This window comes from Spirosoma pollinicola (assembly GCF_002831565.1).
Classification (GTDB): Bacteria; Bacteroidota; Bacteroidia; order Cytophagales; family Spirosomataceae; genus Spirosoma; species Spirosoma pollinicola.
Map to the genome: position 1 here is coordinate 2,306,858 of NZ_CP025096.1, position 57,671 is coordinate 2,364,528.

49 protein-coding genes and 1 CRISPR repeat array (2 of these 50 running past the window's edge) are annotated in these 57,671 nt (G+C 48.3%); of the genes, 38 read left to right on the forward strand and 11 right to left on the reverse strand.

Going from position 1 to position 57,671, the window contains the following annotated elements; translation table 11 throughout:
* The 20 genes from CWM47_RS09815 to cas2 all read left to right on the forward strand — a co-directional run.
* On the forward strand, positions 1–74 hold the 3' end of the coding sequence (locus CWM47_RS09815) for a hypothetical protein (RefSeq protein WP_100987807.1). It extends 307 nt beyond the left edge of the window; 74 of the gene's 381 nt are visible here — the last part of the coding sequence; its start codon lies beyond the left edge, outside the window; it ends in the stop codon at positions 72–74.
* Positions 71–1,036 (forward strand): cytochrome-c peroxidase, encoded by a 966-nt coding sequence (locus CWM47_RS09820; protein ID WP_100987808.1) that lies wholly within the window; start codon positions 71–73, stop codon positions 1,034–1,036. The genes CWM47_RS09815 and CWM47_RS09820 overlap by 4 nt, the downstream gene beginning before the upstream one ends.
* 81 nt (positions 1,037–1,117) lie before the next feature.
* Positions 1,118–2,392 (forward strand): agmatine deiminase family protein, encoded by a 1,275-nt coding sequence (locus tag CWM47_RS09825; protein WP_100987809.1) that lies wholly within the window; start codon positions 1,118–1,120, stop codon positions 2,390–2,392.
* Positions 2,393–2,415: 23 nt separating this feature from the next.
* Positions 2,416–4,023, forward strand: a complete 1,608-nt coding sequence (locus CWM47_RS09830) for a S8 family peptidase (protein WP_206170629.1) — start codon at positions 2,416–2,418, stop codon at positions 4,021–4,023.
* Between the two features lie 239 nt (positions 4,024–4,262).
* A complete protein-coding gene (locus CWM47_RS09835) occupies positions 4,263–4,736 on the forward strand; it encodes a nuclear transport factor 2 family protein (protein WP_100987810.1) in 474 nt (157 codons plus the stop codon).
* Between the two features lie 41 nt (positions 4,737–4,777).
* Positions 4,778–5,305 carry a DinB family protein gene (locus tag CWM47_RS09840; protein ID WP_100987811.1) on the forward strand — a complete coding sequence of 176 codons (528 nt, stop codon included), beginning with the start codon at positions 4,778–4,780 and terminating at the stop codon, positions 5,303–5,305.
* A gap of 147 nt (positions 5,306–5,452) precedes the next feature.
* On the forward strand, positions 5,453–5,818 hold the full coding sequence (locus CWM47_RS09845; RefSeq protein ID WP_100987812.1) for a hypothetical protein: 366 nt from the start codon (positions 5,453–5,455) through the stop codon (positions 5,816–5,818).
* A 164-nt stretch (positions 5,819–5,982) separates the two neighbouring features.
* On the forward strand, positions 5,983–6,225 hold the full coding sequence (locus CWM47_RS09850; protein WP_157815929.1) for a hypothetical protein: 243 nt from the start codon (positions 5,983–5,985) through the stop codon (positions 6,223–6,225).
* 266 nt (positions 6,226–6,491) lie between these two features.
* Positions 6,492–7,310 carry a DUF4595 domain-containing protein gene (locus CWM47_RS09855; protein ID WP_157815930.1) on the forward strand — a complete coding sequence of 273 codons (819 nt, stop codon included), beginning with the start codon at positions 6,492–6,494 and terminating at the stop codon, positions 7,308–7,310.
* Between the two features lie 312 nt (positions 7,311–7,622).
* The gene (locus CWM47_RS09860) at positions 7,623–9,404 is read left to right on the forward strand and encodes a tetratricopeptide repeat protein (protein WP_157815931.1); all 1,782 of its coding nucleotides are present in this window, start codon (positions 7,623–7,625) and stop codon (positions 9,402–9,404) included.
* A gap of 539 nt (positions 9,405–9,943) precedes the next feature.
* The gene (locus tag CWM47_RS09865; protein ID WP_100987816.1) at positions 9,944–10,942 is read left to right on the forward strand and encodes a PDDEXK nuclease domain-containing protein; all 999 of its coding nucleotides are present in this window, start codon (positions 9,944–9,946) and stop codon (positions 10,940–10,942) included.
* 212 nt (positions 10,943–11,154) lie between these two features.
* Positions 11,155–12,072, forward strand: a complete 918-nt coding sequence (locus CWM47_RS09870) for a helix-turn-helix transcriptional regulator (protein WP_100987817.1) — start codon at positions 11,155–11,157, stop codon at positions 12,070–12,072.
* A gap of 141 nt (positions 12,073–12,213) precedes the next feature.
* The gene (locus tag CWM47_RS09875) at positions 12,214–12,879 is read left to right on the forward strand and encodes a CRISPR-associated endoribonuclease Cas6 (protein ID WP_100987818.1); all 666 of its coding nucleotides are present in this window, start codon (positions 12,214–12,216) and stop codon (positions 12,877–12,879) included.
* Positions 12,880–12,890: 11 nt separating this feature from the next.
* Positions 12,891–13,712, forward strand: coding sequence for a hypothetical protein (locus tag CWM47_RS09880; protein WP_100987819.1), 822 nt, complete (start codon positions 12,891–12,893; stop codon positions 13,710–13,712).
* Positions 13,709–15,361 (forward strand): hypothetical protein, encoded by a 1,653-nt coding sequence (locus CWM47_RS09885; protein ID WP_100987820.1) that lies wholly within the window; start codon positions 13,709–13,711, stop codon positions 15,359–15,361. Before CWM47_RS09880 ends, CWM47_RS09885 begins: the two co-directional genes overlap by 4 nt.
* Positions 15,362–15,373: 12 nt before the next feature.
* Positions 15,374–16,294, forward strand: coding sequence for a type I-PGING CRISPR-associated protein Cas7/Csp1 (gene cas7p, locus CWM47_RS09890; RefSeq protein WP_100987821.1), 921 nt, complete (start codon positions 15,374–15,376; stop codon positions 16,292–16,294).
* A 1-nt stretch (position 16,295) separates the two neighbouring features.
* Positions 16,296–18,755, forward strand: coding sequence for a CRISPR-associated helicase Cas3' (gene cas3 / locus CWM47_RS09895; RefSeq protein WP_100987822.1), 2,460 nt, complete (start codon positions 16,296–16,298; stop codon positions 18,753–18,755).
* Complete coding sequence (cas4, locus tag CWM47_RS09900; RefSeq protein ID WP_240625825.1) at positions 18,739–19,299, forward strand: CRISPR-associated protein Cas4; 561 nt, start codon at positions 18,739–18,741, stop codon at positions 19,297–19,299. Before cas3 ends, cas4 begins: the two co-directional genes overlap by 17 nt.
* Positions 19,300–19,346: 47 nt before the next feature.
* Positions 19,347–20,432, forward strand: a complete 1,086-nt coding sequence (cas1b, locus tag CWM47_RS09905) for a type I-B CRISPR-associated endonuclease Cas1b (RefSeq protein ID WP_100987824.1) — start codon at positions 19,347–19,349, stop codon at positions 20,430–20,432.
* Positions 20,433–20,461: 29 nt separating this feature from the next.
* Positions 20,462–20,725 (forward strand): CRISPR-associated endonuclease Cas2, encoded by a 264-nt coding sequence (gene cas2, locus CWM47_RS09910; protein WP_100987825.1) that lies wholly within the window; start codon positions 20,462–20,464, stop codon positions 20,723–20,725.
* Positions 20,726–20,943: 218 nt separating this feature from the next.
* Positions 20,944–26,004: a CRISPR direct-repeat array (repeat unit 29 nt; unit sequence GTCTCAATCGCACCTTCGGGTATTGAAAG).
* 615 nt (positions 26,005–26,619) lie between these two features.
* On the opposite strand, the gene CWM47_RS09915 is transcribed toward cas2, so the two are convergent.
* Complete coding sequence (locus CWM47_RS09915) at positions 26,620–26,811, reverse strand: cold-shock protein (protein ID WP_097124292.1); 192 nt, start codon at positions 26,809–26,811, stop codon at positions 26,620–26,622.
* 385 nt (positions 26,812–27,196) lie between these two features.
* Here CWM47_RS09915 and CWM47_RS09920 point away from each other — a divergent pair, with 385 nt between their 5' ends.
* Positions 27,197–27,472 carry a hypothetical protein gene (locus CWM47_RS09920; RefSeq protein ID WP_100987826.1) on the forward strand — a complete coding sequence of 92 codons (276 nt, stop codon included), beginning with the start codon at positions 27,197–27,199 and terminating at the stop codon, positions 27,470–27,472.
* Between the two features lie 567 nt (positions 27,473–28,039).
* Here the strand turns inward: CWM47_RS09920 and CWM47_RS09925 are convergent.
* From CWM47_RS09925 to CWM47_RS09935, 3 genes are all read right to left on the reverse strand, one after another.
* Positions 28,040–28,594: a hypothetical protein gene (locus CWM47_RS09925; RefSeq protein WP_100987827.1), complete on the reverse strand. Its 555-nt coding sequence runs from the start codon at positions 28,592–28,594 to the stop codon at positions 28,040–28,042.
* An 88-nt stretch (positions 28,595–28,682) separates the two neighbouring features.
* Positions 28,683–29,210: a hypothetical protein gene (locus CWM47_RS09930; protein ID WP_100987828.1), complete on the reverse strand. Its 528-nt coding sequence runs from the start codon at positions 29,208–29,210 to the stop codon at positions 28,683–28,685.
* A 99-nt stretch (positions 29,211–29,309) separates the two neighbouring features.
* Positions 29,310–29,903: a hypothetical protein gene (locus CWM47_RS09935; RefSeq protein WP_100987829.1), complete on the reverse strand. Its 594-nt coding sequence runs from the start codon at positions 29,901–29,903 to the stop codon at positions 29,310–29,312.
* Between the two features lie 739 nt (positions 29,904–30,642).
* Between CWM47_RS09935 and CWM47_RS09940 the strand changes: the two genes are divergently transcribed.
* Together CWM47_RS09940 and CWM47_RS09945 are read left to right on the forward strand one after the other, a co-directional pair.
* The gene (locus CWM47_RS09940) at positions 30,643–31,026 is read left to right on the forward strand and encodes a hypothetical protein (protein ID WP_100987830.1); all 384 of its coding nucleotides are present in this window, start codon (positions 30,643–30,645) and stop codon (positions 31,024–31,026) included.
* Positions 31,004–31,726, forward strand: a complete 723-nt coding sequence (locus tag CWM47_RS09945; RefSeq protein ID WP_100987831.1) for a recombinase family protein — start codon at positions 31,004–31,006, stop codon at positions 31,724–31,726. Before CWM47_RS09940 ends, CWM47_RS09945 begins: the two co-directional genes overlap by 23 nt.
* Positions 31,727–31,792: 66 nt before the next feature.
* Here the strand turns inward: CWM47_RS09945 and CWM47_RS09950 are convergent, their stop codons facing one another.
* A complete protein-coding gene (locus tag CWM47_RS09950; RefSeq protein ID WP_100987832.1) occupies positions 31,793–32,035 on the reverse strand; it encodes a TraR/DksA family transcriptional regulator in 243 nt (80 codons plus the stop codon).
* Positions 32,036–33,010: 975 nt separating this feature from the next.
* A complete protein-coding gene (locus CWM47_RS09955; protein WP_100987833.1) occupies positions 33,011–35,533 on the reverse strand; it encodes a PAS domain-containing protein in 2,523 nt (840 codons plus the stop codon).
* A gap of 375 nt (positions 35,534–35,908) precedes the next feature.
* On the opposite strand from CWM47_RS09955, the gene CWM47_RS09960 reads away from it, so the two are divergent.
* From CWM47_RS09960 to CWM47_RS09995, 9 genes are all read left to right on the forward strand, one after another.
* The gene (locus CWM47_RS09960; protein WP_100987834.1) at positions 35,909–38,299 is read left to right on the forward strand and encodes an ABC transporter permease; all 2,391 of its coding nucleotides are present in this window, start codon (positions 35,909–35,911) and stop codon (positions 38,297–38,299) included.
* Positions 38,300–38,835: 536 nt separating this feature from the next.
* On the forward strand, positions 38,836–39,261 hold the full coding sequence (gene parS, locus CWM47_RS09965; RefSeq protein ID WP_100987835.1) for a type II RES/Xre toxin-antitoxin system antitoxin: 426 nt from the start codon (positions 38,836–38,838) through the stop codon (positions 39,259–39,261).
* Entirely contained in the window at positions 39,261–39,752 is a 492-nt protein-coding gene (locus CWM47_RS09970; RefSeq protein WP_100987836.1) for an RES family NAD+ phosphorylase, read from the forward strand. Before parS ends, CWM47_RS09970 begins: the two co-directional genes overlap by 1 nt.
* A gap of 353 nt (positions 39,753–40,105) precedes the next feature.
* Complete coding sequence (locus CWM47_RS09975; RefSeq protein ID WP_157815932.1) at positions 40,106–41,506, forward strand: BamA/TamA family outer membrane protein; 1,401 nt, start codon at positions 40,106–40,108, stop codon at positions 41,504–41,506.
* Positions 41,507–41,824: 318 nt separating this feature from the next.
* Positions 41,825–42,382 (forward strand): DinB family protein, encoded by a 558-nt coding sequence (locus CWM47_RS09980; RefSeq protein WP_100987838.1) that lies wholly within the window; start codon positions 41,825–41,827, stop codon positions 42,380–42,382.
* Positions 42,383–42,743: 361 nt separating this feature from the next.
* On the forward strand, positions 42,744–43,313 hold the full coding sequence (locus CWM47_RS09985; RefSeq protein ID WP_100987839.1) for a Crp/Fnr family transcriptional regulator: 570 nt from the start codon (positions 42,744–42,746) through the stop codon (positions 43,311–43,313).
* Positions 43,314–43,382: 69 nt separating this feature from the next.
* Positions 43,383–44,420, forward strand: coding sequence for an alpha/beta hydrolase family protein (locus CWM47_RS09990; protein WP_100987840.1), 1,038 nt, complete (start codon positions 43,383–43,385; stop codon positions 44,418–44,420).
* Between the two features lie 333 nt (positions 44,421–44,753).
* Positions 44,754–45,041 (forward strand): ABC transporter permease, encoded by a 288-nt coding sequence (locus tag CWM47_RS40035; protein WP_317046726.1) that lies wholly within the window; start codon positions 44,754–44,756, stop codon positions 45,039–45,041.
* Entirely contained in the window at positions 45,035–47,128 is a 2,094-nt protein-coding gene (locus CWM47_RS09995; RefSeq protein WP_317046727.1) for an ABC transporter permease, read from the forward strand. Before CWM47_RS40035 ends, CWM47_RS09995 begins: the two co-directional genes overlap by 7 nt.
* A 446-nt stretch (positions 47,129–47,574) precedes the next feature.
* Here the strand turns inward: CWM47_RS09995 and CWM47_RS10000 are convergent, their stop codons facing one another.
* Complete coding sequence (locus CWM47_RS10000; RefSeq protein ID WP_157815933.1) at positions 47,575–48,171, reverse strand: MarR family winged helix-turn-helix transcriptional regulator; 597 nt, start codon at positions 48,169–48,171, stop codon at positions 47,575–47,577.
* A gap of 104 nt (positions 48,172–48,275) precedes the next feature.
* On the opposite strand from CWM47_RS10000, the gene CWM47_RS10005 reads away from it, so the two are divergent.
* From CWM47_RS10005 to CWM47_RS10020, 4 genes are all read left to right on the forward strand, one after another.
* Positions 48,276–48,644 carry a VOC family protein gene (locus CWM47_RS10005; protein WP_100987842.1) on the forward strand — a complete coding sequence of 123 codons (369 nt, stop codon included), beginning with the start codon at positions 48,276–48,278 and terminating at the stop codon, positions 48,642–48,644.
* Positions 48,645–48,740: 96 nt separating this feature from the next.
* On the forward strand, positions 48,741–49,307 hold the full coding sequence (locus CWM47_RS10010; protein WP_100987843.1) for a recombinase family protein: 567 nt from the start codon (positions 48,741–48,743) through the stop codon (positions 49,305–49,307).
* Positions 49,308–49,474: 167 nt separating this feature from the next.
* On the forward strand, positions 49,475–51,220 hold the full coding sequence (locus tag CWM47_RS10015; RefSeq protein ID WP_100987844.1) for a serine hydrolase domain-containing protein: 1,746 nt from the start codon (positions 49,475–49,477) through the stop codon (positions 51,218–51,220).
* 205 nt (positions 51,221–51,425) lie between these two features.
* The gene (locus tag CWM47_RS10020; RefSeq protein WP_100987845.1) at positions 51,426–51,950 is read left to right on the forward strand and encodes a DinB family protein; all 525 of its coding nucleotides are present in this window, start codon (positions 51,426–51,428) and stop codon (positions 51,948–51,950) included.
* A gap of 80 nt (positions 51,951–52,030) precedes the next feature.
* On the opposite strand, the gene CWM47_RS10025 is transcribed toward CWM47_RS10020, so the two are convergent.
* Positions 52,031–52,468, reverse strand: coding sequence for a hypothetical protein (locus CWM47_RS10025; RefSeq protein WP_100987846.1), 438 nt, complete (start codon positions 52,466–52,468; stop codon positions 52,031–52,033).
* A gap of 213 nt (positions 52,469–52,681) precedes the next feature.
* Positions 52,682–54,238: a serine hydrolase gene (locus CWM47_RS10030; RefSeq protein ID WP_100987847.1), complete on the reverse strand. Its 1,557-nt coding sequence runs from the start codon at positions 54,236–54,238 to the stop codon at positions 52,682–52,684.
* 397 nt (positions 54,239–54,635) lie between these two features.
* Between CWM47_RS10030 and CWM47_RS10035 the strand changes: the two genes are divergently transcribed.
* Positions 54,636–55,508 (forward strand): SDR family NAD(P)-dependent oxidoreductase, encoded by an 873-nt coding sequence (locus CWM47_RS10035; protein WP_100987848.1) that lies wholly within the window; start codon positions 54,636–54,638, stop codon positions 55,506–55,508.
* A gap of 96 nt (positions 55,509–55,604) precedes the next feature.
* Complete coding sequence (locus tag CWM47_RS10040; RefSeq protein WP_100987849.1) at positions 55,605–56,522, forward strand: helix-turn-helix domain-containing protein; 918 nt, start codon at positions 55,605–55,607, stop codon at positions 56,520–56,522.
* A gap of 173 nt (positions 56,523–56,695) precedes the next feature.
* Here the strand turns inward: CWM47_RS10040 and CWM47_RS10045 are convergent, their stop codons facing one another.
* Both CWM47_RS10045 and CWM47_RS10050 read right to left on the reverse strand, forming a co-directional pair.
* Complete coding sequence (locus tag CWM47_RS10045) at positions 56,696–57,412, reverse strand: DUF4369 domain-containing protein (protein ID WP_100987850.1); 717 nt, start codon at positions 57,410–57,412, stop codon at positions 56,696–56,698.
* A 110-nt stretch (positions 57,413–57,522) separates the two neighbouring features.
* Positions 57,523–57,671, reverse strand: the final stretch of a protein-coding gene (locus tag CWM47_RS10050) for a GNAT family N-acetyltransferase (RefSeq protein ID WP_100987851.1). It continues 358 nt past the right edge of the window; 149 of the gene's 507 nt are visible here — the last part of the coding sequence; the start codon falls outside the window, past its right edge — the gene reads right to left on this strand; the stop codon is at positions 57,523–57,525.

The window sequence follows — 57,671 nt, forward strand, 5'->3', positions numbered from 1 at the left end:
TGGATACCTGTCGGGACCGCCGGGAAGCTGTACCCACCTTGGCGCTTGGCCGGGTTACTCCCGGTAAGCCATGAAAACGGACCTCTATTGCCTAACCGCTCTAATCGCCTTCGTTTTGGTGAGTGCTACGTTCGTTACCGACGAGCCCATGGACAAAATGACGTTGGGGAAACGCTTGTTTTCCGATCCCATTCTCTCACGCAACCGAACGATTAGTTGTGCCAGTTGCCACCGGGAGGAATTCGCCTTTGCCGATACGTCAGCGCTGAGCCTGGGCGTGTTTGGCCGGAAAGGAAAACGCAATACCCCTTCGGCCATGAACGTGCGCTTGCAGGCCAACTTCTTCTGGGACGGTCGGGCCGCTACCCTGGAGGAGCAGGCGCTGATTCCCATCGCCAACCCCGATGAAATGGATTTGCCCGTTGATGTGGCCATCAAACGTTTGAACGGAAGTAAGACCTACCGGGCTTACTTTAAGCAGGTATTTGGAGAGCTACCCACCAAAACCAATTTAGCGAAGGCACTGTCCGAGTTTGAGCAGACCCTGGAAACGGCCGAATCCCCCCTGGATGACTGGCGGCTGAACGATAACGAAGCGGCCATGAGTGAGTCGGCCAAGCGGGGCTTTGCCCTCTTCAATGGTAAAGCCAACTGCGTGCAGTGTCATTTCGGGGCGGATTTCAATAGCTCCGAATTTAGAAACATCGGCTTGTTCGATGGGAAAACGCTGGCCGACAGCGGCCGGGCCGCCATCACCAAGCGGGCCGCTGATCTGGGCAAGTTCAAGATTGGTCCCTTGCGCAATGTGGCCCTGACGGCCCCCTACATGCACAACGGGATGTTCAAAACGCTAGCGCAAGTCATTGATCATTACAATGAGCCCGACAAGCGGGTGCCGGGTGCCATGAACCGCGACCCGCTGCTGGCTAAACCGCTAGGACTCAGTCAGCAGGAGAAACAGGATCTGGAAGAATTCTTGCGGGCGCTGACCGACAAGCGGTTCCTAGTGAAGGCAAGCGCAACGAAGAAAACATAGCCCTAATCACCAGGCCCCCTTCCCACGCCAGACCGGCTGACACCGTTGGCTAACAAGAAGACCTATCCTCGACTATATACCATGAAATTAACCCTACTTCGTATTTTATCCGTCTGGCTGGTTTCAACCCTAACCCAAGGGCAGACCCGCTACACCATGCCCGCTGAATGGGAACCCCAGGAGACGGTTTGGATGGGCCTGCGCACCGAAGAGACACAGACCAAATTCGATACCACCACCTTGGAGATGATTCAGGCGCTGGTACCCTTCGTCAAGCTGAATCTGATCCTGGAAAAAGATACCCTGTTTCGGGAAGGGAAAAGCTGGTTTACCCCCTTTGGTATTGACACGAGTCGAATCAGCATCATCAGGCAAGACCCCACCGACTACTGGTACCGCGATCCGGGTCCGGTGTTCGTGCGTAACGCCGAAGGGCAACTGGCCGTCGTCGATTTTCGCTACAGCAATTACGGGGCGCATCCCGATTCGCTGACCGAGCGCGCCCGCCAACACGACGAGCTTGATAAGGATATCGCCCATCGTCTCAAATTGCCCATAATCACATCCAGCGTCTTCATGGAAGGCGGTGCCATCGAAGTCAACGGGAGGGGTACGCTCTTGCAGGTGGAATCGGTCACCCTGCAACGCAATCCCCATCTGTCGAAAGCGGCCATTGAACAGGACTTAAAACGAGTTTTGGGCGTAAAAAAGGTAATCTGGCTCAAAAAAGGCCCGGCCGATGATGACCGGTTGGGACTGCTGGGCGATTCGGTGCTGTATGCTGTTCGGGGGACGGGGGGGCATGTGGATGAATTCTGCCGCTTTGCCAACGCCAGCACGATTCTGCTAGGTTGGATGGAGGAGGGCGAAATTGGTGCGGACCCCGTGAAGCGGATCACTCATGATCGAAAGGTGGAGAACCTGAAAATCCTGCAACAGGCAACCGACCAGGATGGGAAATCGTTCACGATTGTCAAAGTGCCATTCCCCCAGATTACGTATAAAAAAAGGGTTGTCACCGAAAGTAACCGATATTACCAAAACATCAAGCGAGCCCGGCCCAACCTCAAATCGGGCACCGTGCTGTACATCGTGCCATCGGCCAGTTACTTGAATTATGTCATCGCCAATGGGGTGATTCTATTACCGACTTATTGGCAGCCGGGCGAGTCGGAAGCGGGCAAAAAACGGGATGCCGACGTGTTAGCCCTATTTAAGAAATACTTTCCAGACCGAAAGCTGATCCAGATTAATCCCATCCAGCTGAACTACGCGTCTGGCGGAATGCACTGCGTCACCCAGCAGCAACCAGCCGGAAAGCCGGTTAGTCAACAAGCTGCTGTTTCCTCGAAATGACGTTTAACGACTAATCCAACCGTATGAAAAATCTCATCTGCTTACTCCTCGGGATTTTACCCGGCTTACTGGCTGCTCAGCCGCAACCCGTTCAATGGCATCACCTCGACCCTAGAACCGATAGCGTTATGGGCATTAGCACCGACCGAGCCTACCGCGAGTTACTTAACGGTCGCAAAGCCACACCCGTGATTGTGGCGGTGATCGATGGGGGTGTCGACACGAACCACGAAGACCTGAAGGCGGTCATCCGGGCCAACTCAAAAGAGATTGCCGGTAACGGCAAAGACGATGACCACAATGGCTACGTCGACGACGTGAAAGGCTGGAACTTTATGGGCGGCAAAGACGGCCGTAACGTTGAGTTTGACCGCAAGGAGGAAACCCGGATTGTGGCTCGTCTGGGACCATGCTATGCCACGGCGCATCGGGCCTCGCTTCCGGCGGAGCAACAGGCTGACTACGATCTGTATACGCGGGCTAAAGCCCACTACGAGCAAAAGCGGCAGGAGCTAACCACTACGTACGGTCGGAATGCCCAGATGGAAACGCGCTTGAAGAACATGATCGCTGATCTAAAAAAAGCACTCGGTGTGACTCGGCTGGATTCGGCCCTGCTGCACCATCCCCCGACGACCGACTCGACGCAGCGCCAGAAAGCAGCCATGATCTACGGGCCGATGGTGCAGCGGGGATTCGCCGACGCGGATGACGCCCTGGCGGGCCTGCAAAAAAACATCAAACGGCTGAAGACGCAGCTGGACTACGGGTATAATCTGCAATACGACCCCCAACCGATTGTGGGCGACAACCCTGATAAGCTGACCGAAGTGGGATACGGCAATGCGGATGTGATCGGACCCGACGCCAGTCATGGGTCGCATGTAGCGGGTATCATTGCCGCCAACCGTACCAACTCCCTCGGTGTTATGGGCATTGCCAACCACGCCTACATCATGGCCATCCGGTCTACACCCGAAGGGGATGAGCACGACAAGGATGTTGCCAACGCCATCCGCTACGCGGTCGATAATGGGGCCACCATTATCAATATGAGCTTCGGCAAGGATTTCTCCCCCGACCGCCGAATCGTGGATGAGGCCATTCGCTACGCCGACACAAAAGGGGTGTTGCTGGTTCACGCGGCTATGAATGATCATAATAACATCGACTCGGTTGCTTTTTATCCGGCAGCAACCTATCCTGATGGCCGAGAGATGCCGAATGTAATTACGGTCGGGGCCAGTTCGCGTATCAATAACCGGGAGTTGGCGGCAACCTTTTCCAATTATGGACAGCACACCGTCGACGTGTTTGCGCCCGGCGTTGGCGTGTTGTCTACCGTACCGGGTAACGACTACCAGCCAATGAGTGGCACGAGCATGGCCACTCCCGTCGTGGCGGGTATCGCAGCCGTGCTGAAATCGTACTTTCCTCAACTGACGCCCCAGGCTATCAAGCGCATCATTATGCAATCGGCGACACCGCTTCATACGATGGTTTACAAACCGGGTACCCGCCAACTGGTGGACTTCGTAACCTTATCGAAAACGGGTGGCATCGTCAACCTCTACGAAGCGGTGAAATTGGCTCTAATTCAAACGCCCGTTGCAACCTCAACGAATAAATAAATGACCTGCTGAATTTCTTCATCTGACAGAAGTGATGATTCAATGACCTAAACGACTTGACAACATTTATTCATCGTAAAGCAGCTATGCAATGTCGCAACTTTTTAAAATCAAGCCTGGCCGGTCGAAACGGATAGCGACCTAAAACAAGGGTGCTTCCAGCTTAAAGCGGTAGCTGACTATAAAACAAAGCCGGGCGCCGGAATCGCCCACTAAGTACGTCTGACACCTTTACTACTATGAATAAACTAACGCTTGTCTGCTTTTTGCTGACCATTACCCGAACTACTGTCCCGGCCCAAAGCACAGAGGAAACCGCGATTAAAACGGTCATCGAACGCGAAACCCAGTCGTGGTTAAATCGCGATGCCTACGCGATTGCCCGTTGCTGGGCAGCCGTCTCCTACGCCACCCACCTGGGGCTGCGGACCGATGGGAAAGCCTTTTTCAGTACCAACGAGCAGGGACAGATTACCCAGACCATTCGGAACGTGAGTCTCCAGGCGGCCCAACCCGACCGCTCGACATTCGCCAACTCGGACAACCGGATTCGGATCAACGGCACCAGTGCCTTTGTCACCTTTGCCCAGCTTCGCACCGCGCCCGAAGGCCACGTTGAACAGTATTATCAAACTCGCAATATGGAAAAGCAGCAGGGTTCCTGGCAGATTGTTCACGCCAGCGCGCTGTTCCGCCACCCGGAAAACAAGTGACACATTATGCCAGTATATCCTACTCAGCAAATCCCCTTTCGATGCATCCCCTGTTGAAACCCCTTCTATCTGACATCGCCACGGCCCGCACTCGCTACATCAGCACGGTGACACAGTTGACCGACCAGCAGGCGCAGTATAAACCCTTGCCTGAGGTTTGGAGCGCTTTGGAGAACACCGAACACCTGTTCTGGGCCGAACAGGGCGGTATTTGGGGCATGTGGCGGGCCCTGGAGGCTTACCGCAATGGCGCACCCATCTGGACCGGGGAACTCACTAACCGGGGTCGCTCTATTGAGGAAGTGATTGAGAAGACCTGGCAACCCAACGAGCAGGTACCGGCTAATGCCGCCCCGCGCCTGGGTGGGACATTGGCGTTTTGGTGCGCTTCGCTGGCGAGTTTACAATCCTTGCTGGAAGCTTTCAGCTACGCCGTGGACGGGGAAGATCTGGAGGCCATTATTCATCCCCATCCCATTTCCGGCCCGCTGGACATCGGGCAGCGGTTTGAGTTTCTACGCTTTCACATCGACCGGCACCGACGGCAGATTGGTGCTTTACTTCCCTAATGACTTGTATCTGATGAGAAGCAGTCCCGCTTCGCAGGCCAACGATAGTCAATTAACATCCAGTCAACGTATCAACATCCAGCAATGAATCAGGTAGTCAAGAAAGTAGGAACCGTGGAAACGTACGGTCGCTAAACTAACCATACAATGACAAACGCATCCATCCTAGCTCTCCTGGGCATAGCGATCCTTCGTGTGGGGTTCAATCTGCCGTCCAACCCGCTGACAGGGCGGTGGCAGCAGAAATTTCCTGCTGGTCGAAAGGCACTGGCTGTCTTTCGGGCCGATAGTACGCTGGACTTTTTTGTCAACGGGAAGGCCTTTGGCAGTGGCCGGTATTACGTCCGGCAGGATACGCTTGGCCTGTCGTATGCGTCGTGTAACGGGGCCTATACCGGTACATACCAGCTCAGTTTTTTTGCCCGTGATTCCGTTCGGTTTAGCGTTCTGGAGGACACTTGCCGCGAGCGACGCCTGGGCATGGACGGCGTAACGATGGGTCGGGTTGACTAACATCCGGCAGCGTTACTGGTAGCGAGATTTTAAGGGTAATATTAGATTGTAAATACGCAAATTATTGCTTGTAAGTAGTTATTATTCAGTTATTTATAAGCTAATGCTAGCCGTTCTAACTCAATAGCTTTGACTTGATTATGAACCACTTATTTTTATATCAGATGAAAAAACAAATCATTATTACCTGCCTGACCTGTATAGGCGTAGTCGTCGGTGCTCAGGCGCAGAATAGGTTGGCCAATACGGCCTGGCAGGGCACGGTTCAATTATATCGGGTTATGGATGTCGTTTTGCAGTTCGAAAAGGATACGATTCGGATGTATTCGGTTCCGGATAATGTCCTGGCTGAAACGAAATTGCTGGAAACCATGACGTACACAACGAAGGGTGATACGTTCACCTAGAAGTAAGTAAGTGGGGGTAGCCCCTGCGATACTGAAACGCCCGGAACCTGGCGATACACCATCAGTAGTAACGAAATGAAGCTCGACATGGTTGATGATGCCTGCGAAGGCCGATCAGGTGCTCGTACAAATGTACCGTTTAAAAAAGTAGCGTTTTTGGTGAAGTAAAGGGGAACTAGTGAACTGTTTAACCGTCTGTCTGTCAACGTTGACTTTGTCGTGTTAGCCGATTGAAGATACTATCAATGAAACAAACGACTAATACCATGACTAAAGTAGCCATGCTTTTCGTCGCGATGACGCTCCTGTGTATAACCTGCCAGCAGCGCGTGGAACCAGCGTCGGGTTGTCGGTTGACCATCAACGAGAATACGGATACCTACGTGTATCAGTTCGATGAAGCGGGAAAGCTGACTGCTATTCATACGAGCACGGCTGGCGGTGAAGCGGATTTTCGCTATACCTATCAGGGTAATAAAGCGACGATCGATGTGACCTACCCAACCTCAACCTGGCTTCGGATTACCTACGATCTGAGTCTAAACCCGGATGGGTACGCTGTAACGGCTCAGCAAACTATGTGTAATCAGTTGGCCGACGGCACTAGACACGAATCAGTCACGGCTACGCACACCTTTGCTTATGACGCTCAGGGCTATCTAATTGACCATCAGGCCGATGAATTTTCCTATCCGCTCGGAGCGGCTACCCTCACCAGGCATTCCGAAGCGCATTTAACGTACCAGAACGGCAATCCGGTTACTATCGATATGGAGCTTTCTTCATCCGGTACGGCCCAGCCAGCACGCACCATCGTTAATCGCTATGGCCAACAGGCCAATCCGTTGAAAACGCCTTTTCTACTGGAATTCAATCCGTTTGGTTTTAGCATCTCCCGCTATCTGCAACCATTTTTAGGCAAGCCAGCTCAGCACCTGCTCACGGCATCGGACAATCAACAAGCAGGTCGGCCAACGACCAGTACGGCTTACACTTACCAATTTGACCCGGGTAAGAACCTAATCGGCGTCAATCGTACCGGCGTCTATTCCATCAACAGTTCTTTAGACAACATCTGGCCTTAAGGTAAACCAAATCGACCGGGTCTCTATTTCGGGCCTAATGAGTGATGCTACTGAACGATCAGAGCTGTTTTCCACGGTGGACCCTTGAAAGAGCGAACAGATATTGACGTGCGATACAATCGAAATGGCTTTTTTGGGTACCGTTGCAGCGGCAATTAGGTCGGGGTGGCCTTATCCTGACACCCTGGATCAGCACTTATGAGTGAACGGTAGGGACCGTTACGGCAGGAAGGCGTAAACTTGTATAGCCTATCACTATTATTACTAATCAACGAGTTACTGCATTATTTAATCAATAAATTCTTTTCGCTCGTGAATTCACACCTTACAATTCCCCTCTTTCTGCTGGCTTCGCTTCCGGTGTTGGGCCAGCATGACCACAGTGCCCACACGGCGACTACCTCATCAGCCACGCATTGCCGTCCGCCCGAAATCCGCAAGGTTGCCCTGCCACCACCTAACCTGATGGAAGGTATTGGCAAAAGTCACCTCAAAATAACGACCAAATCGGACTCTGCGCAACGCTACTTCGATCAGGGACTCTCCTTACTGCATGACTTCTGGGATTTTGAAGCATTCCGGGCCTTCGAATACGCGGCCAAACTCGACACCACAGCCGCTATGCCCCATTGGGGAATCTATATGACCATTCGATCAGGCGACCAAAAACGGCAGGCGGATAAAAAGAAGGCGTTGGAACAGGCTAAAAAGTGGAGCAAAAAGGCGTCGGAACCCGAACAATTATATATAAAAGCGATTGAGGTGGAAGCGGCAGCTACCGATGCTAAGAAAAGCCGGGAGGAGGGAAACCGGGCCTTTATCGCCGAGATGGATAACCTGATTCACCGCTATCCCGACGACGTAGAAGCAAAGTTAATCCTCTGGCTAGGGGGCATTGGGGGTAGTTACTCGGCCGATGGTAAGCCCGAGGAAAACACGATGTACGCCCAAACGATGCTGGAAAAACTGCTCATCTCGCATCCCGATCATCATGCGGTGCACCATTACTGGATTCATCAAATGGAAAACTGCTGTCCGCAGGCCGCCTTAGCCAGCGCCCAAAAGCTGGCTTCCCTAGCGCCGGCGTCGGGTCATGTCGTCCACATGCCTGGCCATATTTACTACCGGCTGGGCGATTACAAGCGGGCCAGGCAATCGTTTCTGGCCGCCATGCGCGTCGATTCGGCCTATATGAGCGGGCAGGGCATTCACCGACTGGATACCTGGAACTATGACCACAACCTCCAGTACCTGATTGCCAACGACGCTGAGGAAGGCCGCTACCAGGAAGCTACGGCTATCTTGAGCCGACTCCTCGACAAATCAGGCGTGCAGGATACGGCCCGCGCTCAAGACTTCAAAAAATGGGCGCTCAACAATGGCCAGCAGCGGCCGGTATCGCTGGCCGTTCGCTTTGGACAGTTCGCGCAGGCCGCTGATTATCAATTACGAAACCTGGCCGATACAGCCGCTCAGCGGGCAGGCATGGGTGACAAAGCGTATGCTGAATATCGGAAGATGCCCCTGCGCCGTCACCGCGTCGCCTACTTCCTGGGTATGGACGCTATCGAAAAAGGCAAAATCGACTTGGCCCGCCAGTACGCCAACGAACTGGATGCCGATCTATGGCGAGCCACCAAGCAGGACAAAACGTTGAGTGGCTACCAGGAAACGCTGCTTAGTTTGCACTCGGTTGAACTACAAGGCAACGTGTATAGCCTTCAGGGCGACACCACGCATGCGTTTGGCTTACTAAAGGAGGCCGTGAAGTTAGAAAAGGAATTGGGCTACCAGGAACCTCCTCTCTACGAGTACCCCACCCGTTTGTCGCTGGCCAAGGCCTATCAACGGGCCCGGCAGTGGCCACAGGCACGGGACACCTATCAGGCGTTGCTGAAGGAAAGGCCTAATAGTGGTTTCGCCCTTTTTGGTTTAGCTCAGGTTTGGGAATTGGAAGGCAACCGGGCCGAAGCGGCCAAAGCCTATCAAACCTTTCTGTCGACCTGGAATGAAGCCGACGCTGATCTTCCCCAGATCAAAAAAGCCCGAGCCTGGATGCGGCTGAATAAAGGGCCGTTAACCGCCGAAAAATAGTATGTTTTTGGACTTGCTACCCCTTTTGAGGCCAATAGACAACGGTCGCCCAAGTCCCGTATCCAGGCTACCCATTGCGAGGGTTTGCCAAGGCTAGCAAGTAAAAAATTGGCCATTCAAATTCCGTCCCTATCGGACGTGGCTGTTGCACAACTATTTTGAGACAGAGTTTGACCACAGATCTGCTAGCTAACAGGCTCAGAAATGGGGAGTTCAGCCAAAGGATCGGTCCGAATCAACTAATTTATTCGTAAGCGGACTACCAATATGAGTTGTGCAACAGCCACGGACGTTTAACTGAACGGTGTTCGTGCAGGAGGAAAGAGGCCGAAAACTTGCTTTTTCGCGTTCAATAAATCCGTTCAGTTTACTCGTTCACGATTTTTCGCTGTCAGGAGGTTTATTTGAACGTTTGTCGCCTTCCAGTTTATCTCCCTGGTGAAGTTTCACCAGCTATCCCTTATTGAGTATCTTCGCCAATGTGGAGTCATATTCACTACGATCAACTTTACCATAAAGCCGACTCTGCTCTCCTACAAATGGATCAATTAGTTTCTGAAATTCGACAAATTATTAGCCAATCAAGAGAGAGTGCGGCTCGATCTATCAATCATGCTCTAGCCCTTATGTACTGGCACATTGGCCGGGTTATCGTCGAGGATGAACAGCAAGGCCAGGAACGGGCCACTTACGGTAAAGCGCTCATTAAAAACCTCTCGATTCAGTTAGTGGCTGAATATGGTGAAAACTTTTCGAGCCGAAACCTTCAATTAAGTCGGCAGTTTTACCTCACCTTTCCAATTGTGAACTCAGTGAGTTCACAATTAACCTGGACTCATTATAAAGTCTTGGTGCGTCTGGATGACACGAGTAAGCGAGCCTTCTACATGGCCGAGACGGAGAAAAATGCCTGGACGGTGCGTCAACTAGAACGACAGATCAACAGCTTGCTTTATGAACGCTTATTAATGAGCCAGGATAAAGAAAGCGTCTTAGCTATAGCCCAATCTGAGGCAAAGCCGACTCACCCACACCAGGTTATTAAAGATCCCATCGTGCTTGAATTCTTGGGGCTAAAACCACAAGCCAGTTATTATGAACAGGATATTGAAGCCGCGATCATCACCCATATTCAGGAATTTCTCTTAGAACTGGGGAATGGTTTCTCCTTCGTTGCCCGGCAAAAGCGGATCATCATTGAGAGTGACGAATTTAAAATCGATTTAGTCTTCTACAATCGGTTGTTACAATGTTTTGTGTTGCTGGATCTGAAAATGGACAAGATAACCCATCAGGATTTAGGTCAACTACAGATGTATGTGAACTACTACGACCGTGACATAAAGGAGTCGTATGAAAATCCCACGATTGGTGTTTTGTTGTGTGCGGATAAAAATGATGCGGTCGTACGCTATACCCTTCCGGCAAACAACACCCAGTTGTTTGCCAGTAAGTACCAGTTACACTTACCTACGGAGCAACAGCTAATTAATGAGATTCGAAAGGAACTACCAAATGACCAGACCGATCAACGGTAATTCATTATAGCCTGATTAAAGAAAGAATGGGCTGGTGACTAAGGGTACGCCTAAAGGAATAATTTATGATACTGATACTGAGTTTGATAAATTACAAATCCACCTTTCTTTTTGACAGAATACGTAATTCATATAATAAATCATACTATAGCCTGCTTTAATCAAACTTCTTTACCTAAGTTGGCAGACAATTCACACCATGTCCGTCTTTCATGAACGATTCTGCAAAGCTGCGCCGTCAACTCCATTTAATTCGCTGCTTAGATAAGCCCTATACTTACCCTTCTCTAATACAAGTCCACAAATACCTACTGGATCATGACATCGAGCAGACGTCGCTAGCCACTGTCGAGCGGGATATAAATGACATCCGAACCGACTACGATATATCCATTATCTACGACCGTCGACGGCATGGCTACTTCCTGGACTTACCTACCGACGATGAAGATATTAGCAATTTCCGTGAGTTTGTTCGATTACTGGAACGACGTGAACGGCTGGAATTATTGACGCGGTCGGGCCGGTCGGTGGCTCAGTATATTCAGCTTGAGCAACACAATGGCTTTCGAGGTCTTGACCTAATGGCTCCGTTGTGGAATGCGCTTCAACGAAAGCTAGTGATTACATTTTCCTATCAGGCCTATAAAGATAAACCCGCCGAAAAGCGTTGGGTGGAGCCTGGCTTATTATTCGAATACCGAAACCGGTGGTATTTAGACGGGTTCGACCTCGACCGCAACGGCGAACGCACCTTTGGGCTCGACCGAATCATTGATCTAACGCTAACGCCCCAATCTATTTTACCCAGCCGTCAGACCGACTACCGGGCTGCTCGTCGGCACGTTATTGGGGTAACAGCCCCGCCGGGCAGCTCCATTGAGCATGTGATTCTTCGCTTTCGCCGACCTGAGGCCGAATATATTCTATCGTTACCCCTGCACAACAGCCAGCAAACCCTAGCCGAGACGCCGACCTATGTCGATATTGAGATTCAGGTCGTGCTAAACCATGAATTGGAACGCGAGATTCTGGCCTATGGTGAGGAGGTTGAGGTTTTGGCTCCAGCTTGTTTGAGAGAAACAATGGCCAGAAGGTATAGTAATGTCATGAAGCACTACGATTCGTAAAAAATCAAAATAATTCATATTCCGGAATTACTCCCTCAAGTTTTGGTGGGAGTGCCTACTTTCCTTTGTATTGTTCAAAAGATAGCACTGACCTTTCCGCACAACCTCTTATACACAGGCATTAATGATTCCTTTACCCCTATGCGACTTCAACTACAACTCACACCTAACACACAGCCCGTTCCCTTCGACCATCTGCACCAACTAACCGGGGCACTACACAAATGGCTTGGGCAAAACAATATTCACGATGGCTTGAGCCTATATAGCTTTGGCTGGCTACGAGGGGGTAAGCCAATTGGAAGAAACCTATATTTTTTAGAGAACGCTACATGGTCGATTAGTTTTCACGACGATAGTCAAGCTTGGCAGCTGGCCCGTGGTATTCTGAAAGACCCAATGTTTGCCTTCGGAATGAAGGTTGAGAAGGCAACTGAGATGCCTTTGCAGACCGGGTTTACTCAAATTAGTTTTAAAGTCGATGGTATGGTAGTAGCCCGTCGTAAAAGGCCAGATGGGTCCAAAGAATATTTGCTCTGGGATAATCCGGCGGCTGACGAAGTGCTTACAGGAATCTTTCGGCAAAAACTCACCGCAGCCGGATTCGGCCCTGAACACTTGTCGGCAACGGTACAATTCGACCGCAATTTTGCCAACGCCCGCACTAAAATTGCCACTATTAAAAGTATTAAACACAAGGGTAGCGAATGTCCGGTTATCGTCACCGGTACTCCCGAAGCCGTTCATTTTGTCCAATTAGTCGGTGTGGGTGATTTGACAGGCAGCGGCTTTGGTGCCTTACTCTAAATCCTGAACGCATGGAAAACATAGACCTTAGTTTCTTTTTAGAGCCTCCCGTATTGGATACGGCTGCGCTTCTGACGATCGAAGCCTTATACCCGCTTTCGATGGTGCCTGCCCAACCGGGAGCTTATTACCGTAGTCAGGCTCACCCGACCGACCCCATGATTTTTGGCATGTTGGAAAATGCCTTGGGCTGGCATTTTGGCGAAAAGGAGCGTAGTGAGTTTCTCAAAGACTTGCGAAAAACGGCCAGCAAAAAGCATAATAAGCAAGCTAAATGGAAGGATTCTGATTGGCTGTCAGGTAGATCATCCGGTTCTGGCTCGGGGTTTACAAGCTTGCTTATGTACCATATGCACGTTGATACGCATTGGCTCCCGCAGGTGATGGAATACGATGATTTGTGGTCGCAACATCTCCATGATGTCGGGGCCAACTTCATGGGTGGTAGCAAGCATTATGACGGTGATTTGGAGTCACTTATTAACAGGTCTAAAACACCGGATACGACGAAACCGATAAATCCAAAGACTAAAAAATACCCTCCCTTGATTGAGTTTGGTGAAAGTACGACTCACCAAAAGTTGACACGTGAAGACGCGACAATACTACCATCAGGAGCGGTGCATTTTAAATCAGTTCGGGATGGGTATCCACTATACTATGTCAGTCCTAAACGACGGGGCTACGTAGTTCCTCAATCGCCATATCGCTATAGAATCATGACCACATTGACGCTGGCAAACCTAATACAGATTGCACTGAATGACCCGGCATCTCCGCTTTACTTAGGTTCAAATGATGGTTGGGTTGATGTAAACTGGGAACAACTATGATAAACCCAAATAACTGGCATCCTTATCCACGCTATGGTTTGGCAACTGCAATGGTCATGTTAGATAATCAGCTTGCTGATTTTACGGACCCGATAATGTTGCTCAAACTGGGAGCAAAAGCGTTGAGAAAAGGGATTAATGCTTATTCGCTTCGTACACTTGGCGATCCGAAAAGTGACACAAAATTATCTTTCACCTATTTATCTGGGGAGGATGTGAATCCCGGTAGTGCCAATAATCAGAGCAGCAAATTCGGCTACTTTCTGGCTCCTCACATATTGACTAGCAATAATGCCGCTGAAGCAATAAAAGAAATTCGGCAATTGCTTCAGCTATTAGATGGAACAGATGTCAATCCAGCTAAATCGTACGAGCTGAAGCGGTCGTTCGCACCCATGATTGCTAAGTTGAACAATGGTAATGCCTCTATGGCCAATCCGCGTGTTGGTTTATTGGAAGCAACATTCACCGCCATTGCTACGCTGACTGACTTGAAGCCCAGTGTGTACGCACCACATAAGAAAGATGAGTTCTGTAATTTCGGCATCATTCCCGACTTACCTCTATGGGACGAACAGAAGCCTTCTCACCTGCCACTGATCGAGTTCGTCGAGGTTTTTAAAGACTTGACTGACACTTACGCAAGAGAACCTGGAGAGGATAAGTACATCGCTACGGTGAAGCCTGATAAAAAGGCCTATGCCCGACCCAGTGTTTTCTCAGGGAATTACCCTGGAGCCGCAAAGGGAGGCACGCTGGGTGCAATAAGTCTGGTGGCCGCCATCGGCCGTTGGGCACGCCAGGAGAACACGTTGCTACTTGGTAAGCCGAATAACGAGTTAGCCAGAATCGTGTTAATTCAACTGGCTACGCGACCGCTTTACATCGTCTCCTACGAAGGCATCCGACAGGAGTCGTTTGGACACCACTTAGTTGACCTTGCACTGAACTCAGACTTGAGCGACATCAATCAGGCTTTCAATAAAGTCAGGCTGCTTGGTATTGACGAAAGAGAAAAGTTCAAAAGCACAAACTGGCAGAACTTTCGAATGATGAGCGACCGCTTTCTTCGGCTTTACACCCCTGCGTCATTTCAGGATTTTCTGGCCTTCCGTGCCGAATATCCAGCCTCACTTAAACCGTTAATCGAACACTACATGACCCAGCAATCCGACAAACTCAGCCCGGAGATTATTAAGTCAGCCCGCGCTTATGGAGAATCGCTCAACAATGCAGCATTCAGCGCTGCGACCGAAGAAATGGAAGATGATGCCCGCAGGCAAAACAAACCGAAACCGACGTCTGAGATTAAGAAAACGCTCGATTACCGAACAAAACGAAATCAATACAAAGATCGAATTCTAACGCAGTTTGAAAGCACTGTCGGCAGCGCCAAATCAAGTGCGGCTCTGCTGTCACAATTAGGGACGATTGCGGGTCGATTGACACATCGGGAGATTAAGCCCGAAGCGGGCGAATTTATGGAAGCCGTTTTGACCGGTGATATTTCCATTGACGATGCTAAAAACCTCATAACTGCTTTCATGCGCCTTAGCACATTTAAAGCCGCGACGTCTGAGGCTCTGGGCGTAGTCCATGAGGATGACGAACTTGAAACAGCCGAAACTAAAACCATAACCGAAGACTAATTCTGACAAACCATGACTATCAAATCCATTACAGTAACGCTCATTGCCCCAATGTCTGACCATGCCGCTAACCGGGGCGAAAAGCTATTGGGTAACGCGTCATCTATCAAGCGCCGACCCGATGGCCGGGTATATATTTCTGGCCAGATGCAACGCCACGCCCTGTTTAGTGCTGTCGAACGGCTAAATGATGACGATCCGAACGGCACGTATGTCGCCAATGGTGACGGACCATCAACCAAAATAGAGATTGACTTAAGAAGTGATTTAGGCGGCTACTTAGACACAAACAAAGGGGAATATTCTGGTCGCCGGACAGCTCCATTAACTGCCACCCCCGCCGTAGCAATCACCCGTAGCGATATTGGCCGGGACTTGCTGGTACGTCTTAAACAAAACGCTGATGCCGAATCAGAGCAAAAGCAGGCGTTAGCTACCAACGAATTCAGCCAGCGCGACGATATGGTAATGAGTTTTCACCTGGATATTGGGGCAGTTGGCGTTCGCAAGCGGTATAGTTACGAGAAGGAACAGCATATTGAAACTCAATATGATAACTTCATTAAAGATGATGAGCATCGTCGGCGGGTTAAGTTGTTTTTGGAAGCTACGCGCTCAATAACCGACTACGCTAACCAAGCCCGGCAAGCAACATCAGGTGAACCGCAAAAAGTGTTGATTGTGCTAGATACGAAAATGAGCCGGAAAGCCGCCCGGTATTTTGCCCCAGAAACTTCCCCAGAAGTACAGGCGAACATACGGGCTGAGTTGACAGCAAGAGAAGCACAGTACTTTCTGGGTGATGACACCCAAAAGCCGGACGAAGCAAAAGGGCATTACAGCGTAGACATGGCCTATGAAAAAGCCACGGATGCGCTAATGGCGGGGACATTATATCGTCCGGCATCAATGATATCCAAAATGCCTGCGTAATATGGTCGCTTTAGCCAAACCTTCTGGCATCACGCTCCGGGACCACGTCAGCCATGTGCAGAAACACGCCATTGCCATCCTGACTGTTTGGCCTTTTCTGGCCGAAAAATACGCTCGGCTCACAAATGGGAAATCGTTAAAAGATGCTGTAGAGAAAGCTATTAAATGGCACGATGAAGGCAAGCGGATTGATAATTGGCAGGCCGCTTGTCAAAAAGATTACGCACAGTATCAGGAGTGGTTGAAAACCAAAAATTTGGATCCGTTACGTATTGATGCTACCCTGTATCAGCAATACGAATGGGAGATGAAGCAACAAAACAAGGCTACTGGCAAGCATCTTCGTGATGCCAAGTTTCGCCACGAATTCGGCTCACTCAAATTGGCGGCTGACAAGAAAGCCGGATTGTCGGTTGAAGAACAAACAGCGATAGCTGCCCATCATGGGAAGTTAGGCAAACGGCATCTCAAACGGTGGGAAAGTGACGGCGGTGGTGCTTTCCTGATATACTGGAGTAAATTCATTAACCAAGAGCGCGACCAGGCAAAATATGACCTCGATCGTTGGGGAAAACTCCTGCTGGCTCGCTACGAAATTGCCGCTGTACGGTCGCTATTACAACTAGCCGACACGCGGGCCAGTCGTGAGGAGTCCGAAGGTGAATTAGCTCCTTTGACAGAGTTTGACTATGAGTTTCCGCATGGCAAGGGAAACGAACGCGGGGTTCAGAAAGCCGCAATGGAATTAGCCGATCAATGGTGTTCGATTTTACGTGCACCTACTGGTAGTGGTAAGACCGATGCGGCTTTGCTTTGGGGACAACAGCAAATAGAGAACAAGCGGGCCGACCGGCTTATCATTGCCATGCCTACGCGGTTTACGTCTAATGCGCTGGCGTTGAACATCGAAAAAAATGTTAGAAATACCGGGTTGTACCATTCAAGTGCCCGGTTTACACAGACCGCTAAAGTTCAAAAAGACGGCAAGAAGATTTCTTTTGAGCAAAAACAATACCTAAACGAACAGCAAAGATTGGCGCAACTGTTGGCAACACCAGTAACGGTTTGTACTGTGGATCACTTGCTAATTAGCCTGACGGGAGCCGCCGAGCATCATCACAGCAGTTTTTTCTTTTTGGCAAATAGCGCTGTCGTGTTCGATGAAGCTGATTTCTATGACCCGTTTGTACAAGCTAATTTGACGGTATTACTCAAAGCATTGCGAATCCTACACGTTCCGGTACTGATTATGAGTGCCACAGTTCCCGATTCGGCTTGTGCATTGTATGATGTGCCACAAGGCATCAAAGAACCAATTCTAAATGAAGAGCCACCTAAACGGGCTTTGGCGTGGGCGGGTAAGCCGACAACAGTGCAGGTTGGCGAGACCGAATACAGCGATTTGCCTGTCACGGAAAAAGCTAAGGATGTGGCCGACGTGCTACAAAAAATGGTTGATGCCCGGCACGGTATTATTTACGCCAACACTGTTGAACGGGCGTTGATGTACTACGATTGGTTTAATGAAAATGCGCCCAATCAGGAAATTATCTTATACCACAGCCGATTCACAGAACCTGACAAGGGGTTGATTGAAGACCGATTACTAAAAACATTAGGGAAAGATATTTGGACGAAACCAAATCCAACCCCGCTAGCAATCGCCATCTTAACTCAAATAGGCGAAATGAGCGTGAATATCAGCGCATCAATTATGCTCTCTGATTTGTGCCCCTGGGATCGGTTGACCCAACGGTTAGGCCGCTTGAATCGATTTGGGAAGCCTGCTGAAGCGGTGGCATACCTGACGATTCCCTATAAAAAAGAAGCTGTTTACGTTGCCCCATATGGGGAACTGATTGACCGTAAATGGGTACCAGCACCTGCTTTCATCAATACCCTGGCATCAGTGGTAGGCATGATTCCAAATGGCGGTTTACGGCCCATCAAACCTGCTGAGTTGGTGGATGTAGTAAATGCGCTCTACCCCGACCTACCCGCTTTCCCCGAGAAAGCAGCCGATAACCGGGACCAACTTTACAATCTGATGAATCAGAATTGGTTGATTGTACCAGATCGTCGGTTAGATGAAGAAGCCGGAACCGTATCAACGGCATGGCGTAGTCGTGACATTGATGAACATCGTACGATTTTAACCCGGTCGCCATACGACTTCAAAAATTACGAAGAGTATCAGGCTTTTGTTCTTGAATTTGGCGTTTCGTGTCCAGTCTGGATGGTAGAGAAAGAGGAGCGCCGGAAAGAAAACTCACGAATTACGGTAGTTGAAGTTTTGATTGACGACGAACCTGAAAAGTTGCGCTATACCGATGAGTATGAATCTTGGACAGAACAGGATGAAGGTCGAATAGAGGGGTATGTGAAACCCAACAAGCCTAAGCGCGGAATGGCCTTTCTCTACGACAAAAAAGACACAACGCCTAATGATGACGACGACTAATTCATCCAAACTCCGCATCGGCGGTATGCTCGTAGGCTATTACCGACTGTGCCCACGAAAGGCCTGGCTGTCGATGCGGGGTATCTGGATGGAGCAGGAGTCGGATACGGTGGCCCTCGGTCGATTACTGGATGAGCACAGCTACGACCGGTCCGATAAACACATTGAGATCAACGCCGAAGCGCCCGACGGTACGCCCTTGGTGGGTAAAATCGACCGGGCCAATCTGAAAAATGGTGTGCTTCACGAAACTAAGAAAAGCCGGTCCTGTGAGGATGCCCATGTGTGGCAGGTTCGATTTTATCTCTGGCTGCTTACCCGAAACGGCGTAACCCGATCCGATGGATCGCCGTTTCGGGGGCAGTTGGATTACCCCCTGTTGCGACGTACCGAATGTATCACCCTGGAACCAGAACACACGGATGAGTTGGTGGCGACCGTTTCGACGATTCGGGCATTAGCTTCCCAAGAAACCCCGCCTGCCCGACTTCTGAAACGTACCTTTTGTACCAAATGCGCTTTTGATGAACTGTGCTATGGGTGACCAGCTCAGGTACGGTCAGCTTGTTTACCTTGGCAATCCAATAACCTATGAAAAAGCCTCACTATTTGTTTTCGAGTGGCCGACTGCGCCGACAACATAACACGCTGGCCCTCGAACGAGCGACCGGTGAGCGAAGTCCCGACGATGATCCCACCGATGAGGGCCTTCCGTCGGTGACACCTGATGGCAAGAATCACCCGTTTCCCGTCGAGACGGTGGATAGTCTGTACATCTTTGGTGAGGTCGATATTAATACCAAGCTCATTACGTTTTTAGGCCAGCAGGGTATACCGGCTTTTTTCTACGACTACTACGGCTATTACACGGCCACGCTTTATCCACGGGAAAGTCAACTGTCGGGGCGGTTACGGGTCGATCAGGCACGACATTACCTAAGTCCGAAACGACGGTTGGTATTGGCGCGGGCCTTTGTCGAATCGGCGTTGTTCAACATTGAGCGGGTAATCAAATATTATCAACCCCGGCTGAGTGGCGACGAGCAGCTAACGGTTCAAAAAGCGTTGCTCGACCTTAAACGGGACCGGGATGCTTTACCCCTGACGGTAGATATTCCGACGTTAATGGCGGTTGAAGGACGTATACGGGATCGGTACTATCGGTTGTGGCCTTATTTCCTGGGGACCGATGTCGTGGCTCGTTTTCCTTTCAACAAGCGTGAACGTCGGCCACCATCCAACGAGTTGAACGCCCTAATTTCCTTTGGTAACTCGCTCTGTTACACAACCGTGCTGCGTCAGATTTACCGAACGGCTCTTGATCCGACGGTTGCGTTTCTGCACGAACCCGGTGACCGACGGTTTTCGCTCGCCCTTGATCTGGCTGAAGTGTTTAAACCGTTGCTGGTGGATCGAATGATTTTTCGGCTATTAAAAACTGCTGAATTGACCCCTAAACATTTTGAGAAGCATCTGGGTGGCTGTTACTTATCGGAGGCTGGTCGCAAGATTGTTGTGGGGCACTGGGACGAGCGACTCAGCCAGACGGTACAACACCGAACGATGAATAAGCGGGTTTCTTATGAGCGGCTAATCCGGTTGGAGTGCTACAAACTGGTACGTCACCTTTGCGATCCAGTGGGTGAAGCTTACCAAGGTTTTCACATGTGGTGGTAATGACGTTTATAACTAACCGTTTTTGACTGATGCCTTTTTGTATTGCAGTATATGATGTGAACCAGAAACGGACGGGCAAAATGCTCAAGCTCTTTCGGCGGTATCTGACTTGGGTACAAAACTCCGTTTTCGAGGGTGACTTAACTCCTGCTCAACTGAAGCATTTGCAACAGGAAGCCGATGTGCTTTTACAAGACAATGATGGGGTCGTCTTTTATCAGCTTCGCGACGAGCGTTACGTGGAGCGAATTGCTTTAGGCGTTGATATTACGAACCGAAGTCGGTTTTTATAAGTCGTCGGATAGGTCCAAAAGCAAAGATAATTAGCTACTTAAGTGAATTTTTTTTGCATGACTTACTAGTAAATTGTTGATAAAGAGTCAGTTGTTTAAGTCGTCAGCCTGCCGGTATATTTACAGTACTGGAGGCTGACGACTTTGGTTTGTTCTTTGACCTATTAAAAAGTGTTTCCAGGCCGTAAAAAGGCCTATTTTTGTGTAAATTTCACTTGGTCTCAATCGCACCTTCGGGTATTGAAAGGTACTTGGGTCGAGTTCACCACTCAGTACAACATCCGGTCTCAATCGCACCTTCGGGTATTGAAAGCAAGACGCGCTGAGCAATGGCCGCGCTGGTTGCTGAGTCTCAATCGCACCTTCGGGTATTGAAAGGATAACTGCTTCGGCAACTTTCTGACCCAGATAGTGTCTCAATCGCACCTTCGGGTATTGAAAGCATCCGAATCTGGATCGGGCAAGGGTGAAGCGGGTCTCAATCGCACCTTCGGGTATTGAAAGCCATCGGGATTCGTTGTGGCAAACGTGCTGGCTGGAGTCTCAATCGCACCTTCGGGTATTGAAAGTTGTACTGGCGGGCAAACGCTGCCCATTTTTGGCCGGTCTCAATCGCACCTTCGGGTATTGAAAGGCGCTTAATATCTCGGTACAAATTGAATTGAATCGAGTCTCAATCGCACCTTCGGGTATTGAAAGCTATTAATACCGGCTGTGCCCCCTTCTCTCCCAGGTCTCAATCGCACCTTCGGGTATTGAAAGTGGGTTTTTCTTCGCCTCCAACCGGGAAGTGTCGAGTCTCAATCGCACCTTCGGGTATTGAAAGGTATGTAGGTATTGGTAACGTAGTTGAAGTTGTTGCGTCTCAATCGCACCTTCGGGTATTGAAAGTCCTATGGTAGTTGATGATCGCTTTGTAATAGCGAAGTCTCAATCGCACCTTCGGGTATTGAAAGTTATTCAAACGCGACTCGGTCGGCAAGGCCAGCGGTGGTCTCAATCGCACCTTCGGGTATTGAAAGTCCGGTGCCTGCGTGGTCGTATAGTCACTTCTGGCCCGTCTCAATCGCACCTTCGGGTATTGAAAGGCGTTTGAGGGTGAACTATCGGGCAGACTGCCAGCTGGTCTCAATCGCACCTTCGGGTATTGAAAGGCAAAAACAGGTGCATGTGCCCATTGGGGCCATTAAGTCTCAATCGCACCTTCGGGTATTGAAAGCTACGCATCGCTGGCAGGCATGGCGGGCGTTTTCCTGTCTCAATCGCACCTTCGGGTATTGAAAGGCGATAAGGCCCCCGATGAGGTTGCCCATACCCTCGGTCTCAATCGCACCTTCGGGTATTGAAAGACGAAAGCGTAACCCGGCTGTATCTGGATACCAAGGGTCTCAATCGCACCTTCGGGTATTGAAAGGCAATGAGGGCTTTACCAATGGCGGCATAATAATTGGGTCTCAATCGCACCTTCGGGTATTGAAAGGCAATGAGGGCTTTACCAATGGCGGCATAATAATTGGGTCTCAATCGCACCTTCGGGTATTGAAAGCAGCGGATTGAATTGCGCTGGCGGTATCGGTCTTTGTCTCAATCGCACCTTCGGGTATTGAAAGTTATTGAGGGGAAGGTTGGTTACAGGCAACTGGAAAAAGTCTCAATCGCACCTTCGGGTATTGAAAGGTATTTTAAAAATGCCGGAATCAAAAAAGGTTGTGGTCTCAATCGCACCTTCGGGTATTGAAAGCTGGCTGTATCGCCTATAGCCGTGACTTCACAGACGAGTCTCAATCGCACCTTCGGGTATTGAAAGCTGGAAAGAAAAAAGCGCCGGATAGTTTTATTGAGCGTCTCAATCGCACCTTCGGGTATTGAAAGTTGAGAATGATTGTATCGTCAATAAAATGTCCGACATAACGTCTCAATCGCACCTTCGGGTATTGAAAGGGTTAAGCCATGACCGCTACGGAGTGACTTATCATTCAGTCTCAATCGCACCTTCGGGTATTGAAAGTGTAGGTGGTAAAGCCCGTCAGTACCACATTGGAAAGTCTCAATCGCACCTTCGGGTATTGAAAGCTGTTCCGGTTGCCGCTGTTCCGGTCGCCGCTGTTCGTCTCAATCGCACCTTCGGGTATTGAAAGTAAAGGCTGTATCAGCAAAGAAGATAACCGGCTCATGTCTCAATCGCACCTTCGGGTATTGAAAGGGCAATGTTTTTACCGTTGTACCAGGACCGGAACGTGGTCTCAATCGCACCTTCGGGTATTGAAAGGTACAGATACACCCGACTAGACACGGCATCACTGAGGTCTCAATCGCACCTTCGGGTATTGAAAGAAGTCGTAAACGGCAACGTGCGGCCTGTCTATAAATAGTCTCAATCGCACCTTCGGGTATTGAAAGGACTCCCAAAACGCGATCCCTGTTCAAGCTGTAGAAGTCTCAATCGCACCTTCGGGTATTGAAAGTTAATGTCCTTGCTTGGTTTTGGGAGGAGGGAGCCGTCTCAATCGCACCTTCGGGTATTGAAAGGCCACGTGCTGGTCAAAGTCGCTATCGACAATAACGTCTCAATCGCACCTTCGGGTATTGAAAGTAATAAACAGCGGTGTCGTTGGGTCCTTGGCTACGCCGTCTCAATCGCACCTTCGGGTATTGAAAGAATTTTTAGGGGTAATGGGCCGCTCGCAAATGCTAAGTCTCAATCGCACCTTCGGGTATTGAAAGGGAAGATAAGTGGGATTGCGATGCCAATTTAGTCATGTCTCAATCGCACCTTCGGGTATTGAAAGGTAAGCCGGACGCGCTGGCCAGGGGTGAACGCGGGGGGTCTCAATCGCACCTTCGGGTATTGAAAGATGGGTTTTGAGTCGCACAAGTTGCGGAATGGCGTTGTCTCAATCGCACCTTCGGGTATTGAAAGGTTGGTGCTATACGTACTAGCTGGCAACGCTGCGTTGGTCTCAATCGCACCTTCGGGTATTGAAAGGGTGTATCAAAACCAGCAAAAGCATCTACCATGTACTGTCTCAATCGCACCTTCGGGTATTGAAAGCTGTGCCCTGCGTCGTGGCCGGGTAATCGATCATGGGTCTCAATCGCACCTTCGGGTATTGAAAGTAGAAGATGACACCGCTAAGCTGTGCGGCAAAAACAGTCTCAATCGCACCTTCGGGTATTGAAAGGTGTTTACCGATGAGGAAGCGAACCGAAAGTATCTGGGTCTCAATCGCACCTTCGGGTATTGAAAGAGGGGTTGAGCGATACGTCTTTGCTGATCATTACGCGTCTCAATCGCACCTTCGGGTATTGAAAGCTGACAATACCGCCTGCTCTGATGTCCCGAATGGGTCTCAATCGCACCTTCGGGTATTGAAAGGCGATATGATTGCGTTTAGCCGGGAATACGTGCTACGTCTCAATCGCACCTTCGGGTATTGAAAGCCGTCGATGAGGATGATGCTGTGCTGACGCTCGAGCTGGGTCTCAATCGCACCTTCGGGTATTGAAAGTTAATGTTTCGGCGCTGCTGACCCAGCCTTCGGTCAGTCTCAATCGCACCTTCGGGTATTGAAAGGGGCGAAATGCCCTTGAGAAAATACGCATGCAGGGCGTCTCAATCGCACCTTCGGGTATTGAAAGGCGAAATTCAGCACCAGTGCGCCCAGCCGGGTGTCGTCTCAATCGCACCTTCGGGTATTGAAAGCACGTACTCAGTAGGTGGTACCTTCCAAGGTCAGCCGTCTCAATCGCACCTTCGGGTATTGAAAGTTACTTTAGTTGGTATTGTAAGATTTGACATCTTGTGTCTCAATCGCACCTTCGGGTATTGAAAGGAATTGTTAAACGTTCCAGGTTTCGCAGGTATACGACGTCTCAATCGCACCTTCGGGTATTGAAAGCTGACAATACCGCCTGCTCTGATGTCCCGAATGGGTCTCAATCGCACCTTCGGGTATTGAAAGGTAACGACAAGTCGAATGCTGGGCCACCTATTCGTGTCTCAATCGCACCTTCGGGTATTGAAAGTTTTCCAACCTGTATCACTCCATCCATTACCGGATAACATAAGTCTCAATCGCACCTTCGGGTATTGAAAGCCTAGAAAGCACGATGCCTAATGGGAAGGTGATTGAGTCTCAATCGCACCTTCGGGTATTGAAAGAACGGCGTGGGGCTTAAGGGCGAAATGTACGTGGGGTCTCAATCGCACCTTCGGGTATTGAAAGCATAGCTTTTCCTAGCAACAATTTGATTTATCGTCGGTCTCAATCGCACCTTCGGGTATTGAAAGGTGATAAAGCGGGTCTGACCAGCGCCTGTACCCGACGTCTCAATCGCACCTTCGGGTATTGAAAGGGCAACTAGAGCAGGGGGCGACTTCTGGCAGATAATGGTCTCAATCGCACCTTCGGGTATTGAAAGGTAGCCGACCAGGTTGGACTCATATCTGCGTTTACTGTCTCAATCGCACCTTCGGGTATTGAAAGCTACATACGACCGGTGCTTAATCCCGTTTTAATTTTAGTCTCAATCGCACCTTCGGGTATTGAAAGACGAATTACGTAAGCCTCCTCCGATAAGTTTAACTCGTCTCAATCGCACCTTCGGGTATTGAAAGCAAAGTTGCTTAAGGGCGTAACGTTCGTTAATCGGACGGTCTCAATCGCACCTTCGGGTATTGAAAGTAAGCGGTTGCCTCTGCTGCTACGAAAGGCAAAACAGGTCTCAATCGCACCTTCGGGTATTGAAAGGCGTTCACCCCAGGGCGAATAAAATCATCTATACCTCGTCTCAATCGCACCTTCGGGTATTGAAAGCCCTGATGGGGTGCCCGTGCCAAAGTGCATATATAGCGTCTCAATCGCACCTTCGGGTATTGAAAGGCTATGAGCTTTCTGCTGGATGAACGCTGCGTGCTGTGTCTCAATCGCACCTTCGGGTATTGAAAGTTCGTCTCCTTTGTTGAGTATAAATTTACAGCCTACCGTCTCAATCGCACCTTCGGGTATTGAAAGTACTGGTTATTGATCCCCATGTATTCGATTCGGTTATGTCTCAATCGCACCTTCGGGTATTGAAAGGAGTGCCTTAACCAGCTTACGGGGTAAGTTTACTCAGGTCTCAATCGCACCTTCGGGTATTGAAAGGCGGTTTAGATTCATCATTCGTTGAGTTTTCCTTTCCAGTCTCAATCGCACCTTCGGGTATTGAAAGGACGTAGGCCGGCACCTCGGGCGGCTCATAGCCAACGTCTCAATCGCACCTTCGGGTATTGAAAGTACATGGCAAACGGCCTACCGGGGGCCATTACTGATTGTCTAAATCGCAAGTAATGAAAGTCTATATTGCCATTACCGTAACCTGATAGGGTCAATACCTAATTCGTTCATTAAAAGCCAATCGAAGTTTATTTATTGAACTTGTAACCTACTGTTAATCAGTCAATTTTGGCCGAATTAAGCTTTTGAAAAAATCGTTCACGAAAACGCTTCAATAATTGAACTACTAACCTGGGTAACCAACCTGCCAAGTCCGCTAACTTGTGAACCTAAAATCGTTCACGAAAAGGTTGCCTTTTATGGACGCACGCTATGAAAAGTACAACTAGTTAACAAACTCAGATCGCCTGTTGCTTCAATCGTAATAACGGAAAAATTCTACTTTGAGCATTCGGTCAGTGCGGTGCTGGTACGAAGATCAACAAAGGCCTATTCGCTACTGTATTTCCTCAATTAACGGTTGTGAATGCGTTGCCCCTTAACCAGTTTAGATACTTTAATTTAATCCAGCTTTACTCCCTGTAAATTCCAGGTAACCGACTTACCCCTACACAAAAAGAACAGGCTTTGGCGGCCTGTTCTCCCCTTGACTGCCTTCTGACCGACCCAATGGCCTTAGGTGCGTTTGACGTTGACCGCATTCAAGCCCTTCTTACCCTGCTCGACATTGTAGGTTACTTTGTCGTTTTCCCGAAGTTCTTCGCTGGTCGCTGAAATGTGCACAAACACATCCTCACCCCCGTCGTCGGGTTTAATAAAGCCGAAGCCTTTACTCTCATTGAAAAATTTGACACTCCCTGTTGGCATTGTAATACGGTTAAAGTTTGGCTCAAGGACGCCAGAAGTGGCCAACTTACCAAACAGGGTTATTGACTGGTAGGCTTCTGATAGCGTGTTTGCCTAGTAGCCTGGTTCTTTCGTGGCCTTTAAGGTCTGACTAATTTTGGATGAAAAGTCGTTAAAGTAGGCTATGCAGCAAAATGATTACAGAATTGTAAATTGTACAATTCTTAGTCAAGTTGCATATGATATCTTATGTTAAGAAACTATTCTAAGAAATGACTCCTAACCCGAGGTGATAAAACAGGGTAAAATAAGCGCCCTAAAATGAGCTAGGTTACCACGCGACAGAGCCGCAACAAAGTAGTAGATTTGCGGCCACAAAACCCCCTTAAGCGGGGCTGATAAGGTGATGGAAAAAGAACTTGGAGCCAAAAATTTAGTACAGTTTCGCCTAACGGGTACACCCGACGGGAACCTACTGGTGAGCTTCTACCAGCTGGATGTCTTTAACGAGAAAGCCGTCAACTGGCATATTGCCGGGCTGTTAGTGGAGAACAAGCTAGGCGCTCGTGTGCTTTATGAGGGGAATTTGTCAAACAATACCGCTTATCAAACGGCGGTCCATAATCTTTTGGAGCGGGTGAATGTGTACGTTAATTGCGTCCGGATCGAGATAGTAAAATAGCGGCTTTTCGGTATTTGGTTAACATAATTGCACTTATACAACAAATTAGATTATGGAGAAAATAGTTGCTAGTGACTACAGAAGCCTTAAACTCGCCTATGTTGAGGTCAAATTACACCGCTTCGACTAAACCCCGCTGACACAGTTCAGCGAGCACTCCCAGGGTACAAGCCAATGCTATTGCAAAAAGAAACAAGCTCATCAATTAAACGAGTTAATGATGAGCCCAGATCTAATCTGTCTCTCAAATGCAAAAGATAGGATGTACTTCTAAGTAGTAGTTCAGTGCTAGTAAAACTATAATCGATTATTTCTTGCAGATTTTGGGATTCTTTTTCATCTATTAACTCAAGCTGAAAGATTATTGAGTCAAGCACCTCTAAATAATTCATAATCATATCATAACAAGATTACAGTATGACTCTTAGAAATGTACAAGCCAGGTTATATAGGAAGTTTGTACGTTTCTACAATCTGTTGTATAACTAACTTTATGTAAAGGGAATAAAGCTAGAAAGAAGTATCTATTACTAGCAATGCTGCTCTTGGTTTTATTACAATCACAAACTATTGCTTTACACGTTGATAAGTGCTTATCGTTGGAATGGTTTTCCAACCGGATTTTGTGTTGTAGGTTCGCTCAACTCCATCTATCCTAAATTCATCTGCGTTTGTGTAAGTCAGTGGGTAAGCTTTTGTTTGGGACTCGTCGGTTAGGCTAATCTGGGTTCGATTCTCGTTGACATCAAAAAACAGAGTCCGTCCGTTGACCACGTATTGGGCCGTATTACCATTTGCCTGAGTAGCGGGATATGTACGAATATAGCCATCCGAAAATACCCTTTTTTGAGTCAGCCAGTTCACCTTCAATTGAGCAATTACGTAGGCATGGTCTGGTATCTCGATCATTAGATCGGTCGATGCTACTCCATCTAAGTTAGCATCGATAGGTTCCGATGTTTTGATACTGCTCAGCTTCCAAGTACCTGTGAACTGTTGATCAATCAACTGATCATGCTGATTACGGCCACCAACTTGTGGCTGTAGTTGGGTTTCGTTTTTTCCACAGCTAGTCATCACTGAAGCCACAAGTCCAATCCAAAGAATGCATTTACATTTCATAGAAAAGCTTCGTTGAGAGTATGTATTAGGTAACGCATTGAAGGCTTAAAGTCTGTTGTATAAGTGGCATTATGTAAACCCAGCTGGTCTAATCCTTTACTACTACATCCCCTTTTCCATTGAAAGTAGAGTGCCAGTGTTCATCATAAATAGAATGGTAAAAGATAATAGCTCGTATGTTAGGTAACGCCTTTCGAAATAAAGCGTTATCTGTTTGTCCATTCACGGTTATCCAATTCAAGCTTTGCCCTTGTGAGATGACAAAGCCTTTCTCAAGCGCCGTTTGATACCAAGACATGCCGTCCCGCCCTCGTTGTTGCTCTTCAGACAAGGCCTGCACCACAGCCGTTGGCGAGCGATAGAGGCGGCCTTTATAAAAGACTTGCACGCTGTCAATTATAGCCGGACCGATGCCTGAATTCGCAATGGTGATACTTGAGAGTCCGTTTTCATCCACAATCTCATTAGCGATCAAATAAGGCCAGACTGAATTGAGCTGTTGTTCTCTAGTAAGCTTCGTTTGGTAGAGAGTAACTATTAACGCACAAATACTAGTGAATGTAGCGGCAATAGCAATAATTGTGTCGGTACTAATGGGCTTTCTACGGATAGCCATAAAAGACGCTTTTCTGTTGTATAATCTACATTATGTTTTGTAATACAGGTTGTAAGACAAAATTGCTGTCTGTCTTACACCTGTAAGACAACCGTTTTTTTAGAACTTTATCGCGTTTTCTAACTGATCCGCTTCCTGGCGTAAATAGTCTCTTCTTTCTAGATCGTCTTCCATTTTCAGTTGTTGATGAAGAATTAAGTAGCGAGCTTTTCGGGTGGTAAAGGGTTCGCTGACCATAAACTCCTCTAACCACTGACTAAAATCAAGCAACTCGGATTGCTGATGGGAGTAGGTGAAATAGTCCGTGAAACCAGCTTGAGCCAGATTTGACCATTCGTATATGGGGAGTGGTTGAATGGGATGGCCAAAGTACTTATCGAATAGATACGTATTGGCACAGAAGGTCTGCCAGATTTTTGCTTTCGCTTCAGCAAACTTACCGGCTTTAAAGAGCAGCACCGCCCATTCAAACAGGAAGTCTGGAAAGACAATGTCGTCGGGAAAGGTTTTGGCGAACCAGCGGGTATAAACTAATCCCCCTTTGTAATCGGCCAGCTGGATGTAGTAGCGGGTGGGTAAATACCGCAGTCCACGGGAGTCATCATAGCCGCCAAATGTTCGTTTTTCGGCCGCTAAAGCCCGTTTGATATCGGCTATTTTTTTGATCAGCCGCTGGGTTTGCTTTGGCGTCATGGTTCGTAGCTGGTACCTGGGGTGATGTAAAATCAGGATCTAATATAGATGTAATCTCACGAGTCGACAAAGAGAGTCCACGAATCGGTAAGTCTGAAAACCCTTATGTATGCCTAAATCTATTCTTAAAATAATTATAGTTTTACATTTAAAAAGGCGTTGCTAATTACAAGCCATTTCGCACTAAAGTACAAATTTGCCTTTTCTTAGTTTCGTACAGGAAAAGGCTTCTTTAACGAATCGCATTTTATAGCCTGAGACCGATAGTTAGACTATCAGTATATGGCGCGACTAGTCCTTTCTTTAGGCTATCTCCTGAAGATAAATCATTACAAAGCCGACGTACGATTCCATAGAAAATAGCTAGTCTCCGTTGGGAGTAAATACGTCCTCCTTCGTCTCTTGACTAGCCTGCTCCACAGTTTCTACAAACTCCTCCATTGAAACCGTGTGTATATAGGGGTCATCAAGTTCTTCATCCGCATCCGGGGTGAATGGTTGTTTATATATATTCATACCGGCAAGCTAGTCTTTTTGGCCTGGCTGAAGTAGCAACGACCTAAAGTTTTACAATTTGTAGTTCATTTTACATAAACTGTGACAAAACGAGCTTTGCTGCCAAGCTGTCAGTCAGCTACTACATGATAGATTTATCGTAACAAAGCCATGACGGACGTTATGGGCTTGTTACTTTTGCCCTTTTTGCCTATATTTAAGGGAACAAAATCAACAATTCGAGATGGATGCTGAGGTGGCCAAACGGGTCGTCTATCAACTGGCCTTTAACTGGGTTCAACTCAACTTGCCCACTGACCGACTAACCTATACCGATTACATTAATGCCATCGGAGGGCTTCAAGTCATCACCGATGACCCGACTCGAACGAAGGCTATTTTTTCGGCAATACTGGACCAAGCTAACGAGTTGGGCTACTCCTCCGAATGGGTAGAGGTAGAACTAAAGTTTGAAGCGCAGGCCGAAGCCGTGGGTGATCGGGCGAAATGGCTACGACTGGACGTGGCGGCTCGGGAAGCCAGTGATGAGTCGCTCGATTTGTACAATCTTCGAGTGAGCCGATTTATTTCCAAACCTGGTAGTAATGGCAAAGAAAGCAACGATTGACAATAGGCCACTCGAACAGGATGTCCACAAAAAGTACGTACTTTACTTTCGGGTATCGACCAAGAAGCAGGGTGAATCAGGGCTGGGTCTGGAAGCTCAGCGAGCCTACATTGACTACTTTTACAAAGACAAACGTATTCTGGCCGAATTCACCGAAATCCGGAGTGGAAAAACCATTCATAAACGCCCGGAACTTCAAAAGGCCATTGCCCTATGCAAAAGGGAGGGGGCTACCTTGGTGGTCGCCAAGATAGACCGGCTAAGCCGGAATACCGAAAATGCGCTCCATATCTATAAGGAGTTAGGCGAGCGTCTGGAAAGCTGTGATATACCAAATCTGGATAAATTCACACTGACGCTGTTCATGGCCATCGCCGATCGGGAACGGGTACTCATTAGCATTCGGACCCAGCAGGCCGTTGAGGCCCGTCGTGTTCGGGTAGGCGAGTGGCGAGTCGGTGGGGCCAATGCCAAAAAGGCGGCGGCTGGATTGAGAGGGGCTCAACTGTCCAGGGAACTGGCCGAGGAGAATGAAAATAGCCGTCGGGCATCGGCCTTCATCAATATGCTTCGATCAACAGGTAAGACCTATGAACAAATTGCCGAACAACTAAATCTAGCTGGCTTTAGAACACCACGCGGTTCAAATTTTCATAAGATGCAGGTTCAGCGGCTTATTAAGCGAATCGAATCCAATTAAAACGGCCAACTCAATGTTGAGTTAGCCGACAGTAGGAGAGATCAAGGGCGAAACTAATAGCAAATGCTAGTTCCGCTTCTCGCGCTTCATATAGGTAGAGGCTCCTGTGCCTCGTCGGGCTCCCATTTTATGCAGCTGTTGGGCATCAGCTTGTGATACGATCTGTAAAGCAGAATATTCCGTTTTACCGGTAATCAAGGGAAAGCCGGCTACTCGCTGAGCAGCTGAACAATGGACGCAGGTTTTGGCCGTTGGCAGCGCCTTCAGACGAGCTTCAGGAATCGAATTACCGCACTTAATACAGTACATAGAATGGGTATCTGGTAGCTACTAATATAACCCTAAATGGAGCTGGATAGTGCCTTTATCTGTTTAATAAAACTAGTTATTTTTTATATTTAAAAAGCTGATTTACAGATGTTTACTTCTTATTTCTCCAATTAATTTTCTAAGATGGCATAGGCTAATAATTTAGCCAGTCAAAGTGAGTTTATGCTCCGAAAAAGGGAGTTGCCTGGTAACAATAACCCTATACGACTCACTCATGGTCAGCCGATTCAGATTTGCCAAACTGCGAGTTAATACCCGTCAGCCGAACCCTAGTTAGGCTAAACTATGTAGGCTGAGATGGGTTAGCGTGACTAAAAACAGCCTGATAATGAACTCGAACAAACCAACCCCCACTCCGTCAACTCCTGCCCAGCCACCTAGACCCAAACGTCCCCGTATAAAAAAGACGCCATAAAGCCTACATTGGTCAATACAGGTTAGTTATGGTGAAAAAGATGGTGGCGTCCGAGCGGATAATTCACGGTCCCGCACTGGCCCGTCCGGGGAGTCGGTACCGGCTGGTGCCGTCATTTGGAAGGAAAATGAGTCTCACAAACTCAGCTAAAACGTGAGACTTTTGGTTTGATTCGTGAGATGACTTTATGAGACTTTATCTCATAAAGTAAGAGCTTGCCTGGGCTAGAACTGTCTTCATCTCAAAAATAGGGCGTTATTTGAAACACTTTTAAGGGTATATGTATATTCGAACAACAAGCCGACGGTCTACTACGGAGCACCGGTTGCCGATAGACTCTGCCCACTCCGATAGGCCTCTTGCACCAGAAAAGTAGATAGAGTGTCTAAAGAGAAGCAAGGTGTGCTAAATAACCACTTGGTTTTTCACTACGTCCGTTTTAATGCGGGTTGCAACTACCAAAGTGGGCCACCGTTCGGTTCCCCGCCGGGACGCGGTCAGATAGCAAAAGGGTTCCGAGTCAGCCTGTTTTAAGGATATCAACCAGCGGAAATAATTTGATCAGGAAAATAAACGCAAAATGTGGCTCCCTGACCGGGTTGGCTGCGAGCTGTAATCGCACCACCGTGATTGGCCATTACTTTCTCACAGATCGCTAGGCCGATACCGGTTCCCGCGTACTGGCTTTTGCCGTTTAAACGCTGGAAGACCTGAAAGATGCGGTCCAGATACTGCTCCTCGAAACCAATGCCGTTGTCTGATACGTCAATGCGATAATAAGCCGCAGCCCGACGGGTTGGCTTAACGGAGGAAGGGAGGTCAATAGCGGCTACCGATTGACAGCTTATCCGAATCTGAGGCAAGACACCGACCCGGTTGAACTTTAAGGCATTGCTGAGCAGATTTTGAAACAGTTGGTTCAATTGGGAGGAATTGCCCCACACCGTTGGTAACGAATCGACCCTTACGGATGCACCGGTTTCTTCAATCAGCAAGTCTAAGTCAGCCAAGGTTCTTTTCAGAACATCCGTCAGCCATACGGGCTGGCTACTCTCCTGCCCCGTCGCAATCCGCGAATAGGTCAGCAGGTCCCGAATCAGGATCGACATCCGGCTGGCGGCCGTCTGCATTCGCTGAAGGTAATCGACTCCATCTCCCAACTCCACGCCATACTGGCTTTTAAGCAAATCACCGAACGACTGAATCTTACGTAGGGGCTCCTGCAGATCATGGCTGGCAATGTAGGCGAACTGCTGGAGGTTGGTATTCGAGCGTTCTAAATCATGGACGGATGCCTGCAATTGTTGAGTGCGCTGGTGCACTTGCTGCTCTAATTCAGTCGATAACAGTCGGTAGCGACTCTCGCTTTGCTCCAGTCTTTGTCGGGATAGCACCCGTTCGGTTACCTCGTTCGCCAGCACCATCACCCCGGTTATGATCCCGAAGGAATCACGGAGTGGCGTATAGAGTAAATCAAAATAGACATCTTCCAGCTGGCCACGCCGGTTCAATTCGACCAGTAGATTAGCCCCGGAGAAAGGCTCACCACTGTCATAAACGCCTTCCAGCAATTCGATGTATCCTTGCCCTTTTATCTCGGGTAATGCCTCAATGACGGGCAGGCCAATAATGGATGGATCTTTATCCCACACCTCAAAAATCAGATCATTGCCGATTTCAATGACCATTTCCCGTCCACTAAACAAGCCAATGGCCATGGGAGCCTGCTCGACGATACTGCGGAAACGGGATTCACTGGCTTTCGACTGCTGCTCAGCTAACACTTGTTCGGTTACATCAACCGCCATTTGCATAATCGCATAGATCTCGCCTGATGCATTGAGGAGTGGTTTATAGGAAAAGTCGAAATAATAAGCACCCAATAGGCCATCTACTTCTAATTCAGCCCGGGTACCCCTTGACTCGTACGCTTTACCGCTCGTGAAGACCTCATCCAGAATGGCCAGAAAAGGTTGTCCAGCCAGTTCCGGTATCGCTTTGGCTAGTGGTTGGCCCAGAACGGACGAATCTTTGCCCCAGTAACCCAACATGATTTCATTGGCCACCTCAATTTTTAAATCCCGGCCCACAAACAGGCACGTAGCGACGGGTGCTTCCTCGACTAAGGAGCGAAATTTGGCTTCACTTTCTTCAATGGCCTTCCGAGCGGTTACCTGTTGGGTAATCTCAACACACAGCACAATTATCCCGGAAATGGTACCGTCTGACTCATAATAAGGATCGTAGACGAAGTTGATAAAGGTTTGTTCCATCCGGCCGTTCCGTTCCAGGGTAACGGGCAATTCGCTGGCTACAAAGCGTTCGCCCGTCGTATAAACACCGTGCAGTAATTCTTCAAAGCCCTGACCGCTGGCCTCGGGTAAAGCCTCGAACAAGGGCTTGTTGATGACCTGCTGGCGGCTTCGTCCCCAAAATTGGAGCACCCGTTCGTTAGCCAGGGTAATAACAAACGCAGGACCGCTGAACAGCGCGACCGCGACCGGTGCCTGCTCGACAATACTGCGGAAGCGATTTTCACTGGTTTTCAATTTGTTGCGGTCCAGTACGGCACCCGTCGTTTCGGTGCAAATCACCAGCACACCCGCCGCTTGACCCGACTCGTCTTTGACCGCGCTGTAGCCAAAGGTCCAGTATACGTCTTCCAACTGACCGTTTCGGTAGATAGGAATCAGCTGATCTTCGTTCCAGATCGCCTCACCACCGCCCAACACCTGGTCGATTAAGGGTTTGATCGTTGGCCATATTTCGGGCCAGCAATCGGCCCCCTGTTGGCCGAGCGCGGTTGGATGTTTGCCCTTATCCCCTAAGCTGGGTCGGTACGCATCGTTGTAAAACTGAATCAGATCAGAGCCCCACCACAAGAACATCGGGGATTTGGTATTGAGCAGGATGCTCAGCGTAGCGCGTAGGCTTTGTGGCCACCCATCAGGCGTACCTAATGAGGTCGTTTGCCAGTCATACTGACGGGTCAGTTCACCGAGCTCCCCACCGCCTGAAAGAAACGGATACGCATTGACCGGAGTAGTTGCTTTACTTAACATATTCAGGTACAACTCAATCCAGAACGTATTTGATTAATTTACCCAGACCCTATCCCCAAGAGGCTGGGCCAGCCCGATATTGTCGACTTGGCTGGCGGAATGGCTCACCGGTCTCGCAGACGCTTTAACGGATGCTTTTCTAGCCAGTTAGCCAGATTCCGTATGCCACTAATTAGATTGGACAGATATTAAAATCAGTTGTCCCAAAAAACGCTCGAAATTTAAGAAACCCAGACCAGTTGCCACGGAAATCACCAAACTGCCAACTCCTTAACTTCTTTTAACAAGTTGGTTTAGAGGACATAGACTACTTTCGCTTTTCTATTAATAAAGGTGCCCTGTAGTCGTCTTTATTAGTAATCACACCCTCAGTCTATGCTTCGGAATTACCTCAAAACAGCTTGGCGTAGTCTACGCTACCAGCGCCGATACACGACCCTGAATGTTCTTGGATTAACCATTGGCATGACGGGCGGATTACTTATCTTCTTGTTCGTGCGCCATCATCTCAGTACGGATCGCCACCAAGCTAAATTTGATCGCATCTATCGAATTGTCTACGATCAACACCTGCCTGATGGCTCAGTCGAGTACGCTGCTGAGGCTCCCTGGCCAATGGCTAACGCGTTACGAAGCTCCTTGGCCAGCGGACAGCAAGCTGCCTTTTTGAGCATGAATCGGGAATTAACGCTCAGCTTGAATGTACCAGGGCAAGGCGTTAAACAATTTTTAATGCATGCTGGCTCAGCGTTCGTAGAACCCGAATGGTTCAACGTATTTGACTATCGCTGGTTAACTGGTAATCCAAAAACGGCCCTGAGCCAACCCAACACGATCGTATTTACTCAGTCTTGGGCAAGCCGGTATTTTGGGTCTTCAAACCCGATAGGCCAGCGCGTTCGATTGAATGATAAAGTCGATGTGACGGTAACCGGCGTGTTAGCTGACCCAACAGGGGTAACGGACCTGGATTTGGGAATCTTTATTTCAGCCGCCACTTTACCCACGCTAAAGCCCGAATACAACGTGGATGATTGGTCGGTACTTAATAGCACCGATCGCGTATTTGTTGTCTTTACTGATGCCCGCTCCTTAAGCGGTTTGCAAACAACGTTGGCCAGGATCACCACCCAGAACTATGGGCTAAAGCCGATGGTCAACTTCCAGGCTCAACCCTTAGCGGACGTTCATTTTGATGTCAAACGCCGGGGAGGTGTTATTCGCTCCTCGATGCTGTGGTCCCTCGCTGTAGTAGGCTTATTATTGGTGTTCACCGCCTGCATTAATTTCATCAATCTGGCCACCGCTCAGGCCTTGCGACGTGGTAAGGAAGTCGGTGTACGCAAGACGCTGGGTAGTTCACAACGCCAGTTGGCTACGCAGTTTTTAATAGAAACGGGCATAATTACGCTAGGATCGCTGCTACTGGCAGGGCTGCTAACAGCTCTGTTATTACCCCTATTCAGTAGCTGGACAAAAACACCGGTACACGTTTATCTTGACGCCCAGACTAGTTTGTTCTTAATGGCGCTGATTAGCAGTGTCATTCTTCTGGCAGGTGGCTATCCGGCCCTGGTGCTTTCGCGCTTGAAACCAATCTTGGCCTTACGAGGCAAATTAACCGCTCAGGCGGTTGGCGGTTTGTCGTTGCGGCAATTACTCGTCGGCGTTCAATTCGTCATTGGTCAACTCTTGCTGATCGGTGCCATTATCGTGACAGCTCAAATGCACTACATACAACAAGCCGATATTGGCTTTCAGAAAGAGAATATCGTTCTGGTTAACCTGCCGACAGGACAACCCTCCACCCAACAGGCGTTTAAGAATGAATTGCGGAATTACCCAACCGTAAAAGAGGTGAGCATTGGTTTTCTGCCGCCCTCCACGCCGGGTATGTACGGTGGTCCTTTCAAGTTTGGCAACCGAGCCCAAGAAGAAAAGTTTCCGATTCGTGAACGCTTTGCTGATGCAGATTACTTGAACACCTACGGGTTAACGTTAATCGCGGGTCGTAATCTAACGCCAAGTGATACCATTAAGGAATATGTGGTCAATGAAGCGCTGGTACGTAAACTGGGCATTCGCGATCCTCAGCGAATCATTGGTCAGACCATGCAGTATTATATGTCAGGGGTCGCCTTACCCATTGTCGGCGTGGTTAAAGATTTCCATTTACAATCGTTACATGAGGCGGTTCAACCCTGCTTTATCGCGGCTAGGGCTGATTTATACCGACAAGCCGGTATTCGGTTGGCGGGTCAGGATGTGCCCCAATCACTCCGACAGATCGAGCAGAGCTGGCAAAAATTCTACCCCAATCAGGTCTTTGACCCCACGTTTTTAGATGGAACACTGGCTCAGTATTACGAGATGGAAACGCTGATTTCCCGTCTGGTTGATACCGCTAGCCTTGTTGCTATTTTAATCGGCTGTTTGGGCTTGTATGGTTTGGTGACTTTTGTGGTCATTCAACGCACCAAAGAAATTGGGGTCCGTAAGGTGCTAGGCGCTTCCGTCACTAGTTTAGTGGCTCTACTGGCCAAGGACTTTCTCAAGCTGGTCTTAGTGGCTTTTGTCATTGCTGTTCCGCTGGGTTGGTACTTAATGAATCAGTGGCTACAAGGGTTTGCTTATAAGACGCGGGTGGAATGGTGGTACTTTGGCCTGGCTGGTCTAGCGATGCTCGGTGTGGCCCTGGTGACGGTTAGTTTCCACAGTATCAAGGCGGCGCTGGTGAATCCAGTACAGTCATTAAAAAGTGAATAGCAGTACGAACCAGTTATTCTCAAATAATGCTCTATTGGCGGCACGTTAAGAATTATTGATCTAGTTAATGACAGATTATATAACTAGAAAGGCCGCGTTTAAACGCGGCCTTTCTAGTCCCATTTTATTTTCAACAACCTTGATTATCAAGGTTTACAAAGGTACTTCTTCTACCTAATTTGACCAGCAACGAATCTGTAAACGTGCTGGCAACGGTTATAAAGTGTAATACAAGGCGTATAAATTCTCACAAAATGCTCGTGGCTGTTGCACAACTCAGGCCTAGTCAAGATTATGGTTGGCCAAGCCGCTAGCTGGGCAAAATTCAGTGTTTCTAGCAGCCTAAGAAGGCCCATCAGGGCATCAGAAACGCCGGGCTGCACTACATATTGAGTTGTGCAACAGCCACGCTCCCCAATTGAGACGTGTTTTTACCTAACTTTCTTCACATTTCCATTTCATTCATGAACTAGAGTTATCAAAAGATAGTTACAGCACTATCAAATGAGACTATATACCCTCTTTGGTAGTGTATCATGGCAACGCAAGCTCCTGCTTACATTGGTGAACTAAACCCCTTTCCTCAGCCCTTGACGGCTCTTCAACTCATTGACCGCTCTCGCCAGGGACTGATGGGCACTGAGGCTGGACGCATTGCCGGGTTGCTGGGAGTTACCGATAAAGAGATGGCGGGGTTACTTAATCAGTCAGTGGCTACTTTTCACCGACAGGCTAAGGTTGGGCGACTGGATGCCTCCACCTCTGAAAAGCTGCTGATACTGGGTCGATTGGCTGGCTATGGAGCAACCGTTTTCCAAGACAGAGGCAAGTTTAATCGCTGGTTGCGTCGACCTTTACGGCTGTTAGGGGATCGCTCTCCCTTAGATCTGCTGGATAGCCCCACCGGTGTCCAGTTGATCGAAGACATCCTGGGGCGGATTGAATATGGAGTCTTCAGCTAATGGCCATCACGCTATATCGCATCCAAACCGACGCGCATCGTGACAGCATTCTGGAGGGCATAGGAGCTAAGCTACGGGGTGGGCGCTGGAATGCTAAAGGACGGCCTATGGTCTACACGGCCACTACCCCCGAACTATGTTTTCTAGAGTACATGGTGCATCTGGATGGCACGCCTTTAGCGGATCTGCCTCCGTTGATTCTATGTGAAATTGCCGTACCCGACCACTCCATCAGCTTTGTAAGCGTGGAAGAACTGCCTCCTGGCTGGGATGATCCCTATGCTACCCCAGTAGGCTTGCCGCTTTTTGCTGACCAGCAGTTCGAGCGATACAAGTGCTTATGTTTGGCCATACCTTCAGCTGTTGTTCCCCTGTCACCTTCCCGCAACGTATTGTTGGACCCCTTACATGCTCAGCGTAACGAGTGCCACGTTCTATCGATCCAGCCTTACCCGATTGATCCACGCTTACCAACGGCGGCATCAGCCTAGATACCAGAGCATTTTTGGTGATACCTTTTTGTAGGCTAGTGGTAACCGTCGCTTTAAATGGGCGTTTATTGAAGCGAATCGTACACGAGTAGGTAGCCTGGGAGCTAGTACTTTGGCTACTATATAGACAGTGGCTGTTGCAAAAGTCCATCAGCCACTTCGTCGAGCGTTTTAGCCTACCAGTTCGGAATAAAAAACTATGTTGTCAAGCGGAAAAACGGCTCAAGCAGCTAGTCTGGAGACTTTTGCAACACCCCTATTAGTATACAACAGGTCTGGGAAATGTGTAAACTAATTGAGGATTAGATATTGATAGCTCAATGTTCCTATATTCGCTTTATTACAAAAGTTCTATGAAGCGTATTGTCTTTTCCTTTTTTTTAATTTGTTTCTCTTTTCTGGTAAAGGCTCAAAACTGGCGTTACAGTGTTGAGGTTGGTGGTGCCCGTTCCTTGAATCAACTTGCTTTTAAACCAGTGAATGGAGCGAATATAACTGCCGAAGGTCGTACTGGTATTACAGGTCAAATAGCATTTGAGCGAAGCATCAAACGTCATTTAAGCATACGATTAGCTACCGGTATTAATTCGAACCGACTGGTTCGAGGTTTATATGTGACCGAGTTAAATGACAACAACGAAGTGTCCGGATTTGGAGCCCGAAGTCAGGAGCAAGTAATCATTCGTCCTTATATGGCGAGTTTAGGCATTCAGGCTAATACAAGTGCATTAAAGCGAATTATTCTTACCGGTACTTTGGAAGGAACGATTAGCGGAAATACTGGAAATTTTGACCGAACCGTAACGGCAAGTTCTCCAGTGGGAAGACGTGCTGGTATTTCTTATGGTGAAACTACATTCCCTTTTTCCTTACCAAACACATTTGTCGATACCTCACCCTTGGTATGGGGGGCTACCATAAGAATAGGAGCTGACTATCGCTTGAATGAGAATACTTTTTTTACCGTCTCAACCGCTTACCACCGTAGTTTCAATGACCTTAAGCGATACACTGATCAGTTGACCACAGCGTCTTCAAGTTACCCAATCACCTATTCAAACACGGGAAATTCGCTTAACTTTTCGTTTGGTTTAAAGCGAAATATGGCCTCTAGAAAGCCTACAGAACGATACAATAGTTATAATGCGCCATTTCAACGCACCTATTTTGCCCAAGAGGAGCAAAGTAGCTTCCCTAAAAACAAGTGGTTTGCTAGCGTCGCCGGTGGTTACTGGCCTGGTAAATTGCCTCAGAATCTCGAATACACTTCTTTTCTAAACGCTCATACAGGCTATACCCCATTACCCCGATTGATTGTTGGTTTATTGGTTGAAAATTATTGGATCCGCCCGGCCAACTTTTCCCATATTTATAATCAATGGCTGTCTGGTGGTCCTTTTGTGCGATACCACTTAACAGGTGGCTGGCTTTCTCCTTTCATTGAAATAGCTTATCAAGTTGGTCAAAGGAGATTTGTAGCCGATTATGCCCATACGTTTACGAACTCTTTCTCAACTTATACTGTCAGACCTGGAATATCCATCTGGCTACAAAAACATTTGTGGTTGGATGTTGCTTGTGCACTGCGCTCAGAGGATGAACGACATCTCTTCAATATAACCCTAGCCCCGGCCAATACGAAACCCTCATTGCCCGGCCCGCCTCCATCGGGAGGGTTTTCACCGCCTACTATCAGAAATCCGTATAAAGGACCCCTTCCTCAACTAGGTATCACGTATCAATTTGGCCATTAATAAAGGTAGCTGGCACAGTTTGGACGGTCGGCCACTACCGTAAATCCGCCACGCGTAGAGAACAATCAGCCAACAATTAGATAGTTATAAAGACTTGGCTACCTGTATTCAGGGGAAATTTAACCGATTTGACAAACTGGCTTACAAAACGCTCCCCCGTGAGACGTTAGAATCTTCATTCGTCTGCTTTAAGCAATGTACGTTTCATAGGATACTGATATGGTATCCTTAACTTAGTGGGGCTTCGATCTCAACGCGCCCAAAACCATTATATTTAGTTTACTTGGCTCATAATCAACTTTTTGGCAACTTACGGACATGAACCGACTCCGTTTCCTCAAGAACTTCTTGGCCACTAGCCTGCTGCCAACGGCAGCCCTTGCCCACCCTGCCACCATTGACCTCGAATCCGAAGCCCAACGCGTGCGCCGGGAGTTGCTTGAGGCCTGGGCTAGGTCCGAACAGCTTACCCTAATCACGGCCACCCAGATGCCAGCCGAAGCATACGACTTTAAATATACACCCGAAGCGATGAGCTTTGCCGAGCAGTGGCGGCATTGCTGCGAGTTCACCACAACGCTTCTGTCGGCCCGGCTGGTCATTGACAATCCCTACAAAAACGGCCGGGACCTCTCGAAAGCCGTCACTAAGCAACAGGTATTGGATGAGGTGAAAGCGCTCTACGCCTTTATGCGGCAAACCATCACGACCATCCCCGACGCGAAACTTTTCGAGCAGGCGGAGTTTGTGGGTGGAAAAATTCCCAACTGGCGGTATCTATACGCGATGGACAATCACATCATACACCATCGGGGGCAATGCATGGTTTACCTTCGACTGAAGGGGGTAACGCCCGAAGGCTACCTGGGTTGGTAGTCAATCGGTCCATGTCAGTACCTGTTGAAATAAGCATGTCATTGACCAAATTCAACCAATGACCAGTTGGTGTAGGTTTAGGTATGCTACTTAAATTTCGGACGATTATCGTAAGCTAGTACATTCTCAAAATACCCTCCTTTACAAGACCAAGGGTCGTACATATCTGTGCTTCCTAGATGGAGCGTTTCACGAAGCCGTGAACTACCAACATTAAGTGTGTAAACGGGTCAGGTTAAATTCTGACTAGCACAGTTGAATATACTTAATGCGTTACATTTTGCCACCGTATAGCTTCCTGAACGGAAATTGCTGACGAAATTGTGGAGATTTAAGGCCACTTGTCATCTGCCTTCTTACTATGCATCCTGCCCTACAAACTTATCTGGCCGGTAAGATTACTCTCTCCGCCGAGCAGGCTTCAATCGTTAGTAGCTGCTTTAAATCCAAATGGACCAAGCGTAACGAAATCCTCCTCACCAAAGGCAGCGTGGCTCGCTACGTGTATTTCGTCGTCAAAGGGTGTCTGCGCGTATTTTTGACCGATGACCAGGGAAACGAATCAACCCGTTTTTTGATCTTAGAAGGCCGTTTTGGAACGGCTTTCCCTAGCTTTATTCGCCGTCAGCCTTCGATCGCTTCCCTACAAAGTCCAGAGCCATCCGAACTGCTCATGATCAGTTATGAGGATCGTCAGGCTCTTTATGAGTGTATACCCGGTTGGGAAACCATGGATCGAATGGGCCTTGAACTCGATTACATCGAGTCCATTCAACGCATTGAAAGCTTTATTTCGTTGGATGCCAGAGCTCGGTATGATACCCTCCAACAGTCTAATCCGGAGATTATTCAACGATTGCCCGCTAAAATTATCGCCGATTATCTGGGTATTTCCCCCGAAACATTGAGCCGCTTAAAGGCAAAACGATAATTTATTGATTTTTGTCAATCTTTTTTCCCAATTCGGCCGCTTGCTTTGTCGCAACAAGTCGATACAACGATGTACAACTTACGGATCACTATCATTTACTGGCTGCTAGTGCCACAACTTAGCTTTGCCCGCGACCCATCCACTACTCAGATCGGTCAACAAACCCTTTCGTTCATGGACGAGAGCCGTCACCGACCGGTAGTGACGGAGGTATGGTACCCAACCGATGACACGTTGAAAGCGAGTGACAGAAGGTTTTCTCCCTTCATTCGTCAATATACGGTGCGAAACGGGCAGTTGCCTACTCACAGAATGCCGCTGATCATGGTATCACACGGTACTGGGGGTGGTCGATTGACCATGGAATGGTTAGTGCAGGGGCTTGCTCAAAACGGATTTATCGTGGCCGCTGTTGACCATTGGGGTAATACATTCGATAACAAAGTGCCTCTTGAATTTCTTAAGCCTTGGGAGCGCCCGCTAGACATTCGGTTTGCGTTGACCGCTTTGTTGACCAATACCCCGTTTAGTAAGGTGATTGATTCGCGACGCATTGGCGCGGCTGGATTTTCATTTGGGGGTTATACCGTCATTGCCCTGGCGGGGGCAGTGCTGGATTATAAAGCCCTGCTTACCTATTACAAAACGAAGGGTCGTCAGGAAATCGATATCCCCGAACTTCCGGGCGTAGCCCAACATTTGGACGACCCCTCCCTGCAAGCCGCAATTCTGAAACTACCTTCCCTGCAGGATGATCGAATACGTGCATTTCTAGCGATCTCACCCGCGCTTGGCCAAGGCTTTGTGCGCAAAGGCCAGATGGAAGCTATTCAGGAACCGGTGTATATTATGGGCTCTCAAAGTGATCAGATGGCGCCAGTAAAAACAAATGCCGATCATTACCATGCGCTCATTTTAGGATCTGGTTACTACGAATTTGGCGGTAAAACTGGCCACTACGTAATGCTGAATGAAGCCATTGAGGAAGTCAAAAAATCTAACCCGATTTACTTTACCGATGATCCTACCGTCGATCGTCATCAGGTCCACGCTGAAGTTATTCGTTTAGCCGACCTGTTTTTTCGAGAGAAGCTGTCTAGCCGTTGACCATGGAAAGTGTGCTAGTCACGACTTCACCTGTCATCTTCGTATGCTTTGATTGATGTTAAGACAACCAGTTATTTACTCTCAAAAAATGCTCCTGAATGAGACAAAGAAACGTTTAAGAATAGGCTCCAGTATTAGACGACGGAGTAGTCATGTATCTGTTCATTAATTCGGGCGATAAAAACGGACAGCCACTGTCCGAATTCGTACAGGTTTTCCATCTCAATATGCCTTCCCGACATCCCAAACCAGTTTTTACTCGTGGTATGATAGTTGAGCCGTTAAGGTAGCGCATTTCTACGAGACCCAACGGGAGCAAAACGGCCGACAACCATGCTACAAAACTACCTCAAAATCGCCTGGCGAAATCTCGCCCGCAACAAGGTTTATTCGGCTATCAACATCGGCGGGCTGGCCGTTGGTATGGCCGTAGCCATGCTCATTGGCTTGTGGGTCTGGGATGAACTATCGTTTAATAGCTATCACCAAAACCATGATCGGATTGCGCAGGTAATGGAGAATGAAACCCTGGAAGGTGGCATTGAAACCTCGACCTCGCTGCCCATGCCGTTGAGCCAGGAATCCGAAGCAAATACCCTAACGACTTCAAATACGTGGTAGCCGCCTCGGCCAGTTTTGAACAGATCATTGCGTATCAGGACAGGAAATTTACGAAAACGGGGGGGTATGCCGAAGCGGCATTTCCAGAATTAATGACCCTCAATATGCTTAAAGGAACACGTTTGGGGTTGACTAATCCAAACTCCGTTCTGCTATCCGAATCAGTGGCCAGAGCACTTTTTGGCAACGAAGATCCAATTCAAAAAGCCATTAAGATTGGCAACAAATACACGGTGCAGGTAATGGGTGTTTATGAAGACTTACCCCGCAATTCTGCTTTTAAAGATTTTACGTTCATTTCTCCCATAGACCTGCTCTTCGCCAATAAAGAAGACAAGACTGATTGGGGCAGTAGCTCATTCGACATTTTTACGCAGCTCAATCCCAATAGCCACTTTGATGAGGTTTCGGTGAAAATTAAGGACCTATTTCGCAGGCACGCCGAGGACGAGGATAGGGCCAAATCGGCGCTCTTTCTGTATCCAATGAATCAATGGCATCTGTATTCAACCTTTGAAAACGGGGTGAATACCGGTGGCCGCATTCAATTTGTGTGGCTCTTCAGCATTATCGGTGTATTTGTACTGCTGCTGGCCTGCATCAATTTCATGAATCTGAGTACCGCCCGCTCTCAGAAACGAGCCAAAGAAGTGGGTATTCGGAAGGCCATGGGCTCATGGAGGTGGCAATTGATCGGCCAGTTTTTTAGTGAATCGTTTCTGGTCGTGGCATTCGCATTTGGCTTATCGATAGCGCTGGTGTGGCTCATTCTTCCCGCTTTCAACGAAGTGGCCGACAAGCAACTGGCGATGCGCTGGACAGACGCGCGGTTTTGGCTAGTTAGTATTGGATTCAGCCTGTTCACCGGCATCATAGCAGGCAGTTATCCGGCACTTTATCTCTCTTCGTTTCAGCCGATTAACGTACTCAAAGGAACCTTTAACATTGGCCGGTTTGCTTCCATTCCCCGCAAAGTGCTAGTTATCATTCAGTTCACGGTTTCGGTTACGTTGATTATCGGGACGATCATTGTTTTTCGTCAGATTCAATTCGCAAAAAACCGCCCGATTGGCTATAGTCGGGAGGGTTTGCTAAACATCCCCATGAATACGCCCGAAATACAGGGCAACTACGACGCTGTTCGGAATGAGTTGTTAACGACGGGCGTTGTCGACGACATGGGCGAATCGTCGAGTCCGATCACGGGCATTTGGTCGTCAGCTAATAACTTGGCGTGGCGCGGCAAAAACCCTAACCGGGCAGCTTCGTTCGGCACCATTCTGGTCACACCCGATTTTGGAAACGTGGTGGGCTGGAAAATTAAAGCAGGCCGCGAATTCTCCAGGCAGTTTGCCAGTGATTCCTCGACTTTCCTTCTCAACGAAGCGGCCGTGAAACAGATGGGCATGAAGAATCCGGTTGGCGAAATTGTCAAGTGGCATGGTAAAAACTGGAAAGTACTGGGTGTTCTGAAAGACATGGTTATGACCTCTCCTTTCGAAACCGTAACCCCAACGGTATTTATGATCGATGCGAAAGAACGAAGCTTCAATATTATTCATATCAAGCTGAAACCTACGGTGAGTATTCGTGAAGCGTTGTCTAAACTGGAAGCCGTCTTCAAAAGACTTAATCCGGCGGCTCCCTTCGAATATCAGTTTGCCGATCAGGAGTATATGAAGAAATTTACTGCCGAAGAGCGCATTGGCAAACTGGCTTCGGTATTCGCATTTTTGGCCATTTTCATTTCCTGTCTCGGCATTTTTGGGCTGGCTTCCTTCATGGCAGAGCAACGCACCAAAGAAATTGGGGTGCGTAAAGTATTGGGAGCTAGTGTACTGAACCTGTGGGGCCTGCTCTCTAAAGACTTTGTGGTGCTGGTCGTGATTGCGTTCTTCATCGCCACGCCCATCGCCTATTTTATACTCTCAGACTGGCTCCAGAATTACGAGTATCGAACGGAAATGTCGTGGTGGATTTTTGCCGCGTCGGGCGCGGGTGCACTGATAGTCACCCTGCTGACGGTGAGTTTCCAGAGCGTGAAAGCCGCCCTGATGAATCCGGTGAAGAGTTTGCGAAGCGAGTAATTAGGTGATTACACCAGCACACTTTTCAGCGAGTTGAAGCCGCGTCTAGATTAAATAGACGCGGCTTTTCTCAAACAGATTATTTCAGCACAGCTTGCTCCTCTACAGATACCCTATTAGCTTTTCGGATACCAATGGTCCTACTCCTGCGTATCAGCTCTGGTAACTATCCCCGGCTGGGATCAGAAATTTGTCAATAGAGGCCAGCCACCTCTTTTTGGGGTCATATCTAACAGTCTCATAAAAATGCTCCCACATGAGACGTAGTGGTTCTGTATATCCGTGATAAGGTTGTTTGGCGAGATGGAGAAGACAGAGCTGTATCGCAAGTAATTACTTGAAATGCGATGGGTAAAATCTTGTCTGTAACTTGTAAAATAAGCGTTGGCCTACTCTATAATCCGAGGAGTCACCTTTTAGGCTAGTGCCATGAACTCATTTCTCAGTTATTTCTTTTTATCCGCTAACCATTTCTTGGCCATTGAAGCTTCAACAGGTTGCAATAATTGGATACACAAGTGCACTTGGTCTTCGGCCAATCCGCCAAAACACAACTCATTCACTTCAGTCAATTTCTGATAGCAGGCTGCTAACACGCCAACCCCCGCTTGAGTCATCACCAGGCGCTTAGTCCTCTTGTCCAGCTCATCACTCTGCTCTACGATTAAGTTAGCTTTCTTTAGTCGGTCCAGAATCAACAAGCCTGATGACAACTCATTGAAATTAGCTAAAATAACATCTGTCTTCTTTAGATTCGGGGTGTTGGCCAGGGAGTTGAGATATAAAAATTCGTCAAAGCTGCTGATACCACAGTCCTTGAAAGCTCCAACCGCATAGAGATTATGCAGCTTGGCAATCCTTCCGAGCAGCTTAGTAAGCACACTAGCGCTATCAGGTGGAATAGGGGATTGCCAAAAGGCAACTTTTTCCGCTGTCTGCTCCTGTTTCACTAAATAGGCTTGACAAAATTGACTGATATCGCCCTTAGGATTTTCCTCCTCGTACTTCGCCCATAAATTAATTAACTCAACTGTCTTATTCACATACATCATATTTGATGTAAAAATAAGAAGAAAATATCACCAACGTTGTTTATTATCATTTATGTTGTATGTTTACGACATAAAACATCATAAATGCTATAATCATGGAAACTTTAAAAGTAAAGGGATTATCCGGGCTAATCATGTCGTCTCCTGAGCCGGATCGGTTAGTCAAATTCTACCAAGAAGTGTTGGGCTTACCCTTAGCACTCAATCGTCATGGCAACACGCCCGACCATTGGGAATGCGACTACAATGGCATCCACTATGCCGTACTTAAACGGAAAGTGCATGAGCAGCCAAACGAGAACATCGTGCTCTCTTTCGCTGTGGACGATATAGAACGTTTTATAACCACTTACCAAATCAAGCTGATTCATCCGATTATGGACTTAGGTGAGGGGGCTTATATAGCTAGCTTTAAGGACCCTGATGGTAATATTCTGCGTTTTTGGATGAATAAGAATCAATAAAGTGATAACAAAAGCAAACTATTAAGTAGTCTTAAGTCTGAGTTAAAAGAGCTCTCCATTCGCTCCTGGCCTCAAACCGTCGGCGCGGACACACCTATGCTATTCGGCTACGCCCGTGTATCAACTCAGGACCAAAACCTGAATCTGCAACTGGATGACCTGAAAAAGGCTGGCTGTCAAAGGATCTTCCAAGAGAAGATATCAGCGGTTAAAGAGCGACCCCAACTACAAAAGCTACTGGAGACTCTTCGCGAAGACGATACAGTCATCGTTTGGAAGCTTGACCGGCTAGATAGGTCTTTAAAAGAACTTTTCACGCTGATTAACGACTTTCAAGCTAAAGGGATCGGCTTCCGTAGCCTGAACGATGCTATTGATACCACTACGGCCCAGGGTAGACTAATCTTCAATATTTTCGCTTCGCTAGCAGAGTTTGAGCGTGACTTGATCCGGGAGCGGACCAAAGCCGGTTTGGCTGCGGCACGTGCCAGGGGCCGAGTGGGCGGCCGTCCGAAAGGGCTCTCGGCTGAAGCCCAAATAAAAGCACGAGCGGTGAAGTCTATATATGCCCTGAAAACCCATACAATTCTAGAGATTGGTCAGTTGTTTCACCTAAGCCGAGCGACAGTTTACCGGTACTTAGCTTGGCAAGAATCAAAATAACGGTTGCTTCAAAAAATGGGCAATTAAAGAGACTGAGAACTAGCGAGAATTAGCCTTGAAAATTGTCAATTAAAGTCATCTCTATCTCCGTATCAGCCAGTAATACTATAAGCTCAACTAACCCGTTCCCTTAACGAGGTTAAACGTCTTACGGGTTATTACTGTGTATGATGAGAACTAGCCATTTGCTGCTTGGCTTCGGCTACCTAACAGCAACATTAGGGTTTGCCCAATCCCCTTTCTCTCCCTTGTCCTCTACCGCTTTAGAGCGAAAAACAGATTCACTATTCGCCCATGCCAACGCGTCAAATACGCCTGGTGGCGTGATCGCGGTGCTCTACAAAGGGGACGTTCTGCTCAAGAAAGGGTATGGCATGGCTGATATAGCCAACAAAATACCCCTCACCCCGGCTAGTCTATTTAACATTGCCTCCACCGCCAAACAATTCACGGCCACTTGTATTACCCTGCTCGAAGAGCAAGGCAAATTATCCTTTGAGGATGACATCCGAACCTATTTCCCGCAATTTCAGGTCAAAAAAACCATTACCATCCGACACCTCATCAGCCATACCAGCGGATTGCGGGAGGCTTATGTGTTGGCCGCTTTATCCGGGAAAGTCAATCTGAAAGGACAGGTAAGAAAACAGTATAAGACCACCGCGCATTTACTCCAGTTAATGGCCAAGCAACAAGAGCTTAATTTCGAGCCTGGCCAGGAGTTCGCCTATACCAACATCAACTATATCCTACTGGGCGAAATCGTCCGCAAGGTCAGTGGGCTTAGTCTAGCCCAATTTGCCGATCAATCCATTTTCAAGCCCTTGGGCATGACCCACACCTATTTCAATGATCCGCAGGCCATCACTAGAGCGGGTCGGGCAACTCCCTACCAATTGATCGACGAAAAGAAGCGAAAGTTTAAGCCGCTATCCATTCGCCATGATCAAGGGGTAGTTGGCGACAATAACCTGATTACATCGGTGGATGACCTGATTCGATGGGATCAAAACTTTGCCGCCAATCGACTTGGCCTGGGCCAGCAATCCTTGGTAAAAACCTTACAGACCCGCTACATACTGAGCAGCGGCGATACCATTCATTATGCTTTTGGTCTGAATGTGACACCCTATAAAACCACCCGCTCCATTGGTCATGGGGGTGATGACTACCGCTACACCTCCCTGATGATGCGTTTTCCGGCGTATGATCTCGATCTGATTTACTTGTCCAACCAGTCGGATTATCAAGATACCCAACAGAAAGTTTTTGCCCTGGCCGATGTATTGTTAAACGTCTCAGCTCCTATAACGAAACTCGTCCGTGAGCCCCTCCAAGCCAGCCTGCCGTTTGATTCACTTTATTTTAAGCCCTTTGAAGGGCACTATATGGGTAGTGGTGCTAAAAATCGATATAGCTTTCGAGAGGTATTTATTCGAAACGGCAAACCTTACCTTTCGTTTCAGCCCCAACCCAATAAGCATGTGTTTGAACTCCTGCCGCTTGGTAGTCAACATTATCGATTCAAAGTAGAAGAGCCCGATGTGTATGTAGAAGCTTGGTTTACTCAGCCCAAAGTAGGTGGCCAATCGCGCTTGTCTGAGCGGTTTAAAACCGATACGCTTCACTACGACAGACGCTTGACAGCCCCCTCATCAACCTCCGTGTTAACCCAATTTACCGGGCTTTATAGGAGCCAAGAGCTTAACGGCCAACTCAAAGTGAAGGTTAAGGGGCATGGCTTGACTATTAAGCGTGGCCTAATAACTATCCATGCGATCCCGATTGGCGAAGACACGTTTTACGCCCCGGAGAATCGGGCGATTTTTTATTTTAAGCGGGACAAAGCGGGCCTGATCAGCGAATTTTTAATCAGTGCAGTCGATTTCAGGAATGTGCGCTATAGCCGCTAGCGCTCTATGCAGTGTTCTGGTTACGGTTTCTTCATGCCCTGTTGCCCGATCGCTCAAAATCCTCCAACTTGAGACGAGAAAGATTTTGCGTATCCCCAAAATTCGGGCGTTTTAAGATGTGATAGATTAAGGAAAATTGTCAGGTAAAGGTGAGATTGATTCAATCCGCTCCGTATTTTTAGGAATACCAACATACCAAAAAGCCATGAAACGCATTTTAACGGTAGTAAGTCTAGGATTGCTCATGGCGGCATGTTCCAATAAAAAGACAAATAATGAACCAACGATCAAATCATTACTGATCCAACAATTGAAAAATGCGCATACGAACCAACAATGGTTTGCACCGACAAAAAAGGCAATTGAAGGACTGACCTTGGAGCAGTCGAATTGGAAAGATAGTTCCGGTAATCATTCCATTGGCGAACTGGTCTCCCATCTGATTTTTTGGCATGAACTGCATCTAAAAGCCTTTAAGGGCGAAACGGTGACGGATATCACTGATGAAGAAAAAAACAAAGAAACGTTTAAACTAAATAAGGGGAAAGATTGGCAAAATGCGGTGAGTAGATTGGACCGTATTCAAACCGAATGGGAACGGCTTACCGAACATGCAACGGACGAGCAACTAGCCAAGTGGAACGTTGAAATCGCCAATATGTCGGCTCATACCGCTTATCACACTGGCCAAATTATCTACATCAGAAAAATGAAAGGCTGGTGGAAATAGCCTAGGGTAACTCTATGTCAATCACGACTTTTCTGCTAGGATATAATTCTCAAATAATGCTGGTTTGGGTAGTTGGTGTTTTAAATTGGACTCGGTACTGCCACCATTAACCGCCATTTTCGCTGGTTCCAGAACCGGTGCCAGACGCCTGCCTCATCCGCCTTATAGAAACCCGATTTGCGCTCCGGCTTGCCGGGTTCAATGATCGTCCAGCAATTCCCTTTTAGGAGCCCACTCAGCTTGTGGATCGTTCCCGCCTGGACATGGTGCGTTGTCCCCGGTAGGCGCTTGTGACTGGTCAGGGCTAAGGTCCCGTCGTCTTTGGGCTCTGCTACTACCTCGATGTACCCCCCCGACAAAATGGTGGTACGAAAAGACCATGGGTGATCATGAAGCAGCTCGTCATTGGCCGCCGTAAAATGATGCAGCACCCGGCCATCGCCTAAATGATATTTCGTAAAGGTTTTATTCATTCGCTCTAGGCGAATAATGTCTTTGGGGGTTGAATACGATTGCATAGATTTCGGTTGGCCTGAGCAGTAGTCGGCCGCTCCCGCTTTGTTGTCAACCGCAAAAATAGTAACGAAGTTAATTGAGAGTCTATACCGTATGTGACTGATTGAGTTGGACAGATATTAAAAAATCAGGATCTTACAAAACCCTCCCACCTGAGACAAAGGAGTATGTATAAATTTACCCGTATACGGGGTACCTGGACAAAAAACCCAAGCTTATCTCACTATCCGTTCAAACCAGAGATCATCGTAGGTGTGACTCCCTGGGGAGGTTAGAGCTTGAAGTACAAAGCTGCTCTTTACTTCCCTTGAGGAAGAACCGAAGCGAATCAGCACGCCATCGTCTAACTCGGGATTCTGCCACTTCACCACAAACTGAGCATCCCCAAACCAATCCATACGGCCTCGCAACTGGGGCGAGCGTTCGGTGGCAAACCATAATTGATCATGGCGTAAACTAATCCTTACCTTGCCCAACCACTGATCCTGGTAAATGCCTACATAGGAAGCCAAATCAGCGCTCGATAAAGGCGCTTGCCGGGCTAGTTGCCGCTGAATCGAGTCGAGCACGGTCTGCCTCGCTCGGCGTCCAAATTGCTCTCGTTGATCCAATTGAGCCGTTCGATCTTGGCCCGCTATACCCACATAACTATCGACGATCTGATCCGTGATGGCACTAGCCGCCCCACTGTCTGAGTTCGTCAGCACCAGCACCCCCAAGCCTAGTTCGGGCAACAGGGTTACCGCCGAGACCATGCCCACATCCTGACCCGAATGCGCAATCTCCTTATAGCCTTTCACATCACTCAGAAACCACCCCAGCCCGTAAGCGGCAAAATGGGTTTGATATGATCCTGGCTGGCCAACCGGGATGATCGTCTGAGGGGCCACCAGCTCAGCCATCAGCGACTCACTCAGCAAGTGTTTGCTCAGAGAAGGGCCATACCGACCCCGGTTCAGAAAGAGGAGCATCCATTGACTCATTTCCTCGGCGCTGGAATAAATACCCCCGGCTGCATCATTTTTAGTCGAGCCATAGCGAGTAACCACCCGAACCGAGTCATTAATTCGTTTGTGGGCATCAATCAGATTAGGATTCGTCTGACAGTCTTGGAACGAGGCGGCACTACGGGTCATTCCTAAGGGGTAAAGGATACGTTGCTCGACGAAGGCTTCCCAGCTCATCCCACTGACCTTCGCCACGATAGCGCCTGCGACCAAATACCCGTTGTTGGTATAAGCAAACTGGCTGCGCAAGGAGGCAGTCGGCTTAATGAAGCGTTGATTGAACAAAATCTGCTCGAGGGTAAAACTGGTTGAATCGGGATCGTGCATCAAATCGCCAGTGGTCGAGGGCAATCCGCTACGATGGCTTAACAGATCCCGAATTGTGAGGAGTTGAGTAGCTAAGGGGTCATAAAGCCGGAAATCAGGCAGATAGGTAGTTACTAAATCGTCCCAGTGGAGTTTACCTTCCTCTACCAGTAAGCCAACGGCGGCGGCGGTGAATGCTTTACTATTGGAGGCGATACCAAACAAGGTTTGGGGCGTAACGGCTTGTTTGGTGCGTAGCGAACGCAGGCCATAGCCTTTGTTGAGGATGAGTTGACCATCCTTGATGATGGTAATGGCGATGCCGGGAATGTGAAACAAGGCTCGGTTGTGCTGCACTAACTGATCTACTTGCCGGGCCGTCATGGGCTGAGTCAGGGCCTTGCGGGCTGGGTTGAGGAGTAGAGAAGCCACCAGCACAACGGTCCGTATATGGTTCATTCTATTCGATCATCTAGGTTCCATGAACGTGGGACTTGTGGCCACACATTTAGGTAAATAACCGCTTTCCCGTCAGCTAATCTACTAAAAGTGAGCATTCTTACAAAAATGCTCCCAAGTGGGACGATGAACCTTTGCTGTGGTGCCTCATCATACGGGCGTTTAATTGGACGATTAATTAGTTATAACTACCCAAGCGGACGGTCGTCCGTTGCAGTCAGCTATCAATCAGAGCGCCGAAGCGTTAGAACTATAAAAAATTGCGGTGCGGTATGATTCTGAAACGCCAGTTCGATTAAATAGGCTATGGTTGACTTTTCATCTCGCTAACGTTTTTGACTACAACAAAAGCAGATTTAGATACAGTGGCCATACGGAAACAGCAGAACTTTGCCGTATGAAATCGACACAGAAAATTAACATACCTACTAAAGATAAGGTATTCTTAATTACCGGCGGCACCTCTGGGGTGGGGCAAGCCATTGCCACGGGCGTGGCGGCCAGCGGAGCCAAAGTACTGATCATCAGCCGAACAGAGGAAAGTGGCCAGCAGGGAGTGCGCCACATCGCAGAGGCTACCGGTAATGACAAGGCGGAATTTTTAGTAGCCGACCTTTCCCTACTGTCCTCCATCCGTAGTGCCAGTGAAGAATTTAAGCGTCGTTACGATAACTTGCACGTTCTGGTAAATGCGGCCGGTGCACTCTACTTTGACCAGCAATTTACCGTGGAAGGTAATGAAATGACCTTCGCCGTCAATTACCTCAGCCATTTTTACCTGACCAACCAGCTCCTGGATGTGCTCAAAGCCAGCGCCCCAGCACGCGTCGTGACGGTGGGGGTGCGACCCGCCTTTCTCAAAAATCCTACCCTCAATTTACAAGACCTGCAACTGACCCAAGACTTTAGTGGACTGAAAGCGACCTCGCAGGCTACGATTGCCCGGCACTACTTTGTGTTCACTCTGGCCAGACGGCTGGCCGGAACGGGCGTGTCTTCCGTCGCGTTCTACCCTAGTCTGGTCAAGTCCCGGTTGGCGAAGAATGCACCTTGGTGGTTGAAAGTCGTCACGGGCCTTATGGAGCCGTGGGCGAAGGCTACCTGTGATATTGGCGTCTATCTAGCGACCGCCCCGGAGGTGGCCCAGGAAACCGGCGTATTTTTCGACGACAACAAGCAACTCGTTCCGTTGCATACCCAATATGACCCAGCAATTGGAGAAAAATTGTGGCACCTCAGCGAACAGCTGACGGGCATAGCTGTGAGCTAGTTTCGGGCTTGGGCTATACACAGTTGATTACCTAGCTACAATGCATAAAACAAGTTCCTTGTTTGCCACTGTTAATACTACTAAGTCGATATACCTATGCCGCCTTATCACCTAAAAACCATCAGCGCCTTGCATCAGCTTCGAGGGTTTCCCAAGCCAGCGCATCCCTTAATTAGCATCATTGATGTGGGCGCCATCAAACATCTACCCACTTTGGACTCAACAATGCTGGTCGCTGATTTCTACATGATTGCGCTGAAACGAAATTTTCACGACCACGTGAAAGCGAAGTACGGGCAGCAAGCCTATGATTTTAACGAGGGAACCATGGCCTTCGTCGCGCCAGGCCAAGTCTTTAACTTGGAAATTGATATGAGCCAAGTCATGAACGTGTCGGGATGGGTATTGCTAATCCACCCCGATTTCCTGTGGAATACACCGCTAGCAACCAAAATCAAGCAGTACGAGTATTTCAGTTATTCAACTGCCGAAGCGCTGCATCTTTCGGAAAAAGAAGAACGTACCTTAGACAGCGTTATCCAACTAATTACGCAAGAATACCAAGCCAATCTTGACGCCTTCAGCCAGGATCTTATCCTGGCGCAGGTCGAGACGTTGCTTACGTTCGCGGAACGGTATTATCAGCGCCAGTTTTTGACCCGAAAAAAAGTAAATCACCAACTGTTAAGTCGTATGGAGACGCTGCTGACCGCCTATTTTGATCGGGAGGATTTGTCAACCACCGGCTTACCTAGTGTTCAGTACGTGGCGGAGGCTTTGCACGTATCGCCCACCTATCTAAGTACCTTATTGAAGGTATTAACGGGCCGAAGTACGCAACACTATATTCATGACAAATTGCTGGAGAAAGCAAAGTTAAAATTATCGACGACCAGCTTATCGGTCAGTGAAATTGCCTACGCCTTAGGCTTCGAACATCCCCAATCGTTTAGTAAGCTGTTCAAAACAAAAACGAGCCAGTCACCCCTGGAATTTAGAGCGTCCTTTAATTAAGTTGTGTCGATTACAACATTAACTGGCACGGTCAAGCACTCATTTGACCTAGTAATTGATGATTATATAATCTCAACAAACCCTCCCGTATGAGACAGGAAGATTGACCTGTCCATAATCCGACTCACTTACCAGTAGTAGTTGGACGTTGTAGTATTCTATTCTATAACCACTTACTTGGTAGGTAGCGAACGATCTCTCTTTTTCCTAGCCTGAACCAATATTTCTTTTCCAAAAGATGATTGTTGCCAAGTCGGGGTAAGCGTGTTAAACATCTCCATGTAATCAGCACCAGTAAGGTAGTCTCCAAGTGTACACAGCGTAGGTAAGGCGGCCCCCGCTGCTGTATTAGGCTGACGTTTTACATACGTTTTGAGTAGATCAATCCTGGCTAGTTGCAGTTCTTCGATTAATTTTCCTAAAACGTTGGCGTTAGCGGTGTCTTTCTTCGCCGTCAAAGACGCGTACACTTGCTTGATTCTGTATCGCTGATAACCTATTTTCTGGTCTTCTTTATACCAATCTTTCCAATACTGGTCAATGTCTGAACCGCTCACCTTCACGCTATCGTACTCCGGTTTGCTCCCCTTGACATAAACCGTCCGATTATCTAAGAGAATATCAGCCAATTTATTGGCCATACGGCCACGTCCTGCGTGTAGATACATGTGAGCAGGCTCGGCAAGAATGCCTTTAAAGGTAAATTGGTCGTTTTTAACGGTGGCTGAATCAATAGTTTTGCGCTTGCCTCCATCAATTAAGTACATCTTTGTTCCTACTGGCAAGCCAGTTACCTCACCTATAACTTGGTACCCATTAGTACCCTGCCCATGGCAATACATAGACACGATCGCCATATTAATCTGTAAAAGTCGTTTGATAAGGTTCATGACTGGTTTAGGCGTTGAAAAGTCTTACTCTATTAAGATAAGAAGCAACGAAATAACGGTTGGTGACGGTAGCCAAAATGTACCATAGGAACGCTACAATCAGCGATCGACTAAAAGCTTAGCTTGTAGAGCCAATAGCGTTTATCATATATGGGGGCCAACTCTTTCTCCTGTTTGAATCCTAGCTTTTCATACATCTTCCGAGCGTCATTCATAAATTCGCTGGTGTGCAGGGCAACCCCTATTTCACCCGTGATTT

Bases quoted from the DNA above. Each gene is read 5' to 3' on its own strand.
- cas1b (WP_100987824.1), top strand. From the start codon at position 19,347: ATGAAAAAGCCTCACTATTTGTTTTCGAGTGGCCGACTGCGCCGACAA.
- CWM47_RS09835 (WP_100987810.1), top strand. From the start codon at position 4,263: ATGAATAAACTAACGCTTGTCTGCTTTTTGCTGACCATTACCCGAACT.
- cas2 (WP_100987825.1), top strand. From the start codon at position 20,462: ATGCCTTTTTGTATTGCAGTATATGATGTGAACCAGAAACGGACGGGC.
- CWM47_RS09820 (WP_100987808.1), top strand. From the start codon at position 71: ATGAAAACGGACCTCTATTGCCTAACCGCTCTAATCGCCTTCGTTTTG.
- CWM47_RS10045 (WP_100987850.1), bottom strand. From the start codon at position 57,412: ATGAACCTTATCAAACGACTTTTACAGATTAATATGGCGATCGTGTCT.
- CWM47_RS10010 (WP_100987843.1), top strand. From the start codon at position 48,741: ATGCTATTCGGCTACGCCCGTGTATCAACTCAGGACCAAAACCTGAAT.
- CWM47_RS09855 (WP_157815930.1), top strand. From the start codon at position 6,492: ATGACTAAAGTAGCCATGCTTTTCGTCGCGATGACGCTCCTGTGTATA.
- CWM47_RS10015 (WP_100987844.1), top strand. From the start codon at position 49,475: ATGATGAGAACTAGCCATTTGCTGCTTGGCTTCGGCTACCTAACAGCA.
- CWM47_RS09960 (WP_100987834.1), top strand. From the start codon at position 35,909: ATGCTTCGGAATTACCTCAAAACAGCTTGGCGTAGTCTACGCTACCAG.
- CWM47_RS09990 (WP_100987840.1), top strand. From the start codon at position 43,383: ATGTACAACTTACGGATCACTATCATTTACTGGCTGCTAGTGCCACAA.
- CWM47_RS10020 (WP_100987845.1), top strand. From the start codon at position 51,426: ATGAAACGCATTTTAACGGTAGTAAGTCTAGGATTGCTCATGGCGGCA.
- CWM47_RS09940 (WP_100987830.1), top strand. From the start codon at position 30,643: ATGGATGCTGAGGTGGCCAAACGGGTCGTCTATCAACTGGCCTTTAAC.
- CWM47_RS09925 (WP_100987827.1), bottom strand. From the start codon at position 28,594: ATGAAATGTAAATGCATTCTTTGGATTGGACTTGTGGCTTCAGTGATG.
- cas7p (WP_100987821.1), top strand. From the start codon at position 15,374: ATGACTATCAAATCCATTACAGTAACGCTCATTGCCCCAATGTCTGAC.
- CWM47_RS09830 (WP_206170629.1), top strand. From the start codon at position 2,416: ATGAAAAATCTCATCTGCTTACTCCTCGGGATTTTACCCGGCTTACTG.
- parS (WP_100987835.1), top strand. From the start codon at position 38,836: ATGGCAACGCAAGCTCCTGCTTACATTGGTGAACTAAACCCCTTTCCT.
- CWM47_RS09950 (WP_100987832.1), bottom strand. From the start codon at position 32,035: ATGTACTGTATTAAGTGCGGTAATTCGATTCCTGAAGCTCGTCTGAAG.
- CWM47_RS09865 (WP_100987816.1), top strand. From the start codon at position 9,944: ATGGATCAATTAGTTTCTGAAATTCGACAAATTATTAGCCAATCAAGA.
- CWM47_RS09930 (WP_100987828.1), bottom strand. From the start codon at position 29,210: ATGGCTATCCGTAGAAAGCCCATTAGTACCGACACAATTATTGCTATT.
- CWM47_RS40035 (WP_317046726.1), top strand. From the start codon at position 44,754: ATGCTACAAAACTACCTCAAAATCGCCTGGCGAAATCTCGCCCGCAAC.
- CWM47_RS09880 (WP_100987819.1), top strand. From the start codon at position 12,891: ATGGAAAACATAGACCTTAGTTTCTTTTTAGAGCCTCCCGTATTGGAT.
- CWM47_RS10005 (WP_100987842.1), top strand. From the start codon at position 48,276: ATGGAAACTTTAAAAGTAAAGGGATTATCCGGGCTAATCATGTCGTCT.
- CWM47_RS09885 (WP_100987820.1), top strand. From the start codon at position 13,709: ATGATAAACCCAAATAACTGGCATCCTTATCCACGCTATGGTTTGGCA.
- CWM47_RS09955 (WP_100987833.1), bottom strand. From the start codon at position 35,533: ATGTTAAGTAAAGCAACTACTCCGGTCAATGCGTATCCGTTTCTTTCA.
- CWM47_RS09840 (WP_100987811.1), top strand. From the start codon at position 4,778: ATGCATCCCCTGTTGAAACCCCTTCTATCTGACATCGCCACGGCCCGC.
- CWM47_RS09980 (WP_100987838.1), top strand. From the start codon at position 41,825: ATGAACCGACTCCGTTTCCTCAAGAACTTCTTGGCCACTAGCCTGCTG.
- CWM47_RS09850 (WP_157815929.1), top strand. From the start codon at position 5,983: ATGAAAAAACAAATCATTATTACCTGCCTGACCTGTATAGGCGTAGTC.
- CWM47_RS09845 (WP_100987812.1), top strand. From the start codon at position 5,453: ATGACAAACGCATCCATCCTAGCTCTCCTGGGCATAGCGATCCTTCGT.
- cas3 (WP_100987822.1), top strand. From the start codon at position 16,296: ATGGTCGCTTTAGCCAAACCTTCTGGCATCACGCTCCGGGACCACGTC.
- CWM47_RS09875 (WP_100987818.1), top strand. From the start codon at position 12,214: ATGCGACTTCAACTACAACTCACACCTAACACACAGCCCGTTCCCTTC.
- CWM47_RS09945 (WP_100987831.1), top strand. From the start codon at position 31,004: ATGGCAAAGAAAGCAACGATTGACAATAGGCCACTCGAACAGGATGTC.
- CWM47_RS09920 (WP_100987826.1), top strand. From the start codon at position 27,197: ATGGAAAAAGAACTTGGAGCCAAAAATTTAGTACAGTTTCGCCTAACG.
- CWM47_RS09870 (WP_100987817.1), top strand. From the start codon at position 11,155: ATGAACGATTCTGCAAAGCTGCGCCGTCAACTCCATTTAATTCGCTGC.
- CWM47_RS10025 (WP_100987846.1), bottom strand. From the start codon at position 52,468: ATGCAATCGTATTCAACCCCCAAAGACATTATTCGCCTAGAGCGAATG.
- CWM47_RS09915 (WP_097124292.1), bottom strand. From the start codon at position 26,811: ATGCCAACAGGGAGTGTCAAATTTTTCAATGAGAGTAAAGGCTTCGGC.
- CWM47_RS10040 (WP_100987849.1), top strand. From the start codon at position 55,605: ATGCCGCCTTATCACCTAAAAACCATCAGCGCCTTGCATCAGCTTCGA.
- CWM47_RS09985 (WP_100987839.1), top strand. From the start codon at position 42,744: ATGCATCCTGCCCTACAAACTTATCTGGCCGGTAAGATTACTCTCTCC.
- CWM47_RS09970 (WP_100987836.1), top strand. From the start codon at position 39,261: ATGGCCATCACGCTATATCGCATCCAAACCGACGCGCATCGTGACAGC.
- CWM47_RS09825 (WP_100987809.1), top strand. From the start codon at position 1,118: ATGAAATTAACCCTACTTCGTATTTTATCCGTCTGGCTGGTTTCAACC.
- CWM47_RS10030 (WP_100987847.1), bottom strand. From the start codon at position 54,238: ATGAACCATATACGGACCGTTGTGCTGGTGGCTTCTCTACTCCTCAAC.
- CWM47_RS10035 (WP_100987848.1), top strand. From the start codon at position 54,636: ATGAAATCGACACAGAAAATTAACATACCTACTAAAGATAAGGTATTC.
- CWM47_RS09975 (WP_157815932.1), top strand. From the start codon at position 40,106: ATGAAGCGTATTGTCTTTTCCTTTTTTTTAATTTGTTTCTCTTTTCTG.
- cas4 (WP_240625825.1), top strand. From the start codon at position 18,739: ATGATGACGACGACTAATTCATCCAAACTCCGCATCGGCGGTATGCTC.
- CWM47_RS09935 (WP_100987829.1), bottom strand. From the start codon at position 29,903: ATGACGCCAAAGCAAACCCAGCGGCTGATCAAAAAAATAGCCGATATC.